Raw genomic sequence first — 55,878 nt, forward strand, 5'->3', positions numbered from 1 at the left:
GGTCGGGAAAAAGGGCGTTGTGCGCGAGCCGGAGATCCATCTTGAGGTGCTGGAACGGTTTGTGGAAAACGCGCGCGAAGCGGGCTTTGCGGTGCAGGATGTGACGTTTTCCCCGATCAAGGGGCCGGAAGGGAACATCGAGTTTTTGGGGTATCTGGCGAAGCGGGGTGTGGAAAGCGTACCCGATCTGAAGGAAGTCGTGCGCCAGGCGCATGCGGAATTGGATGGCTGATACGATCATGAAAAGTTTTTTCATCTATCCCAATATGCGCAAGGAGGGGGCGCACGTCCTGCTGCCCAAGGTCTGTGGACAGCTCCGGCGCGACGGCGTCCACCTGATGCTGCCGCTCCAGATGCGGTCGGCGCCACTGGGGCTGGACGATGTGGAATACGTTGAAACGGATGCGGGCGTCCGGCTTGCGGAGCTGGCGGTCGTTCTGGGCGGTGACGGCACCATGCTGCGCTTGGCGCGCGCCGCGGCGCAGCAGGAGCTGCCACTCCTGGGCGTCAACGTCGGCCATATCGGGTTCATGACCGAACTGGAGCCGGACGAGCTGGGCCGGATGGAAAAGCTTTTCACGGGCGAGTATTCGATTGACAGCCGCATGATGCTGCACGCCGTGGTGCGCCGCGGCGGCCGCGCGGTGTATGAGGACGATGCGCTCAACGACATCGTGGTCGCCAAGGGAACCGCGTTTCGGGTGGTTCGGGTGCGCATTGCGGCGGATGAGGAGGACGTTACCGGCTTCAGCGGGGACGGTGTGATCGTGGCTACGCCGACCGGCTCGACCGCGTACGGCCTGTCCGCAGGCGGGCCGGTGATCGAACCGAGCGCGGAGAATATGGCGGTCATTCCGATCTGCGCCCACGCGCTGGCGGCCAAGTCGTTTGTATTCGCGCCCGAACGCCGTATCTCCATCCGCGCAGCATGCGAGGGCGGCAGCGAGGTGTTCCTTTCGGTCGACGGCGGACAGGGCTTCGCCATCCGGCCGGACGATGTGGTGGAGATCACGCGCTCCGCGCTGCGCAGCCGGCTGGTGCGGCTCAAGGGAGACAGCTTTTACAAGATATTGCAGCAAAAACTCTGAATTCTGAAGAGGGAGGCGCGGAGCATGAAGTTTCAAAGACAGGCGAAAATACTTGACCTGATCGACCGGTTCGATATTGAGACGCAGGAGGAGCTGACCGACCACTTGCGCGCATTGGGTTACAGCACGACACAGGCCACCGTGTCCCGCGATATCAAGGAGTTGCGTCTGATCAAGACCCTGTCCGCGGAAACGGGGAAATACAAGTATTCGGCCGCGGCCGCCGGCGCGGCGGACAGCTTTACAACCCGGCTACGCAACATTTTCCGCGAATGTGTGACCGAGATCAACGCGGCGCAGAATATGGTGGTTATTAAGACGCTGCCCGGCCTGGGGCAGGCGGCAGCCATGGCGATCGACGCGATGCGCGCCTCGGATGTGATCGGCACGCTCGGCGGCGACGACACGGTGTTCGTTGTCATGCGCGACAACGACAGCGCCGACCGGTTCTGCCGGCAGGCGCATGACATCCTGAAGTGACGGAGGGAAGCGGCGATGCTGCAGTTGCTCCACATTGAGAATATAGCGGTTATCGAGCAGGCGGATATTGAGCTGGAGGACGGGCTGACCGTGCTGTCCGGCGAGACTGGCGCGGGCAAGTCGATCGTGATCGATTCGATCGGCGCGGTGCTCGGCCGGCGCGTCAGCCGCGACCTGGTGCGCACCGGTGCGCAGAAGGGCTTTGTCAGCGCCGTGTTTACCGGCCTGTCGCCGGCGCTGCACGGACTGCTGGACGAGCTTGCCCTGACCGGCGAGGAGCCGGATACGCTGCATATCCAGCGCCAGTTGACAGCGGACGGGAAAAGCACCTGCAGGGTGAACATGAAGCCGGTCGCGGCTGCGGTGCTGCGCCAGCTCGCGCCGTACCTGATCGATATTCACGGGCAGAACGACGGCCAGAAGCTGCTGGACGAGCAGTATCACATCGATTATCTGGACGGGTATGCGGGGAACGGCGCCCTGCTGGATCAATACCGCCCGCGGTATCAGGCGCTGCTTGCGCTGCGGCGCGAGATCACTGCGTTGGAGACCGGCGAGCAGGAGCGCCTGCAGCGCATCGATATGCTCACGTTCCACAAGGAGGAAATCGAGCAGGCCGCGCTCCGGCCGGACGAGGAGGAGACGCTCGCGCAGCGCAAGGCGTATTTCGACCATGCGGGGAAAATTGCGGGCGCGCTGGAGCAGGCGCGGCGCGCCCTGAACGGAGATGACGACGCCGGCGGCGCGTGCGCGCTGCTCGACCAGGCGGCGGGGGCGCTTGCCGGCCTGCGCGAGGTGTCGGGGGCGTTCGACGGGCTGGCCGAACAGGCGGAGGAGGTGCGGCTGCTCGCGGCGGACCTGCGCGACAGCGTTTCCGGACGAAGCGATACCCTTGATTTTTCACCGACGGAACGGGAATGGGTGGAGCAGCGGCTCGACCTGATCTATCGCCTGAAACAGAAATACGGCGGTACGGTTGCTGAGGTGCTGGCATACCGCGACCGGATTGCGGTGGAGCTGGAAACGTTGCAGGATTCGGACAACCGGCGCGAGGGGCTGCGCGCGCAGTACAAGGAAGAACTGGCGGAAGCAAAGGCGCTCGCCGCCCGGCTGGGCGAGGCGCGCCGCGCCGCAGCAAAGCGGCTGGAGGCGGAGATCGTCCGCGAGCTGGCGGCGCTCGATATGGAAAAGGTGAGGCTGCGCATCGCGGTGCATACGGGAGCCAAGCTCTCCGCGCACGGGTTCGACACGGTGACGTTTGAGATATCGGTCAACCCCGGCGAGCCGGAAAAGCCGCTGTCCAAGGTCGCGTCGGGCGGCGAACTGAGCCGGATTATGCTGGCGCTCAAAAACGTCTTGACGGCGGGTGAGGATGTTGGTATGCTGATTTTTGACGAGATCGATACCGGCGTTTCAGGCCATGCGGCGCAGCAGATCGCGTACAAGCTGTCCGATATCGGGCGGCAGAAGCAGACGCTTTGCGTTACCCACCTGCCGCAGATCGCGGCGATGGGGGATCATCACCTGCTGATTTCCAAATCCGTGCGTGGGGAAAGAAGCTATACCGATGTGCAGCCCATGGATGAACCGTCGCGCGCCCGTGAGATCGCGCGCATGCTGTCGGGCGAAACCATCACAGAGCTGTCGCTGCAGAACGCGAGGGAGCTTTTGCAGAAAGCGGCGGAATATCAGAGAGGATAGAAATTGCAGTGGTCATTATTCATGAGAACCTGAAGGAGCGCGCGCCCTGACAAACGGCAGATGTTGCGCGGTGATATTATCTCAGAAAGGACGAAAAACATCCATGACTTTATATGAAGAGCTCAAGGCGCGCGGCCTCATCGCCCAGGTGACCAATGAGGAAGAGATCAGTAAAATGATCAACGAGGGCAAGGCGACGTTTTACATCGGCTTCGACCCTACGGCGGACAGCCTGCACGTCGGGCATTTTATGGCGCTGTGTCTGATGAAGCGTCTGCAGATGGCTGGCAACAAGCCGATCGCACTGGTCGGCGGCGGCACAGGTTATATCGGCGACCCCTCCGGCCGCTCGGACATGCGCTCGATGATGACACCTGAAACCATCCAGCACAACTGCGACTGCTTCAAAAAGCAGATGGAGCGTTTTATCGAATTCGGCGAGGGCAAGGCGCAGATGGTCAACAACGCGGACTGGCTGCTCGGCCTGAACTATATCGATCTGCTGCGCGAGGTTGGCGCATGCTTTTCGGTCAACAATATGCTGCGTGCGGAGTGCTACAAGCAGCGCATGGAAAAAGGGCTCAGTTTCCTTGAATTCAACTATATGATTATGCAGTCCTACGACTTTTACTATCTGTTCCAGCACTACGGCTGCAACATGCAGTTCGGCGGCAACGATCAGTGGTCGAACATGCTGGGCGGCACCGAGCTGATCCGCCGAAAGCTGGGCAAGGATGCGCATGCCATGACGATTACGCTGCTCCTCAATTCCGAGGGCAAGAAAATGGGCAAGACCGCGTCCGGCGCGGTATGGCTCGACCCCAATAAGACCTCTCCCTACGACTTTTTCCAGTACTGGCGCAACGTGGACGATGCGGATGTACTCAAGTGCATTCGTATGCTGACGTTCCTGCCTATGGATCAGATCGAGGAGATGGACCGCTGGGAGGGCGCGCAGCTCAACAGGGCGAAAGAGATCCTTGCGTATGAGTTGACCGAGCTGGTGCATGGCAAGGAAGAGGCCGACAAGGCGATGGAAGCAGCAAAAAGCATTTTTGTCGGCGGCGGCACGAGTGAAAATATGCCGACCACCGTGCTGACGGATAGGGACTTTGAGAACGGCCGGATCGGCGTGCTGACGCTGCTCGTCAAGTGTGGCCTTGCAGGCTCGAATGGAGAGGCGCGCAAGCTCGTGCAGGGCGGCGGCGTGTCGGTGAACGGTGAAAAGGTCGAGGATTTCAGGCAGATGCTCGAAAAAAGTGCCTTTGAACAGGAGTGCATTATCAAAAAGGGTAAAAAAACGTTCCATAAAGTCACGCTTTAAGAGAAAAGTTTGCGTGCAAAATGTGGAAAGCCCTTGACAACAGGATGGAAATTTGATATTCTATTTTGGCAAGGTTTAGCGCCTTGCCAAAATATCCGGGTGTAGCGCAGTTGGTAGCGTGCTTGACTGGGGGTCAAGAGGCCGCAGGTTCAAGTCCTGTCACTCGGACCATTTAAGACCGCTGATTTGTAAGAATTGGCGGTCTTTTTATAACTTTTTGCGGATTTTTGCTTTTTGCAAAAACGGTGTTGGTGTTTATTTGGTGTTTATGGGTTAAAAATCAGGCGTTCCCGTTGATGGGAGCGCCCTTTTTCTATGCCCGTTTTTTCGAGCGGGTCAGCACACTTTGCAGCGCTTCCGCCGCTGCTGCTTCCGCTGATTTGATACTGTGAGAGTAAATGTTCATTGTGGTAGATGTTTGCGAGTGTCCAAGGTGTGCCGACACAGTACGGACGTTTGTACCTGCCGCAATCAGTAGGGTTGCATTTGTATGTCTCAAGCTATGGATTGAGACGGGCGGCAAATCGCTCCGATCAATAAAGTCGTGGAACCACCCTGTTACTGTGGCTGGATGTAGCGGCTTCCCGTTCCATGTAGTAAATAAGCGTGGATGATCGCCCCACTCTTCTGCCCATTGGTCGCCAATACGGAGACGTTCACGGCCTTGCCACGCCTTATATTGCCTGAGCATTACCAAAGCATCCGGCGTAAGTTTGAGAACGCGCTTAGAACTGTTATTCTTTGTATCGTCCATGAACACACCTTTTTCCGGCAAATATAAGGAACTGCGCTGCACATCGAGTAAACCTCGTTCAAGGTCAATATCTCCCCATTCCAGCCCGCACAATTCACCGCGCCGCAGGCCGGTATGCAGAAGCAGGGTTATCATGGTGCGGTATGTTATCGGCTCGTTATCGAGTAGATCAAGAAGGCGTTGCGCTTGAATCTCGTCAAGGTAGGCAGCTTCTTTGCGCTCGATCTTGGGCGGGTCTACACGCGCGCATGGGTTATCATAGATGATTTGCCACTTAACCGCCGTTGACATCATGGAGGACAGCATTTTGTGATAGTGCGCGACCGTGTTACCGGTCAATTGCTTGTCGCCGTTGACCGGCTCAAAGATGGATTGCGCACAGTTTAAAGCTGCATCTATTTTCTGTGCGGTCTCTGCTTTGACCTTTTGACCGCGGTTTAATGCGTAAAGCGTGCGCACACCTATGCCCGCCTTTTCTGCTAACTGTACAGCGGTGATATGCTCTTTCTGCAAGAATGTTTTGAAATCCAATTTGCAGCGATATAGCGTATCCTCGCGTATTCCGCTTTCTGCAAGGTTGTCATAGAACGCCATAAAGTGATGCGGCCGCAGTTTGTCCATGCGGATATGACCGATTGCAGGCAGCACCCGCTTGATAAAGTGTCGGTATCCGGCGACCGTGGTAGGCCTAAGCTGCTTCTCCGCATAGTCCCCGAACCACTTTTCCGCAAAGTCAGCAAACTTAATATTCCCGTCCAAGACTTGACCAGTACGGCACTTTTCTTCAAATAGAACTGCCTGCCGGTCGAGTTCTTTTTTTATCTGCCGTGCTGTCATGCCCTGCTCGGGTGCCCATGTCATCGTGCGGCGTATCTGCTTGCCGTTCAGATTGTAGCCGCAGGATACAACGATTTTATAGGTGTTGCCGCGTTGTTGGATAGTAGCCATTTAATCACCATCATCATAAAAAAGAGCTTGTAAAGCCATTGTCAGAAGAATTTTCAAATTGTTGTGGAAATTTAAAATCGATCAAAAATATATTTGAAAATTCTTGCTTAAATTCTTCATTAGATTTTATTTCTGCCTCAAGGGCTGACGCTAACATACTGTTCAACAGATCACGGCCAGCGCGTGGCAGTTTATTTAGTGCATTTGAAAGAAATTGATTTTCCTCCGACGAATTTGCATTTTGTTCTGTGTCAAATGTAACTTCGCCAGTCTTATCAATTACGCCTAATATATGCGGAAACTCAGTTCGCTTTTTATCGACGACCTTTAGTGTGAAAGCGACAAGATGCTTTCCATCGCCTTCCCACGGTAGTTTCAGAGAAATTGAACAGCTATCGACAGAAAAATCAATGGGTACAACGGTGAATAGGTCACTCATGCTTACAGAAAGGTAAATGCATAACGAATTTGCAGTGTCAAATTGAACACCCTTTCCTGAATTGTAGTAAAGCGCGGTCAAAGTGGTTCGCGAAACACCGGTATCCGCAGAAACTTTGGAAATTTTTAGTTTTCGCTCAGCAAGCAGGATAGCCAAATTGCAAATAATCATATTTTCCCTCCTCAAAAAAATTGTACAATACTCTGTTCATTATGTCAATAAGGCTTGACAATAATCGAATGGATTATTATAATTAAATGAACAAACATCTGAACATTTTATATGGAGGTATAGACAATGAACGTGATTGTAAAAAACCGATTCGCTGCGTTGTTAGGTGAACGTCGCCTTAAAATCAGCGATATTTCTCGCGCTACTGGCATTTCCCGAACAACACTAACCAATCTATACTACGGGAAAGGCGCATCTATCTCGTTTCGAGTGTTGGTTGCGTTATGTGAATATTTAGATTGCTCAGTTGGTGATATTATCGATATACAACACAAGGAGGCGATCTAATGCCCGCACGCATGAGATTTCCCGCACAGGCTTTGGAGGAATTGCGCAAAGCTGATCCTGAAACGCAGGTCAGCTTAAAGCTAATACGCCGCCTGATACATACCGGCGCTGTGCCGTCCGTTCCAGTCGGTAACGGAAACCGCCGTCTGGTCAATCTGGATGCGCTTATTAACTACTTGGAGAGGCCGCCAGAGGGCAAGCCCGAACAGGCGCAGGGCATCCGGCGCATCAACGAAAGGCGGGTGGTGTAATTTGAAGATTACAGACTATCTTCCTACGGGCAAGGAGAACGCCATCCCCAGCAAGACGCTTGCTGAAATACTCGGCTTTGACACTGTGCGCGAGCTTCAAAAAGCGATCGAGCGGGAGCGGCAGGCAGGCGCGGTTATCCTATCCACCTGTACAGAGGGCGGCGGCTATTTTTTGCCCGCCAACGAGACAGAGATCAGGGAGTTTATCCGCACCTTGTCGAACCGTGCCAAGAATACCCGCCGCTCTATGGAAAGCGCACTGGATGCACTGGACGGAATGACCGGACAAATGCGGCTGTAAGGCGGTGAGCGCACTTGTCAGACTACTACACAATTATTCCTGCGCAGGTGCGCACGGATAGCAGCCTATCACTACTGGCACGGCTGCTTTATGGCGACATAGCAGCACTCGCAAGCGATTCTGGTGAATGTTGGGCGAGTAACACATTTTTCGCAAACGAATATCGGAAAGACCGGACGCGAGTTATAGCGGCTATCAAAGAACTGATTTCGGCTGGGTATGTGCGAACGGAGTACCGCAAACCGGGGAATAATGGACGAGTTTTGATACCCTGTTGCGAAAACGCTACCACCAGTTGTGAAAATGCAACGGGCAGTAGTGAAAACGCAACAGACCCGTTGCAAAAACACAACGGGACCCGTCGTGAAAACGCGACACATAATAATAAAAAGACTAATAAGAATGAATACACATGCGCATTTGCGCAATTTTGGAAAGCGTACCCCAAGAAGCAGGATAAGGCCAAGGCACAAAAAGCATTTGACAAGCTCAGGCCAGACCAAGCCCTGCTTGACCAAATTCTTGCAGCGTTGGAGTGGCAAACGAGGTCGGCAGACTGGGCGAAGGACGGCGGTCAGTTTATCCCGTTTGCCAGTACATACCTGAACGGCCGCAGGTGGGAGGACGAGCCGCCAGCTAACACTACGGCGACAAGGCCGAGTGTGCCGAAGCTGAAAACATTCATTGACGAGAATGGGAACGAGGTGGCGCAGTTTTGCTGAACGATAATTTTCTAACCGCCGAAAACGCGGTGATCGGGGCTTGTCTGGTTGACCCTGCCCTGTGGCGGGTGGTGCTGGACAAGCTGCACAGGGATGATCTGTATTCTGATTTCAACCGCGAAGCCTATGACATAGCGCGGCGGTTTGATCTGGACGGCAAGGAACCGCCTAACGCAGTAGAGATTGCAGACGCGGGCGTAGATCGTACCGCCTTGTTTGGCTGCATGGAAGTCGCATGCGCAGAGCGCGATTTAGACCGTTCTATCGAGCTTGTCAAGAAAGCAGCGCGCCGCCGCGAGCTGGCAACTATCGGCAAACTGCTGGAGGACGGCGCACTGAACGGCGATGAACCCGAAACGCTGATCGCGGAAACCGAAAAGCGGATCGCTGCGCTGGACGAGCGGGACAGCGGACAGCTTTTGACCGGACTTGATATTGCATCAGCTTTTTACGATTTCCGAGATCAGATAAGCGGGAAGATCGTCAAAACCGGCTTGCAGTCGATTGACGACACGTTAGGCGGCGGTATGCTTCCGAGCGGGTTTTATATATTGGCGGCGCGCCCTGGCTGTGGTAAGACGGCTTTAGCTTTGCAGATCGCGGGCAATGTTGCGGAGCACGGCGGCGCAGTGCTGTTCGTGTCATTGGAAATGGATGTTTCCCAGCTTCAAGCACGGCGGTTATCAAGCCGAACGGGAATATCCGCGACCCGACTGCTGTTGGACGAAAATCTATCTGCCGAGGAATGGCAGCGCGTACAGGCCGCAAACGTTGGACTGTCACGCCTGCCGCTGTATGCCAATGGCAAAGAGGGGTGTTCCGTGCTTGATGTGCGGTCTATGGCGCGCAAGGTCAAAGGGCTGTCGTTGGTCGTGGTCGATTATCTCGGCCTGCTGCGGCCTGAACGAAGCCGGTCAAGCCGGTACGAGGAAATCACCGCCATCTCGAACAGTCTGAAAACCCTTGCCCGTTCGCTCAAAGTACCGGTCCTATGCCTTGCGCAACTCAATCGCGCCAGCGAACAGCGAGCAGACAAAAAGCCGGGGCTTGCCGACCTGCGGGACAGCGGCGCGATAGAGCAGGATGCGGACGCGGTCTTGCTGATGCACCGGCCGGATATGTACGGCAAGGAAAGCGAACGCGGCGATCTGGTCTTTGTTTCAACACAGATCGCGAAAAACCGGCACGCGGGGACAGCGGCCTTTGAACTGGGCTTCAACCTACAGACAGGACGATTTATCCCAGTGAAAGGAGGGTATCAAGAATGACCTTTGAGGAATTGAAAAAGCGCGCCTACCACGATCACCCCATACCTGACGGCCTGAACAAGACCGAGCGCCTGCAATACATCGCCGCCCGCCGTATCTATGCAGGGTACAAGTCCGGCGAAATCGACAGGACGGAAGCCGAGCCGATGCTGGGCAAGGTGCAGGAATACCCGCGCCTGATGGCGGCAGAAAAGCGGGCGTTGCTGCGGTACTTGTTCGCCCTGCTTTGCGAGGATGCTGGATGCGGTATGCAAAGCGCGCTGGATGATTCTAAATTCGTTGCGAGGGTATACAGCTCAGAGAACTTGAAGGGATCGCTGGCCTGATCTGTTCGACTTAGTACAGATTACGCGCGCGAAATATCACAAAAAGTCACGAAATCTCACACATAAAAAAAGGAGCGATAGCAATGTTTTATCTAAAGCACAAAGGAGAAAAACTGGACATCGGCGATGATAATGTTTTCACCACTTGCCCAATATGCGGCAAGGAGCATGCCGTTGACCTGCATGAGCTTTTAGCTGGCGGTGAAGCTGACTTGTTCGGTACGGCTGTTTACTGCCCAGCTTGTGCAGAACGGCGGTTTCGGGACAGGAAAACAGCACAGAGTAGCAAACAGGAAATGGCGCGCCCGACCGGCCGTGTGCTCCCGTTCCGCTGATCGTGTGGACATTACACGCGCGCGAAATTTTGCAAAAAGCCGCGCGATCTCGCACATAAAAAAGCGGCAAGTCCCTGCACGGCCTGCCGCTCTCCCGCTCGATCTTGCTTTGTGGTCTTATTCTACCACGAGCGGGAGGTCATGCGCAATGACAAATGAAGAACTGGCCGCGCGTGCCAAGACAGGCGACAGGGACGCGCTGGCGCAGCTATGGGAGCAGAATCGCGGGGTGCTCGCATCCATATTCCGCGAACTGGCACGCAAGGCAGGCGCGAGGATGGCTGCTATGGGCGTAACATGGGAGGACGTGGAACAATCCTTCTTCCTTGCGGTCGCGCTCGCTGTGCGGCTGTACGAGCCGGAACGGGGCGTTCTGTTCGCGTCGTTTCTCAAGTATCCGGTCAGGCAGGTTTTCTTTGATATGGTCGGCTGGCGCACGGAGCGGCAGAAGCACGACCCGCTCGGGAAAAGCGTCAGCCTTGACGAGCCTGTACGCGGCGAGGATGGAAGCGAGACTGCCCGCGGCGAGCTTGTACCAGACCCAACGGACGCTTACGAGGATGCAGAGGAGCAGTTTTATATCGAGCAGCTTCACGCCGCTTTGGACAAGTGCCTTGATGCGCTCGAACAGGAACAGGCCGCAGCGATCCGGTATCGCTATTATGACGGACTGACACTGGCAGAAGCAGGGGACAGACTGGGATGTAATGCCGAGTATGCCCGCAAGCTGGAATACAAGGGCCTGCGCAGGCTGAGAAGCCCACAGAACATCCGCAGGCTGGAACAGTACAGGGAGCAGATCGTCAGCGAGGGCGCTTATCACGGTACGGGCTGGGCAGCGTGGAACAGCGGCGGCAGCGTCGAAGAGAGGACAACCATTCGCCTTGAAGGAAAGGGGCTGCTGTGAGGTATCCGGAGATTTTGGAGGCCCTAAAAAGACTTGGGGAAACTTGTGTTATCGCAGGGAGTTGTGATAGCGCGAACACCCCCGTCGAAAAAACACCCCAGGTTCCACCGCCTGAACTCGGCACGGGGGGCAGGACAAAAGAGATATTTACGCGCGCACGGGAAAAGTAAATGAGATTGCTTTTGACCACAAGCGGGTGGAAAGAAAGGATATTCGTGCTGCTTGTGAAAACTTGAGTTTTTAACAGCCTGCTAAAACTGCATAAAATGTGAGAAAGTGAAACCATAAAAATGCCCCCCTCCCTTGTGTGTGGCCGTTTGGGTTTTGATCGGTCGGCTGGGTAACTCTTTCCAACTCTATGGGAAATTACAGGGAAGGGGAGTATGCCGAGCCTTGAAAAGTGTCAAATGCTCTTCGTAGCCGCTGTCGCTTTGAGTGTCAGGATAAAAGAATATTTCATGCACACATGAGAAAAGGAACCTTACCCGTGCGGGTTTGGCTCCTTCTCCATCGGCACAATCATCCGGTATGCGTGTCCGTAGGCTTCGGCCGCGGCGCTGCACCGGTCAAAATGAGCGCTGTTTTGGGTGCGCTCTGCCTCGGCTAATAGCGCGTCCCGCCTGTTCTTGAGCGTTTCTGTGATATGTAGCAATCGTGGCGCTGTGACCTGTGCGGCCTCTATTGCCGCGTCGTGTAATGCGACTGCCCACGCAAAGCCGCCTGCGAAAGCTGCTTCCTGTATCTCGACTGCGGCGGCGTTTGCCATGTCGGTCAGGGTGGTATCATCGCCCAGAAGGTCATGCAGATGCCTTTCGGCTTCGCCTTCGACGGGGTATAGCTCTGATTGTGTCCACAACTCGTATTGTTCCTGTATCCGTTCATTCATCGGTGTGTACCTCCTGTTATAGTCCCAGTACAAGCGCCAGTATCGGGGCGTTGACAACGAACGCGAGCAGGCAGAAGCACGCTATGCTTTTTATGATCTGCACAGTATTCCCGCCTTTGCTGCATGGCTTGCCTCCTGTTCAATCACAGCGCAAAATCCAAGGCCGGAAATAAACGCATGCCGTTCCAGTGCGCCAGCATAATCCCCAATCAGACTTTCAGCCTGATTATACAAATCGGAGGGGAGCCGCTTCGCAAGGCATCCAAACAGCGCGTCAGTAGCCCTCTGCACCGACGGTACGGGCTGCTTGTCTATGCTTGACCATAAAAGGTATAATTCATCTGTTAACACTGTTTTCACGCTCCCTTGGTAAAGTTATTTCAACCATCTTACTTATTTTGTTTCGATTTGAACGTGGATTGTGATATTTTCCTCGCATGTACCGTACATTGCTGCAATAATCTGTTTGAGCAGCAATGAGTTATGCCGGGCATTGCCGATAAACTCGGTGATCGTCTGATCTTTCTCCACTTAGCTCTCACTCCTTTCTGAAAGCGATACAATCCTATGGTGGTTATTCTTGCAGGCTCCTTACCTTGCTTTGGTCGGCGGTGGTAAGGGGCTTTTCTCATGCGAGTACAAACCGCCTTGTCTCAGCCGAGCGGGTGAACCGTTCGTAAAGGTCGGGCATGGCGACCTTAAAAGCCTTGCTGTCAAACCGTGCGGACTGTACTGGCTTCCATGTGGCTTTCCAGTCGTCACCGGTCAGCATGTCCACGCCCTGGGCGGTCATTTCCCGCTTGATCGTGTCGGTGATGGCCTCGATCTCGGCGGCGATCTCCTCCGACATGCGGCGCAGCTCGCGCAGGTCTTTGACCTTGCTGTTTAACTCGGTTTTGTCCATCGTGATTCCTCCTTTGGCTTTCGCCCAAAATTGGCGCTGTGTGTGCTTTGGTGGCTTTGACGTGGTCTTTTGTATCTATGCCTTGAAAATGGCATACAGCGCATTCTCGCGCCCGCCCGCGTCATCTTCGTGTCTATTGCCGTCTGTCGGCTCACAGGGATATGGTCGCGGGCTTCAAGGGTTTTCGTTCCCTTTGGGCTGCTGCCCGTTTCGGTGGGCTGTTCCGGCGGTCGTTATCGGAGCAAACTGCGTGCGGCAGGTAATGGGCTGCCTGCAACCTGTCTCAGGGAGTTGTGCCAGCCGCCCGCTTGCGTGTCTATTGCTCTCGCTCACAGGTACGCGGTATGGCTCTTGGTCGGGTGGTCTTGCCCTCGGCGATCTTCCCTTGACTTTGTGGTGGTGCGTGGTATAATGGAACCAACAAGGCGGCTACCCCGCTGCAACGGGTCGGCTTCCTCATAATCTCGAGAACTTGTAAGGAAAGCCGCTCTTTTGCTAAGGGCGGTTATTTCTTTTTAAGGACGAGAACCGTTAAAAAGATGATGTACAATGCAAGTACGATCTCCACGGTATCACCTCCCACGGAGGAACAACCGTGCCGCCTGTTGGCTCCCAGCTCGGGAGTTTTTGTTTTCTCCTTTGCTGTGATTATATTATAATATATGGACGACAATATATCAATGGACATATCAAACAATATTGACGACAATATATTGTTTATATTTTATATGGACGACAATAGATAATTGTGCTATAATTATGGCATAATGGAGGAGGTGCGTTTTTATATGTCGACCAGCAAAGCACAACAGAAGGCTACTGCAAAGTATGTTAAGCAAAACTATGACCGCATAGAAGTAAAAGTCCCCAAAGGCCGTAAAACCGAGTTGCAAGCCCATGCAGCGAAGCGAGGGGAAAGCGTGAACGGATTTATCAACCGTGCCATAGATGAGCAGGTCAAGCGGGATAATACCCACGAGGAGGAGTAGCCAATGCCGTTACCGCAGGAAAAGCATTATACCTATGCGGATTATCTGACATGGGAAAGCAACGAAAAGTATGAACTGTTCGATGGGGTGCCGGTCATGCAGGCGCGTCCGAGCATCCAGCACCAGAATATAGAGGGCGCGCTATTGCAGCAGCTTAGGAACCTCCTTGACGGCAAGCCTTGTCAGGCCTTTGCGGAGATCGAGGTATTGTTTCCCGACTATGCGCAGCAGAAAGCGGAGGACGTGCCAAACATCTATGTGCCGGATATCGTGGTAGTGTGCGAGCCGGAAAAACTGACAGAGCAATATTGCATCGGCGCACCGACCCTCGTTATGGAGATTCTTTCGCCATCCACGGCGAAGGCTGACCGGCTCGTTAAACTGAACAAGTACCAGCAAGCGGGCGTGCCGGAATACTGGATCGTATCGCCGCAGGAACGGAATGTGACGGTGTTTGCCTTGGAAAACGGCGTATACCGCACAGCAGCAGTCTATACCAGTGAGGACACCGCGGCGCGCATACTTTCTCTGGATGGGTGTGTGTTGGATTTGTCCAAGGTATTGTGAGATATGACCCTCGCGTCAGTATGAGACGGTACTGTACGGAGCAAGGATAAAGCCTTTTCAAGATAGCTTAACGACAAAACGTCAATGAGTGATCGGCTCAATTTTGAGCGGATTAGGGGGTGTCGCACAACACGACACCTTTCTCCTGCATGTGGGGATGTCGCCAGTTATGGCGGTATCTTGCTTAGACAAAATCCTATTTTGCCGGTCGAGCGGGCGCGTTCTGAGGGCAAAAGAAAACCGCCCTGCTGGACGGCTTGACAATCCCGCTCGGGGCGGGTATACTGAGTATAGAAAAGGGCGCTACCGGTAGACGGTTAGCCCCTATGCTTTGGTTGAGAAGTAACCGCATTCATTTGGACGTGATGGCGGTTACTTCTTTTTTATTGCGATTATGTACCCTGTAGCAACGATCAAAAGCAAGATCATAGCTTGATAGTCCATGCGCAAGCCCCCTTTCAGGGGCAAGACTTAACCGCCTACCGCTGGCTCGGTAGCGCCTGTACAAAGTATAACAGAAATCGACAGCACGCACAAGGGCGTATTCCCCCGAAATATCGGGGCAAGGCTGCAATACGGACGGTTGCTTTTTGTGGTGTTTGCTTGGTGTTTATTTGGTGTTTATGCACCTGAAAACAGCGGTTGTTAAGTGGTCGCAAAAGTATGTGATACATGACATAAAACGCTATATCTTGTGTTTTAATTGCATATATAGACGCAACCGAACACAAAATAAGTCGACTGGGGGTCAAGAGGCCGCAGGTTCAAGTCCTGTCACTCGGACCAGCAAAGAAACCTGTTTTTGATTTAGGTCAAAAGCAGGTTTCTTGCTATTTCAGGGGCGTTGCTTTTCCAGAAACAGTAAAATCAGAGAATTATATCAGGTTTTGTGGCCCTTTCACAAGTTTATAATCCACATATCCTTGACTTCTCCATGATGCCTTAGAGAAAACTTCCATATAAGTGACATTAAAAATTCAGAGAGGAGCATCTTCGTCATGGGCGTCCCATACGGATATTATCTCGCGCCAAACGGTCATGTGGCCATCGATCAGGAAAAAGCAAATATCGTGAGAATGATTTATCAGCAATACCTCTCCGGCATGAGCCTGGGCGGGATTGCTGATTTTCTGTTCGAGAGCAACATTCCATCCCCTAAAGGCAGGGAACGCTGGACACAGCCAGTTCTCAGCAATCTGCTTTCCAATCAGAAGTACATCGGCTCCATTGTCAGCTTTGACGATTTCTTTTTAGTGCAGGGAGAGAAAAGCAGGCGGAGCAATATAGATGAGGACACCCATCAGAGAAAGGCCACCCGGTACAACTCGCAGAGTGTACTGAGCGGCCTTTTGGTTTGCGCGGAATGTGGCCATAATTACCGCCGCATTACCCGGCCATCCGGCGAGATCGTCTGGCGTTGTGCCAGCCGGGTGGAGCATGGAAAAAAGTTCTGCCAGCATTCGCCCTCCATACCGGAGGACAGGATCAAGGAAGTCTTTTGTGAGAAGTTAGGCCTGAGCACATTTGACGGGGACAAGATCAAAAGCAAGGTCGATGTCATCTTGGTCCAGTCTGATGGCAGTTTACAGATTGAGCTGCAATGTGCGGAATATTTGGAGATGCTCCCGAATTAAGTCTATCCTTGTAGCAGGCTGTCTGGTATAATATCCCTATCAGCACTTCTGCGTGAGGAGGAGATTATAATGTCAACAACAATTGACAGCATGACAGGGATAAATATAAAATCTCCGTTTTTTGATACGACTGCCTTACTTAATCTGTTCCCTACTCATCGAGCACCAAAAAAGAACCGAGTCGCGTTGGTGTATGGAGCTAACGGGAGTGGTAAGAGTACGATTGCGCAGGGATTTAGAGAATACGCAATGTCAACAACACCCAAAACAGTAGATTTGATTCCTGTAGTTGAAACAGATATCATTAAAATGTCTCCAGGATTGAAAGCCGAGAAATTCTTTGTTTTTGACGAAACATATATTTCCCAAAATATAAGAGTACAGGAAAGCGGCTTGGGGACAATCGTTCTTTTTGGTAAACAAGTTGAACTTGAAAAGCAGTTAGAGGAGCTGGAGAAACAGATTGCTCAAGTTCAAACTGACATCGATTCCAAAAGCGAGTTTATCCAACAGTATAAATCAGCAACTAATGTTGTGGCCCCAGAATACTGGCAAAGTTTAATCATTAAGAAATTACAGGCCGCTGGCGGGTGGGCTGAAACGAGTGGAATCCGTATAAAAAAGAACCACATTAAAACACGTGTAACAGAGATAGAAGTAGACAGGCTTGGTAAGTTAAAACCTCGTATGGATGAGGCAACAACGCGTGCAACGCTTGATGAATTGTTGGTTGTCTTTGATAGTACTGATGCTTCTGCATTACCTATTAGTCCACAGATTCGGGCTATCGAGCCTCCGGAAAAGATAGTAGAATCTGCAAAAATACTTTTAGCAAAAATGCCACAAAAACCAACATTGACTTCGCGTGAGCAGGAGTTACTCCAGTCGATGGGCATTGATGTGCTTTCAACTGCAAAGGGGTTCTTATCGGTAAGATCGCACAAGATTTGCCCAACCTGTTTACAGCCAATATCGGAGGAACATCGGGTAGAATCGTTACAGCGAATTGAGAATATCTTGAACCGCGAAGTAGAGGAATACCGCAACGAGCTAAAAAAATTAATATTGTCCGAAATCCAAGCAGACTTTTATCAGGACTATAGTGTCTTGGATTCCGAACTCTTTGGGAATTTAATTTTACAAATATCCTCTGTTAATAGCGCAATTGGAAATCACAATAAAGTTGTCCAGGCAAAAATTTCTGATCCCCTTTCTCTGGCACAGTATGATACCTTCACAGATTTGATAACCGCGTATAAACAGCTGAATGATATTTTAGTAAAGTTAGAAGATAAAAGATTGTCCTATAATCAAATTATTACAAATAGGCAGACTACAGAGAAAGACCTTTTGAAATTTAATGATGAGATTGCCCATTATACAATTGACTCTGAATATCAATCGTTGATATCACAGAGAACAGCAAAGCAAACCGCAGAGAAAGAGTTGGCCAAGTCACTTCAAGCTAAAAATAACCTTTTAGATAAGCGTCAACTTTTAGATGCACAACGAAAGAATCTTCAAATCGCTGTCGAGCAGATTAACAAATCACTTTCTTATATCTTCTATAGTGATACCAGACTCCAATTGTATCTTGGAAACGACCAAATGTACCACTTGAAAGTGAGTGGGAAGGATGTTTCTCCGAATAAAATATCATGTGGGGAACGAAATGCTTTGGCCTTAAGTTATTTTTTTGCTGAAATTGCAAAAGAAACAGAATTTCAAAAACTATACTATGATGAAATGTTCCTGGTTATTGATGATCCTGTTTCAAGTTTTGATGTTGAAAATCGAGTAGGAATTCTATCATTTTTAAGATATAAGCTAAATCAGATTCTTACATCATGTGCAACAACAAAAGTTCTAATGATGACGCATGATGTGAGTGTGATGTTTGATTTGCAGAAAGCCCTGGACGAAATTTCTTCGAATTGTGCTGGAATAGGGAAGAACTCTGAGTACTGTTCATTCCAACTTCTAAATAAGACAATAACCCCGTTTATGGCAAATTCTCACAATGAATACACGCAGCTAATGCGCTGTGTGTATGAATATGGTTGTAATCCTGATTTTGCGGCGGAACTAACCATCGGTAACACAACAAGACGAGTCTTAGAAGCGTTTGCAACATTCACATTTAAAGAAGGTGTCGAGAAAGTCAGCCTGAATCCACGGGTGCTCACGCTAATTCCTGATCAGAATAAAAGAGCATATTTCCAGAATTCCATGTATCGCTTGGTTTTGAATACTGAAAGCCATTCTAAGGAAAACGTACAAGGAGCACCAGAGATGAGTTTCTTCAGTCATCTTACCACGACAGAGAAACAACACACAGCCAGAGACGTCTTATGTTTTATGTATTGTGTTAACCCAGCACATGTATTGTCTCATTTGCCAGATGCCCAGAAAGAATTGGATGATTGGATGACAAATGTGAAATAGAGTGGAACCTTTAACAAAATATCGATTTTAACCGTCCTTTCCATATTTTGATTATCCGAACGGCAGTATTCGAGTGGATACTGCCGTTCGGATTTTTATTCTATCGAGAATATATGGCAGGTGAGAGCAGGGACAATATCCCTTCCCTTGTGTTTTTCTATTGTTCGATATAATGGGATGCAGGATGGGATTAGAGTGATTAGACAAATGCAGGAACGGGGAGGCGTGCAGCCCTGTGGAAATAAAGCAGTTGATTTTTTTGATTGCTATTGCAGTTGTTGACAAACTACTCGAAAAGAAATCCCCTCAATTTTATAAACGAATGGAATCGCCCTGTCTAATAGCAGCAAGTGGACTCGTGGTAATCTATTGTGTTTCCCTGCTTTGCGTTATTAATACACATACAAACGAAATGTCTGGCAGAGATAGAGCCTTTACTGTAATTTTTTTGTATCCATTATTGCCATCTGTATAGTTGGCATGGCGTTTCGGCGGAAGGACTGGATTAAAAAACGGAAAAACAACTAATGGCATTAAGCCCTCATTGGTGTGAGGCGACAGAAGAATTGTTTTAATCACTCCTGGCCATGCTTGCTTTTATTGTTTAATTTTTCTCTGCACTTTCCACTCGGCAAATTCCTGACATCCGTCCTTTTGCTTGAAAAACATCTGTATTTGCCGAAACAGGACACGGGTTCAAATTTTGATTTTGACACTTCGGCGCGGGGCATTGCCCCTGCGCTGAAATAGGGATATAATAATAAAGAAAATATTTCGTGACCGAGGGAAACCATAATGTATGTTGCAGACCTTCATATCCATTCACGTTTTTCGCGCGCAACCAGTCGGGATTGCGATGCGCCGCATCTGGACTGGTGGGCCAGACGCAAGGGCATTCGGCTGGTCGGCACGGGTGACTTTACCCATCCAGCATGGCGGTCTGAGCTGAAAGAGCAGCTTGTGCCTGCGGGCGACGGTGTGTATACCCTGCGGGAAGCGCTGCGCCTGCCGGACAGCATGCAGGGAGAGACGCCGTATTTTGTCGTGACCGGCGAGATCAGCTCGATCTACAAGCGGGGCGGCCGGACGAGGAAGGTACATAATGTGATTCTGCTGCCAAGCCTGGAAGCGGCGGACGAGCTTGCCGCCCGCCTGGAGGCGATTGGCAACATTCGCTCGGACGGACGCCCGATCTTGGGGCTGGACAGCCGCGACCTGCTGGAGCTGACGCTGGAAGCCTGCCCTGACGCGGAGTTTATTCCAGCGCATATCTGGACGCCGCATTTTTCCATGTTCGGCGCTTTCTCCGGCTTTGACACGATAGAGGAATGCTTTGCGGATCTGACGCCGCATATCCATGCGGTCGAAACCGGCCTTTCATCCGATCCGCCGATGAATTGGCGCGTTTCCCAGTTGGACGGGCTGACGCTTGTTTCCCATTCGGACGCGCATTCCCCCTCCAAGCTGGGGCGCGAAGCCAATCTGCTGGAAACCGCGCTTTCGTATTCCGCGCTGACGCATGCAATCCGGACGGGCGAGGGGTTCCTGGGGACCGTGGAATTTTTTCCGGAGGAAGGGAAATACCATCTGGACGGACACCGGAACTGCGGCGTGTGCCTGACGCCTGCGGAAACCGCGGCGCGGGAGGGGCTTTGTCCGGTATGCGGGAAAAAGCTGACGATCGGCGTAGAGCATCGGGTGGAGGAGCTGGCCGATCGGCCGGAGGGCTTCCGGCCGGAAAACGCCAAGCCGTTTGAGAGCCTGGCACCGCTGCCCGAAGTCATTGCAGCCTCGACGGGCGCTTCCGCTGCCGGTAAAAAGGTCATGGAGCAGTATGAACGCCTGCTGCACGAGCTGGGGCCGGAATTCCATATTCTGCGGCAGTCGCCGATCGAAGAGATCGAGCGGCTGGCGGGACCTTGCGTGGCGGAGGGTGTCCGGCGCCTACGCAAGGGGCAGGTTGAGCGGCGCCCCGGCTTTGACGGGGAATACGGCACGATTTCCCTGCTCACTCCGGCGGAGATCGAGCAGTACAGCGGGCAGATGTCCCTGTTCGGCGCCGAACCGGTAAAGCGCAAACGCGGCGCGCGCAAAATACCGCTAAAACAGGCGGGAACGCCTCCGGACGCGCTGCCGGAGTCCAATCCCGAGACGCTCAATCCGGAGCAGCGGGAAGCGGTGGAGACAGACCGGCCTGTTGTGGCGGTCATCGCCGGCCCGGGAACGGGAAAGACCAAGACGCTGGTCGCGCGCATCGCATGGCTGGTGGAGGAGCGCGGCGTCAAACCGGATGAGATCACGGCGGTAACCTTTACGAACCAGGCTGCTGCTGAAATGCGTCAGCGCCTGGAAAAGCGGCTGGGCGGCAAGCGTGCGGTTCAGCGCATGACGATCGGCACGTTTCACTCGATCTGCCTGCGCCTTCTGGGGGAGGTTCGCCTGCTGGGACAGAGCGAGGCGCTGACCATTGCTGCGGAAACGCTGCGGACCTGCGGGCGGAAAGGCGGCGCGTGGGAGTTGCTGCAGGGTGTTTCCCGTCTCAAAAACGGTATAGCGGCGGACGCTGCCGGCATTGATCGGGAGCTGGCAGAGGCCTATAACGAACGACTGCGCGCGCTGGGCGTGCTGGATTTTGACGATCTGCTGGCCGAGGCGCTGCGGCTGGATACGGCTGGCCGAAAATGCTTCCGTTATTTGCTGGTGGACGAGTTTCAGGATATCAATGACGTGCAGTACGAGTTGGTGCGCGCATGGAGCAGAGGCGGCGCGGGACTGTTCGTCATCGGGGATCCCGACCAGTCGATCTATGGGTTCCGCGGCGCAGGCGGGCGCTGCTTCGGACGCTTACAGGAGGAGCGGCCGGATACACGAGTGATCCGGCTCAAGCGCAATTATCGCTCCACGCCGGAGATCCTACAGGCCGCGCTGCCGGTGATTGACCGGAATCCAGGCGGCCCGCGCGTGCTGGAGCCGAGCCGTCCGGCAGGGGGTGCGGTGCGGCTGGTCACGGCGGCGGACGACTTTGCGGAGGCCGTGTTCGTCGCCAAGGAAGTAGGGCGCATTGCCGGAGGCGTGGATATGCTGGAAGCACAAAAGCATGGGCAGGAGCGCGCCGTCCGTGCGTTTTCTGATATTGCGGTGCTTTGCCGCACCCACCGTCAGCTCGAGCTGGTGGAAAAGTGCCTACGGCACGACGACATCCCCTGCGTCATCAGCGGGCGCGAGGACTTTTTAGACGCGGACGAGGTGCGCGGGGTACTGTCCTTTTTCCGTTTCCTGCGTGTGCCGGAAGATCAAACCGCGTTGGAAACAGCGCTCCGGTTGGTATGGGACTGCCCGGCGGATCTGGTGCAGAAAGCGCGTCAGGCTTGTGCGGAACAGGGGGGCTTCCAACCTGAGGTGTGGGAACCGGTCGTGCGGGGATACGGCTTTCTGGAGGCGTGGCTGGAGCGGGCAGCCGAGTGGCAGCCGCTTGTGGACAGGGAAAAACCGCGCGCACTGGTCGAACGATGGGAGCAGGCCTATGGCAGCTCGCCCGCGCTGGAACGCCTGCGCAACACGGCTGTTTTTTACGAGGATTTCGACAGCCTCTGGTATGCGCTGACGATGGGGCAGGAGGCGGATCTAAACCGCGCCGCGGGAAAAGGCTGGGAGTCCGGCGCGGTGCGTCTGATGACGCTGCACGGCTCCAAGGGGCTGGAGTTTCCGGCGGTCATTCTGGCGGGAGTAACGTCCGGCATGCTGCCGCTGGTGTCGCAAAAGCATCCGACCGATACCGAGGAGGAACGGCGGCTGTTCTATGTGGGTATGACGCGGGCGCGGGAGGAGCTGATCCTCACAACGACAAAAGAAGCTTCTCCATTCCTGTGCGATCTGCCGGAGGCAGTACAGCGGGAAAGCACGGGACGGCGCCGGCAGACGGAGGAGCAAATCAGCTTCTTTTAAGAGCCTGAGCTTGACGGCACGAGGGCTCCGGATGCGAAACAGCCCCTCTTGCTTACTCCGGCATGGCATGACTGCGGTCATCCCGCTTTGCGCCGGGGATAAAACCAAATCCGGCCGTCAGCGGCGGGCGCGTACCGGCTTGGGGTATGCGCCCGCTGTTTTTGGACAAAACGGGGCGCAGAAAAGAGACAAAATGATTAGACATTTAACCGGCGATATGATATACTATCTTTGTAAACGTATTCGGGAAAAGGGCAGTTAGCAGGGAAGAATAAATTGATATTAAATATCAATTAAAAAAATATATTTATTTCTATAAAAACCTATTGACTTTTTTGCTGAACAATACTATACTAAAGGTGTTCCAAATAGAGAAAGGGAGGAACGATTTGAGAATCACACATGAAGCGGACTATGCGATTCGTGTGACCTACTGTCTGGCGCTGGCAGGGGGGAAGCAATGCGCAAAGGACATTTCTGAAACCACAGGGGTAACGCTTCGGTTTGCGCTGAAGATTCTGCGCAAGCTGACGCAGTCCGGCATTACAAAATCCTATAAAGGCGTCGCCGGCGGGTATGAGCTCAATCGAAGCCCTTCCGAGATCAGTCTGGGCGAAATCATTGAATGCATCGACGGGCCGATTGCAATCAATCACTGCCTTGCCAATGAATTCCAGTGTACGCGCGTGGGCTGCCGGAAAGAATGCGATTTTCATCATGTGTTTGGCGAAATCAACAAATCCCTGCGGGAGCAGTTGTTTTCCATTACCATGGAGCGGTTCCTTCCACCCGTGAAAAAGTAAAAAATATTTTTTAGGAGGAAAAAAATCATGAAAAAGTTTGTTTGTTCCGTATGCGGTTATGTTCATGAGGGCGAGGCGGCTCCGGCCGAGTGTCCGATCTGCCATGCTCCGGCTGAGAAGTTCAAGGAGCAGTCCGGCGAGAAGACTTGGGCGGCCGAGCATGTGGTAGGCGTGGCGCAGGGCGCACCGGAAGACATCATGAAGGATCTGCGCGCGAACTTCGAGGGCGAGTGCTCCGAGGTCGGCATGTACCTGGCGATGGCTCGTGTTGCGCACCGTGAAGGCTATCCGGAAATCGGCCTGTACTGGGAGAAGGCGGCTTACGAGGAAGCCGAGCACGCCGCCAAGTTCGCCGAGCTGTTGGGCGAGGTCGTGACCGACTCCACCAAGAAGAACCTTGAGATGCGTGTTGACGCGGAGAACGGAGCAACCGCCGGCAAGTTCGATCTGGCAAAGCGTGCTAAGGCGCTCAACCTTGACGCCATCCACGATACTGTACATGAAATGGCCCGCGACGAGGCCCGCCACGGCAAGGCTTTCGAGGGTCTGCTGGCTCGTTACTTCGGCTAAGCCTGTTTGTTGAGAAATGGAAAGAGGACGGATTGATTCCGTCCTCTTTTTCTTACGATGTTGGTCATAGTCGATGGGCTTCCACTCGCTGCTCCGAACGCCGGCAAAGGTGCATTTCTTTCAGATCGATAAGAGCAGGGAACCGACCGATACGATCAAAGCAGTCAGCAGCCCGGCAATACCGATCGCAAGCCCGCTCATTGCGCCCTCGGTTTCCCCCAGCTCGATAGCGCGCGAGGTGCCGACCGCATGCGCGGCGGTGCCGATGGAAAGCCCCATCTGCACCTCGTTGCGCACGCCGATGCACTTGAGGAACACCGGCAGCAGCATCGCGCCAACAATGCCGGTGAACACCACCGCGATCGTGGTGACCGGCGCAAGCCCGCCCAGCATTTCAGAAAGGGAAACTGCGATAGGCGTGGTCACGGATTTGGGGATGAGCGAGCGCATGGTCGTGTCCGAAAGACCGAACAGGCGGGAAAAAAGAATCACGCTTGCAATGGAAACCACGGAGCCGACGAGCGCGCCGGCAAGGATGGGAAACAGGTTTTGCCGGAGCACGTCCAGCTTGCGGTAGATCGGTACGGCAAGGGCAACAGTAGCGGGGGTCAGGAAAAAAGAGATAAGCCGGCCGGACTGGTTATAAGTCTCGTAGCTGGTGCCAGTACACACCAGCAGCAAGCCAACCAGAACGGAAGCAATCAGCAACGGATTGAAGAGCGCGGAGCCGGTCCGGCGCTGTACCTTTTGTCCGAACGCATAGCATGCGATCGAAACGCATATCCAAAACGGTGCGCTGGAGAGCAGAGCGGTCATGGGCGGACGCCTCCCCTGTCTTTTTTACGCTGCAGTCGCAGCGCGATATGCACGGTGAATGCGGTAGCGGCCGCGGTGCAGAAGGTGGTCAAAACGCATACCGCCAGAAGAGCGAACACCTCGCTTTTGATCTCTGCAAAAATCTCAAGCACGCCCAGACAGGCGGGCAGAAAGAAAAACGCCATGTTGTGCAGTAGAAAGTCGGCCGTATCCTCGATATGGCCAAGCCTGACCGGACCGTATGCGAGCAGAAGCAGCAGCAGCGTCAGGCCGAGTACATTGCCGGGCAGCCGGCCGCGCAGGAGAATGGAAAAGGCGTCGCCTGCGACAGCGCACGCAAGCAGAACGCCCAATTGCTTCATATATTTCAAGTGGCATCTTCTTCTTTCCTGGTTTCATAATTGGCGGTCATGGCGGAGAGCAAGGTCTGGTAGATTGCTTCGGCGTTGGATTTGAATGTGCGCTCGAGCAGCGCGGCCTGCGCGCGGTTGACAACATCCATCTCGATCGCAAACACCTGATCCATCTCCATGCGGACCGTCAGGTCGTGCTCCGAGCGTTCGCTCACACGAGTGCGGATCGCCGCGTCCCGTCGGATCTGCCGCACGACACGGAGCGCGGAGCGCTGCGCCGCCTCACGGACTGGATACGGGAGCTGCTTTTCAAAAATGCGGGTCGTCTCGCGCCCTTTTTCCGTGATGCGGTACAGCGTTTCGACGCTGTCCGCGACCTCTTCGATATGTCCGGTCGGGAGCATTTCGTAAAAGGCCTCGCTGAGCTCGAAATAGCCGAACCCCTCGTCGCACCAGGTCGTCAGATCAACGATGGCGTTGAAGGAAACCGGAAAGGGAAGCAAATCCATCGCAAAAAGAACGAGGAATTTGATATCCTCTTTGGAGTGGATAAAGCCATAGCGAACCATACAGCGCAGACCTCCTCTTTCAAAAAATCGCTCCTTTAGTATATCCTAAAACGCCCGAAAAAGCAACCGGTCCGGCCGGGCAATTATTTGCCGCCCAGCGGAGGGTCGGTGGCAGCACGTCCGCTTTTGCCGAAAAAACGCACAAATGAAAGGCGAACGGATGTACGATTTTTGGAAGCGGAAATGGGAAAAAGCTGTTGAAGAACAGAGAGCAGCGCGGTATAATAAAGTGTCAGATTTTTATGAAACCGAGGGGAAACCGCATGTCGGAAGTTGTTTTGCGCGTTGCGGGCGAGGCGGATGCGCCGGCCATGCTCGCGCTGTATGCGCCCTATGTCATCCAGACCACGGTGTCGAGCGAATACACGCCGCCATCGCTGGAGGAATTCGTGGGCAGGATGCGCACCTATATGGCAAGGCTGCCGTGGCTGGTCTGTCTGGTTGATGGCGAGGTGGCCGGTTACGGCTATGCTTCGCCGCACCGCACGCGCGCGGCCTATCAGTGGTCGGTGGAGACGTCGATCTATGTTGCGGAGGAATGGCACCGCCATGGGATCGCCGGGGCAATCTACGCCGCCCTGTTTGAACTGCTCACCATGCAGGGATACTATAACATCTATGTCGGCATCACCTCACCGAACGAACGTTCCATGAAATTCCACAAGTCCATGGGCTTTATCATTTCGGGCGCGTACCAAGAGAGCATGTACAAATTCGGCCAGTGGCGCGACGTGCTGTGGATGGGCAAAAGCCTGCGCCCGCATGAGGGGGAACCGCAGCCCGCCGTACCGTTTCCGGAGATACAGGACAGTCCGCTGGTGGACCGCGTGCTGCGGCAGGCTGAGCAGCGGATCCACCTGTGAAGCTGCGGGACGGGGAAAAAGGAGGCCGCCATGGAACCCAATCTGCATGAAAACCACCGCCAGCGCGTATGGGAAAAATTCCGCCGGTTTGGTCTGCAGGTGTTTGCCGACCATGAGGTGCTGGAATTACTGTTGTTTTTCGCGATCCGGCGCGGCGATACCAACCCGACCGCGCACGCGTTGCTCAAGCGTTTTGGCTCGCTGCACGCGGTGCTGGAGGCACCACCGGAAGAGCTTCAGAAGGTGAAGGGCGTCGGGCCGCATACCGCGTCGCTGATCAAGGTGGCTTTCGCGCTGGTCGGCCGGTATCAGGCCGATGTGGCGAAAATGGAGGCGAATGGGGACAAGCTTAACAGCAGCGAACGGATCGGCGCGTTTTTCGTGCCGCAGTTTATGGGGGAGAGCGAGGAGGTTCTGATCGCCGCCTATGTCGACGGTGCCGGCAGGGTGATCAAATGCGAGGAAGCCGGCCGCGGCGGGCGCGCGCAGGTCCGCGTGGACTGCGGCAAGATATGCCGCAACGCGCTGCTGAGCGAGGCGGCCGGCGTGGCGATTGCCCATAACCATCCGAATGGGAGAGCGCTCCCGTCGCACGAGGATATCGAGGTGACGCGCATGCTGGAACGCTACCTGAATGATATGGACATCGAGTTGCTCGACCACTGTATTGTCGCGCGGGGAAAGTATTACTCCATGCGGAAGCAGCTGCTGATCGGGCAGGAAAGGAGATAGGGAATGCCGGATTTTCAAATCGTAAGCCCTTACAAAATGGCGGGCGACCAGCCGGAGGCGGTCGCCAAGCTGGTTGAGGGCATCCAGAACGGCCTGACCGAGCAGACCCTGATGGGCGTGACCGGCTCGGGCAAGACCTTCACCATGGCCAATATTATCGAGCAGACCCAGCGGCCGACGCTGGTGCTCGCGCACAATAAGACGCTGGCCGCGCAACTCTGCACCGAGCTGCGGGAGTTCTTCCCGCACAACGCGGTCGAGTATTTCGTGTCCTATTACGACTATTACCAGCCCGAGGCCTATATCGCTTCGACCGACACTTATATCGAAAAGGACTCGGCCATCAACGACGAGATCGACCGCCTGCGCCACTCGGCTACCTCGGCGCTTTCCGAGCGGCGGGACGTGATCATCGTCTCCTCTGTGTCCTGCATCTATTCGCTGGGCGACCCAATCGACTACAAGAAGATGGTCGTTTCCCTGCGTCCAGGTACGGAGATCAGCCGCGAGCAGCTTATTCACCGTCTGATCGACATCCAGTACGAGCGCAACGACATCGCGTTCGAGCGCAACCGCTTCCGCGTACGCGGGGACACGGTCGAGGTCTGGCCGGTCTATTCGGACGAGGACGTGGTGCGCATCGAGTTCTTCGGGGACGAGATCGACCGCATCAGCCGCATCAACCCGTTGACCGGCGTGGTGCTGGGCGAGCTGGGACACACCGCGATCTTCCCCGCGAGCCATTACGTCACGCCCAAGGACAAGCTGCAGGCCGCGATTCGAGATCTGGAGGACGAGCTGGAGGCCCGCGTCAAATTCTTTGAGCAAAACGGCAAGTTGATAGAGGCGCAACGCATCGCGCAGCGCACGCGGTACGATATTGAAATGCTGCAGGAGATCGGCTTTTGCAGCGGCATCGAGAACTACTCGCGCGTGCTCTCGCGCCGCGCGCCGGGTTCGGCGCCGTTTACGCTGATCGACTATTTCCCCAGGGACTTCCTGCTGATTGTGGACGAGAGCCACGTCACCCTGCCGCAGGTGCGCGCCATGTACCACGGTGACCGCGCGCGCAAGGAGAGTCTGGTCGAGAACGGCTTCCGCCTGCCCTCGGCCTACGATAACCGCCCGCTGAACTTCGATGAGTTCAACGAGCGCCTTAACCAGATCGTATATGTGTCCGCGACGCCGGCGGAGTATGAGTTGTCCCGCTCCGGACAGGTGGTTGAGCAGGTCATCCGCCCGACCGGCCTGCTCGATCCAGAGGTGGTCGTGCGTCCGGTCGAGGGGCAGATCGACGACCTGATCGGCGAGATCAACGCGCGTACCGCCAAGGACGAGCGCATTCTGGTGACGACGCTGACTAAAAAGATGGCCGAGGATCTGACCGCCTATCTGGAAAACGCGGGCATCAAGGTGCGCTACATGCACCACGATATCAAGACCATCGAGCGGCAGGAGCTGGTGCGCGACCTGCGCCTGGGCGTGTTCGACGTGCTGGTGGGCATCAACCTGCTGCGCGAGGGTCTGGATATCCCCGAGGTGTCGCTGGTGGCGATATTGGACGCGGATAAGGAGGGCTTTCTCCGCTCGGAAACCTCGCTCATCCAGACCATCGGCCGTGCCGCGCGCAACGAGAGGGGCATGGTCGTGCTGTATGCGGACAGCATCACGCCCTCTATGCGCCGTGCGATGGACGAAACCGAACGCCGACGCACCCTTCAGGATGCGTTCAACAAGGCACATGGCATTACGCCCCAGTCGGTGAAAAAGAAGGTGCAGGACGTGATCGAAATCACCTCCAACGTGCCGACGAGCAGCAAGAAAAAGCTGCGCACCAAGGGCGAGCGTCAGCAGGAGATCGCCCGCCTGACCCGCCAGATGAAAGAGGCGGCCAAGATGCTCGAGTTCGAGATCGCCGCCCAGCTGCGCGACCAGATCAAGGCATTGGAGGAAGGCAGATGAGGATTGTCACCCTGATGGAGGACACCGCGTGCGCGCCGGCGTTTGCCTGCGAGCATGGCCTGAGCTTTTATATCGAGACGAACGGGAAAAGGCTGCTGTTCGACATGGGTCAGACCGGCCTGTTCGTGTGCAACGCGGCGCGGCTGGGCGCCGACCTGGGAGCGGTGGATATCGCCTTTCTCTCGCACGGGCATTACGACCACGGCGGGGGATTGGCGGCGTTCCTGAGCGTTAACAGCCACGCGCCGGTCTATGTGCATGAGCGGGCGTTCGAGCCGCATTTTTCGCACAAGCCGGAGGGTATCAGGGAGATTGGGCTGGACAGCGCGCTCGCACACAGCCCGCGTCTGCGGCGGGTGGATGGCGTGGCGCGGATAGACGACACCCTGACCCTGTTCTCCGATGTCACGGGCGCAGACTGCGTGCCGCAGGGCAACCGCACGCTGTGCGAGCGGGCGGACGGGCAATATTTCCCCGACCGCTTCCTGCATGAGCAGAGCCTGCTCGTGCGCGAGGGGGATAAGACGGTGCTTTTTACTGGCTGCGCCCATCGGGGCGTGGTGAATATCTGCGCCCGCGCCGGAGAGCTTCTCGGCCGCGCGCCGGACGCTGTCGTCGGCGGGATGCACCTGTTCAGCCCGTCCACCGGCAAAAGCGAGCCGGATGAGGCGATCCGCGCGGTCGCGGCGCGGCTCGCGCACACGAGCAGCCGTTACTACACCGGCCACTGTACCGGCGCGCATGCGTTCGAGGTGCTGCGCGAAACGTTTGGGGAGCGGATTTCGCTCCTTGCGGCGGGCAGCGTGATCGAGCTGTAATAAAACCAGAAAAGAGATACTGCATTTTTGGAATAAGGATAGGTGAACATGCAGGAATTTATCCACGTAAAGGGTGCGCGCGAGCACAACCTGAAAAATATCGATATCAAGATCCCGCGCGACAAGCTGGTCGTGCTGACCGGACTGTCCGGCTCGGGCAAGTCGTCGCTGGCGTTTGACACGATTTATGCCGAGGGACAGCGACGCTATGTCGAGTCGCTGTCCAGCTACGCGCGGCAGTTTTTGGGGCAGATGGACAAGCCGGACGTGGACTACATCGACGGCCTTTCGCCCGCGATTTCGATTGACCAGAAGACCACCTCGCAGAATCCGCGCTCGACGGTCGGCACGGTCACCGAAATCTACGACTACCTGCGCCTTTTGTGGGCGAACATCGGCACGCCGCACTGCCCCAAGTGCGGCAAGGAAATCCACCAGCAGACCATCGACCAGATCATCGACCGGCTGATGGCGCTGGAGGAAAAAACGCGCGTCCAGATCCTCGCGCCGGTTATCCGCGGCAAAAAGGGCGAGCACGTCAAGGTACTCGAGGACGCGCGCAAGGCGGGCTACGTCCGTGTGCGCGTGGACGGCGAGGTGCGCGACCTGTCCGATGATATCAAGCTGGCCAAGACCCACAAGCACAACATCGAGATTGTGGTCGACCGCGTGGTCATCCGGCCGGACGCGCGCGGCCGCATCACGGACTCGGTCGAGACTGCGTCCGCGCTCTCGGGGGGGCTGGTCATCGCGGACGTAGTCGGCGGCGAGCCGATCGCGTTCTCGCAGAACTATGCGTGCGACGACTGCGGCATCTCGATTGAGGAGCTGACACCGCGTATGTTCTCGTTCAACAACCCGTACGGCGCGTGTCCGGTGTGTACCGGCCTCGGCATGCAGATGCGTGTCGATCCGGACCGCATCATCCCCAACAAAAAGCTGTCCATCAAACAGGGCGCGATCCGCGCGTCCGGCTGGGGCAGCGCCGAGCCGGGGACGATCGCGGGCATGTACTTCACCGCGCTCGGCAAAAAGCACGGCTTCACGCTGGACACCCCGATCGAGGACTTTTCGGACAAGGCGCTGCACGAGCTGCTGTACGGCACTGGAGACGAGCCGCTCGAGCTGTCGGTCAGCCGCGTGTCGGGCGGCGTGATGCGCCAGCCGTTCGAGGGCATCGTCGTGAACCTCGAGCGCCGCTATAAGGAAACGTCCAGCGACTATTCGCGCGCCGAGATCGAGGAGTGCATGAGCGAGATCCCCTGCCCCGCGTGCCACGGCCGCCGCCTGCGGCCCGAGGTGCTCGCGGTCACGATTGGCGGGCTGAACATCGCCGAATTTTCGGAAAAGTCGGTCGTCAAAGCGATGGAGTTTTTACAGACCCTGCAGCTGACCGAGATGCAGCACAAGATTGGCGACCGCGTTATCAAGGAGATCAAGGACCGGCTGGGCTTCCTGCAGTCGGTCGGCCTGGAATACCTGACCTTGTCGCGCGCCTCCGGCACGCTGTCCGGCGGCGAGAGCCAGCGCATCCGGCTGGCGACGCAGATCGGCTCGTCGCTCATGGGGGTGCTGTATATCCTGGATGAGCCGTCCATCGGCCTGCATCAACGCGACAACGACAAGCTGCTGGCGACCCTTAAACGCCTGCGCGACTTGGGCAATACACTGATCGTGGTCGAGCACGATGAGGATACCATGTTCGCCGCCGATCATATCGTGGATATCGGCCCGGGCGCGGGCCGGAACGGCGGCGCGGTCGTGTTTGAAGGCACGGTGGACGAGCTGCTGCAAAGTGAGCAGTCCATCACCGGACAGTACCTGTCCGGCCGCAAGTGCATCCCCGTGCCTGCGGTGCGCCGCAAGGGCAACGGCAAAAAGCTGACCGTCAAGGGCTGCGCGGTGAACAACCTCAAGCACACGGATTTCACCATTCCGCTGGGTACGCTCACCTGCGTGACCGGTGTGTCCGGCTCGGGCAAGTCCTCGTTCGTCAACGAGATCCTGTACAAAAAGCTCGCCGCCGAGCTGAACGGCGCCAAGACGCGCGCGGGCGCGCACGATAAGTTCGTCGGCCTGTCCTATCTGGACAAGGTGATCGATATCGACCAGTCGCCCATCGGGCGCACGCCGCGCTCCAACCCCGCGACCTATACCGGCGTGTTCAACGATATCCGCGACCTGTTCGCCAAGACCGCGGACGCAAAGGCGCGCGGCTACGGGCCGAGCAGGTTCTCTTTCAACGTCAAGGGCGGCCGTTGCGAGGCCTGCGCGGGCGACGGCCTTTTGAAAATCGAGATGCACTTCCTGCCGGACGTATATGTGCCCTGCGACGTGTGCAAGGGCAAGCGCTACAACAAGGAAACGCTCGAGGTGCGCTACAAAGGCAAAAATATCTACGAGGTGCTCGACATGACTGTGGACGAGGCGTGCGAGTTCTTCGCCAACGTGCCTAAGATCGCCCGGCGGCTGGGAACCATGCGCGAGGTCGGGCTGGGGTACGTCAAGCTCGGGCAGTCGTCCACCACGCTGTCCGGCGGCGAGGCGCAGCGCGCCAAGCTCGCCACCGAGCTGTCCAAGCGCTCGACCGGCAAGACCATCTATATCCTGGACGAGCCAACCACCGGCCTGCACGTCGCAGACGTACACCGCCTGGTGGACGTGCTGCAGAAACTGGTGGACGCGGGCAACACCGTGGTCGTCATCGAGCACAACCTGGACGTGATTAAGACCGCGGACTATATCCTCGACCTCGGTCCCGAGGGCGGGGACGGCGGCGGCCGCTTGGTGGCCGCGGGCACGCCGGAGGAGGTCGCCGCGTGCGAAGGCTCCTATACCGGTCAATATCTGAAGCCGGTGCTTGAACGCGGCAGACAGCGCGAGGAGAAGCGGTAAAGAAACACCCCCGACACCGTCGGGGGTGTTTTGCATGGCAAAGGGATATCCGGCGGGGGGCGGCAACCCAAATGCGCGCCGCCAGGCAAGTTTTTTGCGAAGTGGTTTGGCAGTTTGCCGGATGGATGATAAAATTTTGTGCGAGTTTTGTGACATTTTTGTATACTCCCTTGTCCCATATCAATAATTTTGGTATAATAATGATAATCGAAAATAAATGAGGGAGTTTTATGAAAACCAAACATTGGGTGATTGCCGCGCTGGACGAGCCGCGTGTGCGCATGCTCGCCCACGATTGCGCCTGCGCGCCGTTGACCGCCGCGGTCCTTTCCGCGCGCGGGATCGATACGGCGCAGGCCGCGGAGCGTTATCTGAGCTGCGACTCCAAAGGGCTGCACGACCCGTTCCTGATGGCCGATATGGACAGGGCAGTCCAGACCGTCCGCCGCGCGCTTGAGAATAACGAGCATATCGTCGTTTACGGTGATTATGATGTAGACGGTATCACGGCGACCTGCATCATGGTGGATTATCTGCGCAGCAAAGGCGCGGTCTGCGAATATTATATCCCGAACCGTCTGAACGAAGGCTACGGCCTTTCGCGCGCGGCTATGGAGCGGCTGTATGGCCAGGGGACGCGCCTGCTGATCACGGTCGATTCCGGCATTACGGCGGACGAGGAAATCGCCGCAGCCCGCGCGCTCGGTATGAAGGTCGTGATTACCGACCACCACGAATGCCACGACAGCCTGCCCGAAGCGGACGCCGTCGTGGACTGCAAGCGCGCGGACTGCGATTATCCGTTCGGCAGCTTGGCGGGCGTGGGCGTGGCGTTCAAGCTGATCTGCGCGCTCGAGGGCGATGCCGGAACCGTGCTCGCCCGTTACGCCGATCTGCTGGCGCTCGGCACGGTAGCGGATGTGATGCCGATTGTCGGGGAGAACCGCATTATCGTCGCGGCGGGGCTGAAAAAGATGGCCGAAACCAGCAACATCGGGTTGGAAATGCTGCTGCGCGAGGCCGGCATGAAGCATAAGCGCCTGACCTCCGCTGCGATCAGCTTTGTTCTGGCACCCCGCATCAACGCCGCGGGCCGGATGGGGCAGGCCGAACTGGCTGCCGAGCTGTTCCTGACGCGCGACCCCGTGCGCGCGCAGATGCTGGCCGCAGAGCTGTGCGAACAGAACAAGCGGCGGCAGAATGAGGAAAACCAGATATTGACGCAGGCGCTTGCCCGCCTGCGCATGGAATACAATCCGCTGGAGGATAAGATCATCGTGCTGGCGGGGGAAGGCTGGCATCACGGCGTGATCGGCATTGTGTGTTCCCGCCTGTGCGACCGGTATGGATGTCCGGTCGTGTTGATCGCGCTGGACGAGGACGGGACAGGCAAAGGCTCCGGTCGGTCGGTCAAGGGCTTCAACCTGTTCGAAGCCCTGACCTCGTGCGGGGATTTGCTGCAGCGCTACGGCGGGCATGAGCTTGCCGCAGGGCTGACGGTGGACGCGGCGCATATTGAGGCGCTGCGGGAACGGCTGCGCGCCTATGCAGAAAACCATGTTTCCATGGCCGATCTGATCCCGCAGCTGCATATCGACTGCATGATCGAGCCGGAATGGATCACGCTGGAAAATATCCAAGCGCTTTCCGTGCTCGAACCATACGGCATGCAGAATGAAGAACCGGTATTCTGCATGAAGGATCTGACCGTGGAGGAGATCACGCCCATTTCAAGCGACCGCCATGTCCGGCTGACGCTGGTAAAGGACGGGAAGCGCTGGTCGGCCATGCTGTTCGGCACGGGCGTGGGCGGACTGGGCTTTGCGCAGGGGAATATGGTCGACGCGGCGTTCCACCTGGAGATCAACGAGTTTCGGGGCCGGCGCTCGGTGCAGCTGACGCTGTGCGACGTGCGGCTGAGCGAATGCGAAAACCTTGCCGACCAAAAGCTGCTCAACCTGTATAACACCTACATGGCGGATGGCCCGCTGACCGCGCGGGAGGCGCGCATCCTGCTGCCCGACCGCAGCGATCTGGTCGCGGTATGGCGGCATATCGTGTGCCGCGCGGAGGACGGCCGCCTTTCCGTACCATCCAACGCGCTCTCACGCCGTATCGCCTGGGAAAGCCGCAGGGAGATCAATATTGGCAAGCTGTTCGTGTGTCTCGACGTGTTTTCCGAGTCGAGCCTGATCAGCTACCATTTCAAAGAGGGGATGCTCAACATCCTGCTCAAGCCTTACGAGGGTAAGGCGGATATATCGGGCTCGGTCGTCCTTGCCACGCTGCAAAGCATGGCGGGATGACAGCCGAGGGGGAAATTATATGCAGAATAAACTGGATTTTTTGATCGAGCGCGTGCAGAAACAGAATCCGCAGGCGAATATTAAAAAAATCCGCGCAGCCTATGAGTGCGCCTCCGCGGCGCACGAGGGGCAAAAGCGGAAAAACGGCGAGCCGTATATCATCCATCCGGTCTCGGTGGCCGAGATCGTGGTTGAAATGGGGCTGGATACGGATTCGATCTGCGCCGCGCTGCTGCACGACTGCATCGAGGATACGCAATTCGGCTACAAGGAGATCGAAAACAAGTTTGGCACGCCTGTCGCGGAGCTGGTGGACGGCGTTACCCGCTTGGGCATGCTGCGCTATTCCAAGGAGCAGGAGCAGTTCGAGGACCTGCGCAAGATGTTCCTCGCCATGGCCAAGGATATCCGCGTCATCCTGATCAAGCTGGCCGACCGGCTGCATAACGCGCGCACGTTCCAGTTCCTGCCCGAGCGCAAGCAGCGCGACAAGGCGCTCGAAACCATGGAGATCTATGCGCCGATCGCGCACCGGCTGGGTATGAGCCGTATCAAATGGGAGCTGGAGGACCTGTGCCTCAAGGTACTCGACCCGATCGGCTATAACGAGATCGTCGAGGGCCTCAGGGCGCAGAGCGAGCAGCACGAGGAATTCCTCAAGGGGATACAGGAGCGCATCAGCGAGAAGCTGGCGGAGGCGCATATCCATAATACGATTTCGGCGCGCGTCAAGCATATTTATTCCATTTACCGCAAAATGTACGCCCAGCATAAGACGATCGACGAGATCTATGATATCTGCGCGGTGCGCGTGATCGTGGATACGGTGGCGGACTGCTATAATGTACTCGGCTATGTGCATGACTTGTATAAGCCTATCCCCGGACGCTTCAAGGATTATATCTCCACGCCCAAGCCCAATGGCTACCAGTCCCTGCACACCACGGTCATCGGCCGCGCGGGCATCCCGTTCGAGATACAGATCCGCACGACCGAGATGCACAAGATGGCCGAATACGGCGTCGCGGCGCACTGGAAATACAAGCAGGGCTTGGATAAAAAGGGCAACGAGGAGGCTTTCGCCTGGATCCGCCAGCTGCTCGAGGCGCAGCAGGACACCGAGGCCGAGGACTTCATCAAAAATATCAAGGTGGATCTGTTCGCGGACGAGGTGTTCGTGTTCACGCCCAAGGGCGACGTGGTCAACATGCCCGCGGGCGCGACCCCGATCGACCTAGCCTACGCCATCCATTCCGCGGTCGGCAACCGGATGACCGGCGCCAAGATCAACGGCCGCATCGCGCCGATCGATAGCCAACTGAAAAACGGCGACATCGTGGAGATCCTGACCTCCAAGGAGGCGCATGGACCCAGCCGCGACTGGGTCAAGATTGTCAAAACCACCGAGGCGCGCAACAAGATCAAGCAGTGGTTCAAAAAGGAGTGCCGTGAGGAGAATATCATCAACGGCCGCGAGGATCTGGACCGCGAGCTGCGCGCCAACCTGCTGTACAACGGCTTTTACGAGAACGAGGAAGTACAGAAGAACACGCTTAACAAGTTCTCGTTCAACACGCTCGACGAGCTGTACGCCGCCATCGGCTACGGCGGCATCACGCTGACCAAGGTCATCAACAAGGTCAAGGACGACGTGGGAAGGCTGCGCCGCCAGCGGGAGATTGCGGAGCATCAGAATCACCCCCATGTCGAACAGCAGCGCCGCACGACGCGCAGCTCGACCGGCGTGGTGGTCGAGGGGATCGACAACTGCCTGGTCAAATTCGCGCGCTGCTGCACGCCGATCCCGGGCGACGAGATCATCGGCTTTGTCACGCGCGGCTACGGCGTGTCTATCCACCGTCGGGACTGTGTCAACGTCCATGTGGCGGAGGATCCGGATCGTTGGGTAAAAGCCTGGTGGGACGAGGATCAGGTCACCGCGGACCGTGCGGGCCGGTTCTCGACCGGCCTGCAGATATCGACCCGCAGCCGTATCGGGGTGCTGAACGACGTGACGACGATCTTCGCGGTCTGCAAGATCAATGTGCATGAGATTTCGGCAAGGGATCTTAACGACGGCTACGGCGTGATCAACGCGATGGTCGACGTCGCGGGCGTACACCAGCTGGATAACCTGATCAGCCGCCTGCGGTCGATCAAGGGTGTGGTGGATGTGACGCGTACAGTGGATACAAATTGAGTATTGGATTGCGGCGTGCAGCCGCGGCCGAGAGGGCGCGGAAAGGCTTCGGGAGGCGAAACATTTCCACGTTCAGAGGAATAAAAACTGTGATATGGGTTCGCGGTTTTTATGAAAAATGCCGCTCCGCGGCATTTTTCTGTTAGAAGCTGCACGAGGTGTGCGGAATGGAAACGGAGAATAAAAGCTATGAGAGCACTCATTCAGCGCGTGACGCGCGCATCGGTGACGATCGGCAGCGCGGTGCGCGGAGAGATTGGACAGGGCTTTCTGATCCTGCTGGGCATCACGGATGGAGACACGGTGGACGACGCGGTTTATCTGGCCGACAAGACGGTTAAGCTGCGGGTGTTCACGGATGAGAACGACAAGATGAACCGCTCGCTCGCGGATGTGGGCGGTGGCATCCTCGTGGTATCTCAGTTTACCCTGTACGGGGATTGCAAAAAGGGAAACAGGCCGAGCTTTACCGCCGCGGCGCGGCCCGAAACCGCGGTCCCGCTGTACGAGGCGTTCATCGCGCGCTGTCGGCAAAGCGGCCTGCCGGTCGAAACCGGCGAGTTCGGCGCGGATATGAAGGTCGACCTGTGCAACGACGGGCCGGTCACACTATGGATGGATACCGCACAGATGCGGTGAGGGAAAGGAGAACCAGCTTATGAAAATCATGCAGCTTTGCGTGGGCATGGTCGCCACGAACTGTTATATTGTATACGATGAAAAGAGCCGCGAGGCCGCGGTGATCGACCCAGGCGACAACGCCACCTCTATCCTGAGCGCGGCGAAAAAGGAAAAGCTGGATATCAAATATGTTCTGCTGACGCACGCGCATTTTGACCATATCCTTGCCGCGCACGAGGTGCTGGCGGCAACCCATGCGCAGTATGTCGTACCCGAGGGGGATCTGTGGCTGCTCAAGCGGGAGAATATGGGTCAGTTCCGCTCGTTGGCCAGCGCCTATGTGGAGGATAAGCCGGATCTTTTGGCGAACGAGGGGACACAAGTGACGTTCGGCGGGATGACGGCGACGTATATGAACACCCCCGGCCATACGCCCGGCTCGTCGGTCATCCGGATTGGCGACTGCCTGTTCACGGGCGACACGCTGTTCCGGCATGAATGCGGCCGGTGCGACCTGGAGGGCGGTGATTTCGGGCAGATGCTGCGGTCGCTGCGGCGTCTGCACGACCTGGAGGGGGATTACAAGGTGCTGCCCGGGCATGAGGGCATCTCCACCCTGTCCGAGGAGCGCGCGGCCAACCCCTATATGGCGCAGGCGGTTGGCAGACGATGATTTATACGCTGGAGGGACACGCGCTCAAGCATGCGGTGGAGGAAATGCTGTTCCATCTGCTCCCCACGGCGGCGCTTGCGCGGGCGGATGCCGTGGATGCGGCGGACGGGACGGGGGACTATTGCCGGAGCGTCCTGACCGAAGTGGACGGCAGGGCGCGGGCTTGCGCCGACGTCCGCATCGGCGGCGTAACGCGTCGCAGCGAGCGGTGCGCGTCGGTTCAGGGGCTTGCGCCGCTTGCTTATAAACGCACGGTCACCGAGCTGGTCAAGACGACCGTGTACGAGGCTGTGGTGCCGTCGCTTGCCCAGCCGCCCGTATGGGGCAGCCTGACCGGCGTGCGCCCCGCCAAGCTCGCGCGCGGGCTGATCGAGCGGGGGATGGCGCGCGGCGAGGTGGCAGAGTACCTGCGGGAGCACTTCCATGTTTCGCCGGAGCGCACGGCGCTGACCATACGCGCGGCCGCAACGGCGATAGAGATGGATAAGCGGATGGGCGAAAAGGATATTTCCCTTTATGTCGGTATTCCGTTTTGCCCGTCGCGGTGCTATTACTGCTCGTTTGTATCTTCCGCGACCGCGCAGTCCGGCCACCTGATCGAGCCGTACCTGGAAACGCTGTGCCATGAGATCAGAGAGACCGCCGCGCTGGTGCGCGAGGCGGGCCGGCGGGTGCAGAGCGTGTATATCGGCGGCGGCACGCCGACCACGCTGGACGAGAACCAGCTCTCGCGCCTGCTTGACACACTTGAACAAAGCTTTGATTTTTCCGGACTTTGTGAATATACTGTGGAAGCGGGGCGTCCGGATACGATCACACCGGGCAAGCTGCGCGTGTTGCGCGCGGCGGGCGTGGGACGGGTCAGCATCAACCCGCAGTCCATGGACGACGCGGTGCTGGCCGCGATCGGGCGCAGGCACGTGGCGTGCGATGTGCTGCGCGCCTATGACGAGGCGCGGCGGGCGGGCTTTGCTGGCATCAACATGGATGTGATCGCGGGGCTGTCCGGCGATACGCCGGACAGCTTCGCCCGAACGGTGGATACCTTGATCGGCCTTGCGCCGGAGAATATCACGGTACATACGCTGGCCATCAAGCGAGGGGCGGATCTGACGGATAAGCAGGCCGCCGCCGCGCAGCGCGAGGCGGTGGCGCGTATGCTGGACGGCGCCTCGCGCGCGCTGCAGGGCGCGGGCTACGGCCCGTATTACCTGTACCGGCAGAAATTCACCACCGGCGGCTTTGAGAATGTCGGCTGGTGTCGGCCGGGGACCGAATGCTTCTACAATGTGGCCATGATGGAGGAGCTGCAAACCATTTTGTCGCTCGGCGCGGGCGGCGTTTCCAAGCGCGTCGAGCGGGACACGGGCTGGATCGAGCGAACGAACAACCCCAAGTATCCGCTCGAATACATTCGGGCGGCGGACCGGCTCGCCGGTGGTAAGCGTAAATTGCTTTTCCCAAAGCAGTAAGGAGGAACACGGCTATGGCGGAATACACACTCAAATATATCAACCACCGCGCGCGGTACGATGCGGCCGACTTTATCGCGGAATGTGAACGGACGTACCATGCGCAGGTGGATCAGGTGGCGGAGGAAATCGCGGAAAACAGCCGTCAGAAGCCGATCGTGCTGATCAACGGCCCCTCCTCGTCCGGAAAGACCACGACCAACGACCGGATCGGCCGCGCGCTGGAAAAACGCGGCATCCATGCGGAGATGATCTCGATGGACGATTATTACCGCACGGTCGGCAGCTATGACATCCCGCCGGACACGGAAAACGGCGTGCCTGACCTGGAAAGTCCGGAATGTATGGATCTGCCGCTGCTGAGCCAGCATTTGACCCAGCTGGTCGCAGGAGAGGAAATCGACCTGCCCCGTTTTGATTTTGAAACGCGTACTTCAATCCCGCACGCGCGTTCGCTGCGTCTGGATCCGGACGAGGTCGTGCTGATCGAGGGGATCCACTCGTTCAATCCGGTCATCATGGGGGATCTCGCGCACGCGGCGACCGGCGTTTACCTGTCCGTGGCAAGCGCGGTCGTCCCCAAGGAGGGGGCGCGGGTCGAGCCGTATATGCTCCGCTTCCTGCGGCGGGCCATGCGGGACAGCCTGTTCCGCAATTCGCCAGTCGAGGACACGCTGCGCCAGTGGAACTCAGTGCGGCGCGGAGAAAAGCTGTATATCGCGCCGCATCGCGGGCAGGCCAACCTGACGGTGGACACCTTCCTGCCGTATGAGCTCAATATACTCATGCAGTATTTGGCGCCCAAGCTCCGCCTGCATCGGGAGGAGCTTGGCAGGGCGGGTCTCGTGCCGGTCGGCGCGGTGCTTGATCAGGTAGCGCCGATCGATTATACGGATTTTATCCCCGAGGATTCGGTATTGCACGAGTTTATTGGGTAAAATACAGGCGCGCTTGCTTTTTATAGGGCTATGCAGTATAATAAAATGCAATATAGCGGGGCGGACAGTCCCGTTGGAAGGAGCGAGGACCCATGGATGCAAAAATGCAGACGTTTTTGGAAAAGGTCAAGGTAATGGCGGATAAGACCGGCAAAGCGGCTGGCCGCGCGGCGGATGCCGCCGGAAAGAAAGCGACCGAGCTTGCCAGCGCGACGCGGATCAACCTCCAGATTTTTGATCTGAATACCGAATGCGAGGTGCTGTTCAAAGAGATCGGCAGAATGGTGTATGAGCTGCATCGGGGAACAGAGGTCTCTAACGAGGAAATGGATCAGAAGATCGATTTGGTGGATGAGAAGCAGGCCAGGATCGCCGCGCTGCGCGAGGAGCTTGCAGGCATGAAGTCGGTCGTGACCTGCCCGCACTGCGGGCGTCCGTGCAGCAGGGAGGATGCGTTTTGCTCCGGCTGCGGCGGCGCGCTGTGAGCGCATATTTTAGAGCGCCCTGCCATACCGTACAATAAGAAAAGACAAAGGGCGTGTAGCGTTTGCAGCGAAAAAAACAGAATTTTGTGCAGGGCGCGGTCATCCTGATGGCGGCGAGCCTGATCGTCAAGGTGATCGGCGCGTTTTTCCAGATACCGCTCCAAAACCTGATCGGCGGGGAGGAATCCCCAGCGTTTGGCATGTTCAGCGCGGCTTACCGGATATACACCGCGATGCTGATGATTTCGACGGTCGGCCTGCCGGCGGCTCTGTCCAAGATGGTGGCGGAGGCTACGGCCTGCGGGCGCGAGCATGAGGTGCGGCGTATCGTTCGCGTCGCGGGTAGCATTTTTGTGCCGGTCGGCGCGCTGTGTTCGGTCGCGCTGTTTTTTGGCGCGGGTACGTTTGCGGAATGGATCAAAAGCGCAGATGCGCGGCTTGCCGTTATGGCGATCGCGCCGAGCGTGCTGATGGTGGCCATCCTTTCCGTGTTTCGCGGTTATTACCAGGGGCGGTCCAATATGGTGCCGACAGCGGTTTCCCAAGTCATTGAGGCGATGGGTAAGCTGTTTGTTGGCCTTGGCCTTGCCTACTATGCGATGGGGCAGGGCTACAGCGATCCGGTGGTAGCGGCAATGACCGTGCTGGGCGTAACGCTGGGCGAGGTCGTGGCGGCGGCGTATATGCTGGCGCAGGCGGCGGTAACGCGCCGCAGAGCGACGCCCGTGCGCATTTTGAACGATGCGGTGCGTCCTGCGGGGGAACTGGCGAAGGTTTTGCTTTCCCTGTCCATCCCCATTACGATCAGTTCGGCGGTCATGAGCCTGACCGACCTGATCGACGTTGCGCTGATTTCCGCGCGGCTGCAAAGCCCAGCGGTGGGGATGACGGCCAAGCAGGCGATGGCGACCTACGGCATTTACACCGGCCAGGCCATCAATTTCTTCAACCTGCCGCAGACGCTGATCACGGCGCTGGCGGTCAGCGTGCTGCCGACGATTGCCAGCGCGCGCGCGGCGCAGAATTTTACCAAAGTGTCCAAAACGCTTTCCACTTCGCTGCGGCTGACCATGATCATCACTTTGCCGGCAGGCACAGGGTTCCTCGTTCTATCCGAGCCGATCCTGCGGCTGCTCTACCATTCGGGGACGGAAACCGGAGGCCGGCTGATGGCGATTTTAGGCTTTGCCGTACCCGCTGTGGCGCTGGTCGCGATCACAAACGCTACCCTGCAGGCGTTCGGGCGGATTGACCTGCCGCTGGTTTCGATGTTCCTCGGCGCGCTGGTCAAAATGTTCGGGGATTATTATCTGATCGGGGATCCGCGGTTCGGTATCGCGGGAGCGCCGATCAGTACGGCCGTGTGCTACTGGCTGATTGCGCTGCTGAATCTGTTCCACATCGCAAGGCTGTCCCATGCGCTGCCCCCGCTGGGCAAAACCGTGGGCAGGCCGCTTGCCGCAACGGCTGGCATGGGGGCGGCGACTTATATCTGCTTTACCGTGCTGACGCGGGCGCTTGGCGCGGCGCCGGGTTCGGCAGTGGATAAGCTGAGCACGCTCGTGTCGATCCTTGTAGCGGTGGCGGTATACGGCGTTTTGCTGCTGGCGTTGCACGCGGTTGACCGCGAGGATGTGCAGCTTCTGCCAAAAGGGGAAAAAATTGCCAACCTTTTGCGTTTAAAATGACAGGAAGTGTAGAAAATGGTTGATTTTCAAAAGAAAGAGCAGTATAATTTTAACGATCTGTTGCGGATCATGGAAATACTCCGCGCGCCGGATGGATGCATGTGGGATCGGGAACAGGATCACCGGTCGATCCGCCGCAATTTTATTGAGGAGACCTATGAGGTCTGTGAGGCGATCGACGAGGAGGATACCGAACACCTGAAGGAAGAGCTGGGCGACGTATTGCTGCAGGTCGTTTTTCACACGCAGATGGAAAAGGAAAAGGGCGTGTTTGACATCAATGATGTGGCGGACGGCATCTGCAAAAAGCTGATTTACCGCCATCCGCATATTTTCGGTGATGTCAAGGTGGGCTCCTCGGAGGAGATCCTGAGCAATTGGGACGACCTCAAGCGCAAGGAGAAGCACCAGGAAACCGATACCTCCGCGCTTGCCAGCGTGGCCAAAAGCCTGCCGGGTCTGATCCGCGCGGAAAAAATCCAGAAGAAGGCCGCTAAGGTGGGGTTCGACTGGGATGGGGCGGACGGAGCGCTGGAAAAGGTCGAGGAGGAGCTTGCCGAGGTGCGGCGGGCGCTCGCAGGCGACGGCGATATCGAGGAGGAACTGGGCGACCTGCTGTTCGCGGTCGTCAATGTGGCGCGCCATAAAAAGGTGGACGCCGAGCGCGCGGTGGAAAAGACCTGCGACAAGTTCATCCATCGGTTCGGTTTTATGGAACGGCAGGCAAAAGAAGAGAACAAAGTGCTGTCCGACTTGTCGCTGGCAGAAATGGACTCGCTTTGGAATAGATCAAAAGAAAAGGTATAAACGGAGGTATAAGCATGAAAAAAAGCGAATTCGTCACGCTGGTTGCGGAAAAAACCGGCCTCTCCAAAAAGGATACAGAAAAGACGATCGACGCTGTCTTCGCCGCGATGGGCGATGTGATGGCGCAGGGAGATAAGCTGCAGATGAGCGGCTTCGGTACGTTTGAGACCAAGGTGCGCGCTGCGCGCACGGGTCACAACCCGCGCACCGGCGAGGCGATCGAAATCGCGGCCGCGACCATTCCGGTATTCAAGCCCGGCAAGGCGCTCAAGGATAAGGTGGACACGAAGTAACCGTGAGGCTGGATAAATATCTCAAGGTTTCCCGACTGATCAAGCGCCGAACGGTAGCGAACGACGCCTGCGACGCGGCGCGGATCACAGTGAACGGCAAACCGGCAAAGGCATCCTACCAGGTGAAAACAGGCGATGTTATCGAGATTGCGTTCGGACAGCGCACGATGAAAGTCGAAGTACTCGAGATCGCGGAGCACGCGCTGAAAGCGGATGCGGCCGCGATGTATCGGGAAATCCCGTAATAAAAACATCCCGCCCCTTCATATAGTGAAGGGAGCGGGATGTTTTTTATGAGAGGGAGGGACTGCATATGGCAGCCGACGAACGCAACAGGGAAATGCCGCATACCGTTATTCTGGAGGGCAGGGAGAAGCTTTCGATCTCCGGCGTGGTGGATGTGCAGAGCTTTGACGAGGACCAGGTATTGCTGGAGACCGTGCGCGGGATGCTGGTCGTGCGGGGGCAGGGCCTACATGTCGAGCGGTTGCAGCTGGAAGCAGGCGAGCTGATTGTGGAGGGCGAGGTTGGCTGCCTGGAATATGACGACAGCGTACAGCCGCGCGGCGGTTTTTTCAGCCGTCTGTTCGGCGGGTGAACGCGGCATGACGGTACCGATGCAGGCACAGTTCCTGCTGGGGCTGCAAAGTATTTTACTGGGCGCGTCCCTGGGGCTTTTTTATGATATCCTGCGGGCGTTTCGGGTGTATTTCTCGGCCGGGCGCCTGGCTACCGCATTGTATGACCTTGTGTTCTGGCTGGTCCTGCTGGCGGCTTTTTTCGAATTCAGCCTGGTTTTTGCGATGGGGCAGAGCCGCTGGTATGTACTTGCGGGGGCGTGCGTCGGCGCGGGAATTTATTTTTTTCTGCTCAGCGGGCTGGTGCAGGGGGCGCTGCGGCTTGTGCTGGATTTGGCCGCGCGGCTGTGCGGCCTGTTCGTCACAGCGGGGGAAAAGGCGCGCGGGCTTGCGGGTAAAGCTGGTTTACCGGAAAAAATTCGCTCTTTTACAAAAAAGTTTGCGAAACCCTCTTCCATTTTTCGCAGGAAAGGTATAAAATAAAACTCGAATTAGTCTGGGCCAAGGGAAGATGGAGCGAGGTGTCCGAATGTCCAAGCGCAAAGCGCCGGTCTGGGTCAAAATCCTGATGCTGGCCTTTTTGCTGTATGCCGTGGTGACAATCATCAGCCTGCATGCACAAATTGCGGATAAACGTGCGGAGCTGGATTCGCTCAATATGCGTGTCGAGGAATACGAGGCTGCAAATGAAGCGCTCCGGCAGGAGATGCAGAACGGCATTTCGGAAGCAGACATCAGCGAGATCGCCCGTACCGAGCTCAGCTATGCAGAACCGGGAGAACGTGTCTTTGTGGACACATCCAGCAGGTAAAAGGGAAACAAATAACGGAGGCAAAACAATTTATATGGATTTGGCAGTGGGAGCGATCGTAGAGGGTAAAGTGACCGGTATCACGAAGTTCGGCGCGTTTGTCGCCCTGCCCGAAGGGAAGTCGGGCAGGGTGCATATCTCCGAGGTTGCGGCGAGCTTTGTCAGCGACATCAAGGACTTTCTGCAGGAAGGCCAGCAGGTCAAGGTGAAAATCATTAATATCGACCAGGCGGGCCGCATCAATTTGTCCATCAAAAAGGCACAGCCGCAGGAGTCACGTCCGGAACGCGCCGGCGGCGCCGCGCCACGGCAGCCGCGGTTCCAGCAGCGTTCCAGCCAGGCGCCGCGCGGCAGAACGCCGCAGCCGCCCAAGGACCCCGCGACCATGAGCTTTGAGGATAAGCTCAAGGCGTTCATGTCCGACAGCGAGAGCCGGCAGGCCGACGTGCGCCATGCGACCGACCGCAAAAACGGATCGCGCCGCCGCCGATAAACACATAAAACCGAGGGCGACCTCGGTTTTGTTTTTATTCCGCAGGGTAAAAAAACGCGCCCTTTCCTGCGAAAGGGCGCCAAAAGTAGGATTGTGGGGATAAAGATATGAACGGTGCATGGCAGTTCTCTCAACTGCCATAATCAATATAGCATAATTTACAATAAATGTCAATTGCTTTTTTGAGGGAAAGGACGGAAATGGAAGAAATACTTCTGAAAAACTGCACGTTTCTGACGATGGATGAATCGAATCCGCGTTTTTTCGGATGGATTTGGATGAAAAACGGGAAGATTGTGTCGATGGGAACGGATGAGCCGCCCGCCTGCGGTCAGGTGGTTGACGGGCGCGGCGGCGTGGTGACGCCCGGTCTGATCGACATTCATTCCCACCTCGGTCTGTATGAAGACGGGCTGGGCTTTGAGGGCGCGGACGGGAACGAGGATACCGACCCCGTTACGCCGCACCTGCGCGCGATCGATGGGGTAAACCCATTGGACCGTGGCTTCCGCGAAGCTGTCGAGGCGGGGGTGACAACGGTCGCGGTCAGCCCAGGCAGCGCCAACCCGATCGGCGGGCAGATCGCGCTGCTCAAGACGGCCGGCCGGCGCATCGACGATATGGTGCTCAAAGCGCCGCTCGCGATCAAGTTTGCGCTGGGTGAGAACCCCAAGGCGGTCTATCACGACAAGGATGAAGCGCCGGTTACCCGCATGGCGACCGCGGCGCTCATCCGCGAGCAGCTTTACAAAGCAAGGGAATACCTGTTGCGGATGGAGCGCGCGGAAAAAGAGCCGGAGGAGGACAAGCCGGACTACGATATCAAGCTGGAGGCGTTGCTGCCGCTGCTGCGGGGCGAAGCGGAGGCGCACTTCCATGCGCACCGCGCGGACGATATTTTTACCGCGCTGCGGATTGCCGGGGAGTTCGGCCTGAAAGCCGTGATTATCCACGGTACGGAGGCGCATCTGGTCGCCGACCTTTTGGCAGGGGAGCAGGTGCCGGTCGTTTGCGGGCCGTATATGACCGACCGCTCCAAGCCCGAGCTCAGGAACCTGACGGACGAGGCGCCGGCCCTGCTGTGCAGGGCGGGGATTGAGACTGCGATTACCGTGGACCATCCCGAGATACCTCTCCGCCTGCTGCCCGTGGCGCTGTTGCTGGCTGTGCGGGAGGGGATGGACAGGACGGACGCGCTCCGCGCGGTGACAACCGTTCCGGCGCGCATTGCGGGCATGGAGCAACGGATCGGAATGCTCCGCACGGGGATGGACGCGGACTGCGTCCTGTGGAGCGGGGAACCGCTGGATTTTACAAGCCAGGTGCAGGCCGTGTTCATCAACGGCGCGCCGGAATACAGGAGGACGGTATGAGAACGATCGATGTTTCGGAAGTCACGTGGCTGGTGCGTCGGCTCTGCATGGAAGCGAATTACTATCTGCCCGCGGATCTGCGGCAGGCTTTCGTCCGTGGGCAGAAAGCGGAACAGTCCCCGCTGGGGAAAGAAATTTTCGGGGAGATGCTCGCAAACTGCGATCTGGCAAGGCGGAATGATGTGCCGGTCTGCCAGGACACTGGCATGGCGATTGTGTTCGCGGAGGTGGGACAGGAAGTACACCTGACCGGCGGGGCGTTTGAGGACGCGGTCACGGAGGGGGTGCGCCGTGGGTATATCGACGGGTATCTGCGGCTTTCCGTGGTCGGCGACCCGCTGCGGCGCGAGAATACCAACGATAATACCCCCTGTGTGCTGTATACTTCGATCGTGGCGGGGGATAAGATCAAGATTACGGTCGCCCCGAAGGGCTTTGGATCGGAGAATATGAGCGCGATGAAAATGTTTACGCCAGCCGCGACCAGGGAGCAGATTGTGGATTTTATCGCGGACGCATGCATCCGCGCAGGGTCCAACCCCTGCCCGCCGATCGTAATCGGCGTGGGGCTGGGCGGCACCTCGGACAAGGCGGCGTACTTGGCAAAGCGCGCCCTGCTCCGGCCGGTGGACCGGCAGAACGAAGACCCGATGTACGCGGAAATGGAGCGGGCAGTGCTGGATAAGGTCAATGCGTCCGGCGTGGGGCCCCAGGGGCTTGGCGGAACGGTGACCGCGCTTTCCTGCGCGATCGAGCCGTTCGGCACGCATATCGCGGGCCTGCCCTGCGTGGTGAACATTTCCTGTCATGTGACCCGACACGCGGAAGGGGAATTGTGACCGCGTTGGGGAAAATGCTGAACAGTTTGTGAATTTGTGTAAAATCTATTGGACAATTTCACCTAAGACGTGGTATACTAATTATAGCAAATTCCCATAAGTATCTTGGGCAACCCGCCCGATAGGAGATGATGTTATGAAGTTCACCATCGTCGAGAGAAAAATGAAAATCGATGACGACCTGCGCCAGTATGCGCTGCGCAAAGTCGAGAAGCTGGATCGGTACTTCCATCAGGATTCAGATACCACGCTGACTTTCAGCGAGCTGCGCGGCAAACAGACGGTAGAAATTACGGTGCGCCAGACAGGTCTGGTCGTCCGCGCCGAGGAGACGACAACCGATATGTTCGCCTCGGTCGACGGTGCGGTCAGCAGCATTGAGCGGCAGATCCGCAAGCATAAGACCCGCCTGGAAAAGCGCCTGCGCGAGGGTGCGTTCGATAAGATCGCCGAGCAGCAGGCTGCGCTTTCCGAGGAGGATTTCGATATCGTGCGCCGCAAGCGCTTTGAGGTCAAGCCCATGAGCGTGGACGAGGCGATCCTGCAGATGAACCTGCTCGACCATCAGTTTTATTTTTTCCGCAATGCGGATAACGATAATATCCATGCGGTCGTATACAAGCGCGCCGCAGGCGGTTATGGCCTGATCGAGGGTGAGGAATAAGCTGCTTAAAAAGGGCAGTTTGAAATGAATTGAGACATTAAAAATAAAAAAGCCGGCGGCGTTCTGCCGTCGGCCTTTTTGTTGGACGGAGTGATAAAATGAGAATCATGGAGCCTGAAAGCCGACCGCAGGCGCTGATAAGGCAGCTTTTAACGGTGTGGGAAGGTGCGGTCAAACAGACCCATTTGTTTTTGTCCGCTGAGGAAATTGAGAAGATCAAACAATATGTTCCACAAGCACTGCGGGTGGTTCCACATTTAGTCGTTTTGGAAAACAGGGATGGCGTGCCTGTTGCGTTTATGGGCATAGAGGAACGAAATCTGGAAATGCTGTTCGTTGCACCAGAGCAAAGGGGACAAGGCTGGGGGAAAAGCTTGATAGAGTATGGGGTGGAGCGGTATGGTATTGAAACGGTAGGAGTAAACGAGCAGAATCCACAGGCAAGGGGATTTTACGAGCATCTGGGCTTTGTGGTCTATGAGCGGAAGAACCACGACGAGCAGGGGAATCCCTATCCGATTTTATATATGAGGCGCTCCAGCACTGCTGAAAGCGGCTGGGAAACGGGAATAGCGCAGGAATAACAGATAGTGGGGTGTGCGCAATGAACCTTTGTGACATTGATACCATACGGGCGGTTTTGGGACGGCATGGCTTCCGCTTTTCCAAGTCGCTGGGACAAAACTTCCTGACGGATGAAACCGTGCCGCGCCGGATTGCGGAAATGAGCGGTGCGGGGGAAACGGGGAACGCGGTCGAAATTGGCCCGGGCATGGGCTGTCTGACCGCCGAGCTGTGCCGCAGGGCGGACAGAGTGGTCGCGGTCGAGCTTGACCGCGCGCTGCTGCCCGTGTTGGGGGAGACGCTGGCGGGATATGATAATTTCGAGGTCGTGCAGGGCGATGTGCTTCAGATTGACCTGGCCGCGCTGTGTCGGGAAAAATTTGGCGAGGCTCAGGCAGTGGCCTGCGCCAATCTGCCATATTACATCACTACGCCGGCCATCACAGCCCTGCTGGAAAGCGGAGCCTTCCAAAAGATCACCGTCATGGTACAGAAAGAGGTTGCGCAGCGCATCTGCGCCGCGCCGGGTACGGCGGCGTATTCTGCGTTTTCCATTTATGTGCAGTATCATGCGGAGGCCGCGCTGCTGTTCGACGTGCCGGCGGATTGTTTCGTGCCGAAGCCCAAGGTGGATTCCGCAGTAATACAACTAACGCCGCGCACCCAGCCGCCGGTCGCAGTGCGCAATGAAAAGCTGTATTTCGCACTTGTGCGGGCGGCGTTCAACATGCGCCGGAAAACGCTGGTCAACGCGCTGGGACCGGTGCTCGGCAGCGCAATGGGCAAGGAGGAGATCACAGAGCTGATCCAATCGGTAGGGCTGGACGCGCGTGTGCGCGGCGAGCGGCTCAGCCTTGCGGAATACGCCGCGCTGTCCAACGCCGCGGAGGGACGCCTGAAAGGGAGATAACATGGCATCCAGCCTGGAATTTGTAAATTATGTATGCGACCAGCTTTCCGGTGCGGGGACGATCACCTGGAAGCGTATGTTCGGTGAATTCGGACTGTGGTGCGACGGAAAGTTTTTCGCCACGGTCGAGGACGATATGCTGTGCCTGAAAATCACGGACGCGGGGCGGGCATTGCTGCCCGAAGCGCGTATCGTGGAGCCGCACGAGGGCGCGCGCCTCCTCTATGTCGAGGAGCTGGACGACCGCGCGCGCATGGCCGAGTTGGTGCGGCAGACCTGTGCGGCGCTGCCGGAGCCAAAGCCGCGCAGGAAAAAGGGTATCTGACCTATGTGTCAGATACCCAGGATAAGCAGGGCGCCGATCAGGAGAAGCTGCTCCCAATCGATCTCCTCTCCGTCTTTCAAAAGGAACCAGACGATGACGAGTACGATGATGGTGTCCATGTCGAGCTTGATGTTTTGCAGGCGTCCGGACAGGCCGCGCGACAGGTCGGTAAACACGGACGCCGTCTGCGAACTGGCTCCGCTGCGGCTCCGGTCTGCGGGGGTCTGACCGGACGGCGGCTCTTTATGTAGCGGCGGGGCGTCGTCGGCTTCCGCAGCGGCGAGATAGCGGTTATACAAGCGGCTTCGCTTCCTTTCTGGTTCAGAGTGATTGAGTGCCGTCGTCGGAGGAGGTGCCGCCGGATTGGCCCAGCTGTCCCAGCACAGTGCGCGCGATGCGCGCTATGCTGACCAGCCGCATCGCATGGTCGAACTGCCCGGCAACCTCGTCCGTGACAAAGGGCTTTACCGCGTTGAGCAGGACGCGCTTTTCCGGTTTGACCGCGCCCTGCCCGCTTTGGAGGATGGTGCTGATGACCGGCAGCGCGCGCTCCATCAGCTCCGCGGAGGGGTCGTAATCCTTGCTGGCAGGGGCGCCGGCCGGCTGCTGGGGGCTTCCCAGCATATCGGAAACGGTTTTCATCGCGTTCTGTAGCGCATCAGGATCGTTCAGCAGGGAGGACAGCATATCGTTGTCCATGCGGGTACCTCCTTATTTCTGGAACAGCTTTTTGAGCTGCGCCGCGAGCGTAGTACCCTCATGCGACTGCATGAGCTTTTGCGCGAGCATCGCCGCCTCCCGCATATCGCCGCGCTGCGCGGCCTGCGCGGCGCGCTCCAGATCGGCCGCGTGCTGGGCGGAAATGATCTGCGCGGCCTTCTTTCCGTCCGGCGTGTTCAGCGCCGTGCGGAGCTGATCGACCGCCTGGGGGTTGCCGGCTTGCTCTGCAAGGCGGCGTAAAATTTCATTTTGATCGGGCATAGTTCCCATCCCTTTCCTGGTTTCGTTACTGCCAGTATATGCGGCAAATGGAAAAATGTGATGCAGTGGGTTTACAAGTGGGCCGCGCCGGTGTAAAATACTGCTATATGTGTCGCGGCGAAAGGGGCGAAAACACGTTGAATATATTGGTTTTTGCCGATTCACATGGACGGAATATCGCTATGGCCGCAGCGGTCGAGCGGGAGAAGCCGGACGCGGTCATCCACTTGGGCGACTATGCGGACGACGCGCGGGAGCTGGAGCGGCTTTTCCCGATGCTGCCGGTCTATCGGGTGCGCGGCAATAACGATTATGAGCCGGACGTTGCGCAGTATGCGGTAATCACGCCGGACAACCTGCCAATCTATATCACGCACGGGCATAAGGAGCGGGTATCCATGCTGGCCTGCGGCATCCTGCCGCAGCGGGCACGGGAAGAGGGCTGTTTGGTGGCGCTATACGGTCACACCCACCGCATGCTGCTGGAGCGGATAGACGGTGTGCTGGTCTGCAACCCAGGCAGCATCAGCCTGCCGCGCGGCGGTCCGGCAAGTTATGCGCGCCTGACGATTGAAAATGCACAGCTTCGCGCAGTTACGCTGCTCGATGAGGACGGCGGGCTGATCCGGCGCGATAAATTCAGACAATAAGGGGAAACGGTATGCTTTTGACCATTGACGTAGGCAACACCAATATGGTGTTTGGATTATATGACGGGGACAGGCTGCGGGGTTCGTTCCGCATCTCCACCAACGCGGAGCGGACATCGGACGAGCTTGGCATGCAGATTTCCCAATATTATCATTTTCACGGGCTGGACCGCACCCAGACCGATGCAGTCATCATCGCCTCGGTCGTGCCGCCGGTGATGTATACGCTGATCAACGCCATCCGCAAATATCTGCATGTGCAGCCGGTCATCGCCGGGCGGGATGTGGATATCGGGATTGAGAACCGCTACACCAATCCGCGCGAGGTAGGCGCGGACCGCCTGGTCAATGCGGTGTCCGCGGTCAGGAAGTACGGGAAGCCGCTGATCATCGTGGATATCGGCACCGCGACCACCTTTGACGCGATCGATGGGAACGGCGCATATCAGGGCGGCGCGATTTTCCCCGGCATCAAGGTGGCGATGGAAGCGCTGTTTCTCAAGGCGTCCAAGCTGCCGCGCGTGGATATCGAGCGGCCGGAAAAGGCGATCGGGAAAACCACGGTGCAGTCCATGCAGTCGGGCGCGGTGCGCGGATATGTGGGCGCGCTGGCCGGCATCATTACAGATATCCAAGAGGAGCTGGGCGGTAATGCGCGCGTGGTTGCGACCGGCGGCATGGGCCGCATGATGGCGGAATACTGCGGCCTGATCGACGAGGTGGACCCCAACCTGACGCTGGAGGGGCTGCGCCTGATCTACGAGAACAACAAAGACTGCTTTGCGGGCCGCCAGCTCGACAGCGAGACGTGCCTGCTGGAAGCGGTGGAGGAAGGCGCCTGGAGCGCGGAGAAATGAGTGCGGCGGCGCCTGACGCTGCGGCCGGCGCTGCCTGCGGCAAGACAATAGCATTAAAAAGAGAAGCTGCCCCCTGTGGAGCAGCTTCTTCCTTATTTTGTGACCGGATAAGAGGGGCAGACCGCGCCGAGCGGGCAGCCGGAGCATTTGGGGCTGCGCGCGGTGCAGTGCTCGCGCCCGAACAAAACAAGCCGGTGGCAAAAATCCGAGGATTCCGCAGGGGAGATCAGCTTGCGCAGCGCGTTCTCCACCTTGACGGGGTCCTTTTCGTTTTTGACAAAGCCGAGCCGGTTGGACAAACGGATACAATGCGTATCGGCCACGATAGCGGGCTTGCCGAAGATATCGCCGAGAATCAGGTTGGCGGTCTTGCGCCCCACGCCGGGGAGACGAAGCAAATCTTCCATGTTATCTGGCACTTTGCCGTCATATTCGCTCAGCAACATGATGGCGCAGGCTTTCAGGTCACGCGCCTTGGTGCGGAACAGGCCGCAGGTTTTGATCGCCTCCGCGATCTCCTCCTCCGGCGCTTCGGCGAAGCTCTGCAGGGTGGGGAACTGTCGGAACAGAGTTTCGGTCACGATATTGACGCGGGCGTCCGTACATTGGGCGGACAGGCGTGTGGCGAACAGCAGCTCGTAATCATGGGTATAGTGCAGCGCGCAGACAGCGTCCGGATAAACCTCCTTGAGCAGCTCGGTCACCGCGGCGGCGCGTTCTTTTTTTGTCATGTCTTTCTCTCCTGACGACGTAAGTATTAATATCATAGCATATTTGTACGAAAAAGCAAGAGTTTTGTCGGCATTTTACATTTTTAACATAAAAAAGTGCTAAAACAGGGCAAAATCTATCTGTTTGCCAGTAGCCGTAAGATGAAAAATGTGGTTTAATGGAGATACAGAATTTATAGCACGTTGATGGAGGTTGAAATATGGTTCGCGAGGCAATGGAATTTGTGAAAGCGTATGATCCTGAGCTGGGCAAGATGATGCAGGCGGAATACGACCGTCAGGCACGCAATATCGAGCTGATCGCTTCGGAGAATATTGTCAGTGAGGCTGTTATGGCCGCGATGGGCTCGGTGCTGACCAACAAATATGCGGAGGGCTACCCAGGCAAGCGATATTACGGCGGCTGCGAATGTGTGGACGAGGTTGAAAACCTTGCGATCAAACGTGTTTGTGAAATTTTCGGCGCGAAGTACGCTAACGTGCAGCCCCATTCGGGCGCGCAGGCGAATATGGCGGTTTATCAGGCGCTGTGCCAGCCGGGCGACACCGTGCTGGGCATGAGCTTGGACAACGGCGGCCACCTGACCCATGGCTCGCCGGTGAACCAGTCCGGCCTGCTGTACCATATCGTGCCGTATGGCGTGGATGAAAACGGTTATATCGATTACGATGCGCTGCGCGACCTGGCCAAAAAGGAAAAGCCCAAGATGATTATTGCGGGCGCCTCGGCCTATCCGCGCGCGATCGACTTTGCCAAGTTTGCGGAGATCGCGCATGAAGTAGGCGCATACCTCTTTGTCGATATGGCACACATCGCGGGCCTGGTGGCGGCCGGCCTGCATATGAACCCGCTGCCGTACGCGGACGTGGTCACCACCACGACCCATAAGACGCTGCGCGGGCCGCGCGGCGGCGTCATCCTCTCAAACAATGAGGAGCTGGGCAAGAAATTCAACAAGGCGATTTTCCCAGGTACGCAGGGCGGCCCGCTGGAGCATGTGATCGCAGCCAAGGCGGTTTGCTTCGGCGAAGCGCTCAAGCCGGAATTTAAGGCGTATCAGAAGCGCGTTGTTACCAACGCCAGGGTGCTGGCGGACGCGCTGATGAAGCAGGGCTTTGACTTGGTTTCCGGCGGTACGGACAATCACCTCATGCTGATCGACCTGCGCAAGACCGGCGTGACCGGCAAGGAGCTACAGCACCGTCTGGACGAGGTATATATCACCGCGAACAAGAACGCCATCCCGAACGATCCAGAAAGCCCGTTCGTTACCTCCGGCCAGCGCGTGGGTACGCCGGCGGTCACCTCCCGCGGCTTTGGCGAGCCGGAAATGCTCCACATCGCGGAGTTCATCTGGCAGACTGCCACTGATTTTGAAAATAAGGCGAATGAGATTCGCCGCAACGTATGCGATATTTGCGCCAATTTCCCGATTTATTAATTGCAAAAGCCGTTCCTCTTTTCAGGGAACGGCTTTTCTGCGGCTACATGGCGGGAATGGTGG

General features: G+C 56.9%; 61 protein-coding genes and 1 tRNA gene (1 of these 62 only partly in view). 50 read left to right on the top strand and 12 right to left on the bottom strand.

Annotation, left to right across the window (positions count from 1 at the left end; translation table 11 throughout):
* From DBQ51_RS15265 to DBQ51_RS15290, 6 genes are all read left to right on the top strand, one after another.
* Positions 1-232 carry the end of a TlyA family RNA methyltransferase gene (locus DBQ51_RS15265; protein WP_107631986.1) on the top strand. Its footprint begins 566 nt before the window's first position, so 232 of the gene's 798 nt are visible here — the last part of the coding sequence; its start codon lies off the left edge, out of view; the stop codon is at positions 230-232.
* Positions 225-1,088, top strand: coding sequence for an NAD(+)/NADH kinase (locus tag DBQ51_RS15270; protein ID WP_159068206.1), 864 nt, complete (start codon positions 225-227; stop codon positions 1,086-1,088). The genes DBQ51_RS15265 and DBQ51_RS15270 overlap by 8 nt, the downstream gene beginning before the upstream one ends.
* A gap of 24 nt (positions 1,089-1,112) precedes the next feature.
* Positions 1,113-1,568 (top strand): arginine repressor, encoded by a 456-nt coding sequence (locus tag DBQ51_RS15275; RefSeq protein WP_054327316.1) that lies wholly within the window; start codon positions 1,113-1,115, stop codon positions 1,566-1,568.
* A 15-nt stretch (positions 1,569-1,583) separates the two neighbouring features.
* Positions 1,584-3,269: a DNA repair protein RecN gene (gene recN / locus DBQ51_RS15280; protein WP_107631987.1), complete on the top strand. Its 1,686-nt coding sequence runs from the start codon at positions 1,584-1,586 to the stop codon at positions 3,267-3,269.
* Between the two features lie 103 nt (positions 3,270-3,372).
* Entirely contained in the window at positions 3,373-4,593 is a 1,221-nt protein-coding gene (gene tyrS, locus DBQ51_RS15285) for a tyrosine--tRNA ligase (RefSeq protein ID WP_107631988.1), read from the top strand.
* Between the two features lie 95 nt (positions 4,594-4,688).
* Positions 4,689-4,764: transfer RNA gene (locus tag DBQ51_RS15290), tRNA-Pro, on the top strand.
* 142 nt (positions 4,765-4,906) lie between these two features.
* Here the strand turns inward: DBQ51_RS15290 and DBQ51_RS15295 are convergent.
* Positions 4,907-6,295, bottom strand: coding sequence for a tyrosine-type recombinase/integrase (locus DBQ51_RS15295; protein WP_107631989.1), 1,389 nt, complete (start codon positions 6,293-6,295; stop codon positions 4,907-4,909).
* A gap of 13 nt (positions 6,296-6,308) precedes the next feature.
* Positions 6,309-6,905: a helix-turn-helix domain-containing protein gene (locus DBQ51_RS15300; protein WP_107631990.1), complete on the bottom strand. Its 597-nt coding sequence runs from the start codon at positions 6,903-6,905 to the stop codon at positions 6,309-6,311.
* Positions 6,906-7,031: 126 nt separating this feature from the next.
* On the opposite strand from DBQ51_RS15300, the gene DBQ51_RS15305 reads away from it, so the two are divergent.
* The 8 genes from DBQ51_RS15305 (at position 7,032) to DBQ51_RS15340 (ending at position 11,363) form a co-directional block, all read left to right on the top strand.
* A complete protein-coding gene (locus DBQ51_RS15305; RefSeq protein ID WP_242977953.1) occupies positions 7,032-7,253 on the top strand; it encodes a helix-turn-helix domain-containing protein in 222 nt (73 codons plus the stop codon).
* On the top strand, positions 7,253-7,504 hold the full coding sequence (locus DBQ51_RS15310; RefSeq protein WP_107631991.1) for a hypothetical protein: 252 nt from the start codon (positions 7,253-7,255) through the stop codon (positions 7,502-7,504). Before DBQ51_RS15305 ends, DBQ51_RS15310 begins: the two co-directional genes overlap by 1 nt.
* A 1-nt stretch (position 7,505) precedes the next feature.
* Positions 7,506-7,805: a hypothetical protein gene (locus DBQ51_RS15315; RefSeq protein WP_107631992.1), complete on the top strand. Its 300-nt coding sequence runs from the start codon at positions 7,506-7,508 to the stop codon at positions 7,803-7,805.
* 14 nt (positions 7,806-7,819) lie between these two features.
* The gene (locus tag DBQ51_RS15320) at positions 7,820-8,527 is read left to right on the top strand and encodes a helix-turn-helix domain-containing protein (protein WP_107631993.1); all 708 of its coding nucleotides are present in this window, start codon (positions 7,820-7,822) and stop codon (positions 8,525-8,527) included.
* A complete protein-coding gene (locus DBQ51_RS15325) occupies positions 8,521-9,795 on the top strand; it encodes a replicative DNA helicase (protein WP_107631994.1) in 1,275 nt (424 codons plus the stop codon). Before DBQ51_RS15320 ends, DBQ51_RS15325 begins: the two co-directional genes overlap by 7 nt.
* The gene (locus tag DBQ51_RS15330; RefSeq protein ID WP_107631995.1) at positions 9,792-10,121 is read left to right on the top strand and encodes a hypothetical protein; all 330 of its coding nucleotides are present in this window, start codon (positions 9,792-9,794) and stop codon (positions 10,119-10,121) included. Before DBQ51_RS15325 ends, DBQ51_RS15330 begins: the two co-directional genes overlap by 4 nt.
* 83 nt (positions 10,122-10,204) lie before the next feature.
* Entirely contained in the window at positions 10,205-10,456 is a 252-nt protein-coding gene (locus DBQ51_RS15335; RefSeq protein ID WP_107631996.1) for a hypothetical protein, read from the top strand.
* 148 nt (positions 10,457-10,604) lie between these two features.
* Entirely contained in the window at positions 10,605-11,363 is a 759-nt protein-coding gene (locus tag DBQ51_RS15340) for an RNA polymerase sigma factor (protein ID WP_107631997.1), read from the top strand.
* A gap of 481 nt (positions 11,364-11,844) precedes the next feature.
* Here DBQ51_RS15340 and DBQ51_RS15345 read toward each other — a convergent pair whose 3' ends face one another.
* The 3 genes from DBQ51_RS15345 to DBQ51_RS15350 form a co-directional block, all read right to left on the bottom strand.
* Positions 11,845-12,249: a hypothetical protein gene (locus tag DBQ51_RS15345; RefSeq protein WP_107631998.1), complete on the bottom strand. Its 405-nt coding sequence runs from the start codon at positions 12,247-12,249 to the stop codon at positions 11,845-11,847.
* A 393-nt stretch (positions 12,250-12,642) separates the two neighbouring features.
* Entirely contained in the window at positions 12,643-12,780 is a 138-nt protein-coding gene (locus DBQ51_RS16695) for a hypothetical protein (protein WP_159068207.1), read from the bottom strand.
* 97 nt (positions 12,781-12,877) lie between these two features.
* Positions 12,878-13,153, bottom strand: a complete 276-nt coding sequence (locus tag DBQ51_RS15350; RefSeq protein WP_107631999.1) for a hypothetical protein — start codon at positions 13,151-13,153, stop codon at positions 12,878-12,880.
* 788 nt (positions 13,154-13,941) lie between these two features.
* On the opposite strand from DBQ51_RS15350, the gene DBQ51_RS15355 reads away from it, so the two are divergent.
* From DBQ51_RS15355 to DBQ51_RS15385, 7 genes are all read left to right on the top strand, one after another.
* The gene (locus tag DBQ51_RS15355) at positions 13,942-14,142 is read left to right on the top strand and encodes a hypothetical protein (protein WP_107632000.1); all 201 of its coding nucleotides are present in this window, start codon (positions 13,942-13,944) and stop codon (positions 14,140-14,142) included.
* Positions 14,143-14,145: 3 nt separating this feature from the next.
* The gene (locus tag DBQ51_RS15360; protein WP_107632001.1) at positions 14,146-14,709 is read left to right on the top strand and encodes a Uma2 family endonuclease; all 564 of its coding nucleotides are present in this window, start codon (positions 14,146-14,148) and stop codon (positions 14,707-14,709) included.
* 998 nt (positions 14,710-15,707) lie between these two features.
* Positions 15,708-16,343: a recombinase family protein gene (locus tag DBQ51_RS15365; RefSeq protein WP_107632002.1), complete on the top strand. Its 636-nt coding sequence runs from the start codon at positions 15,708-15,710 to the stop codon at positions 16,341-16,343.
* 69 nt (positions 16,344-16,412) lie between these two features.
* On the top strand, positions 16,413-18,788 hold the full coding sequence (locus tag DBQ51_RS15370; RefSeq protein WP_107632003.1) for an AAA family ATPase: 2,376 nt from the start codon (positions 16,413-16,415) through the stop codon (positions 18,786-18,788).
* Positions 18,789-19,583: 795 nt separating this feature from the next.
* Positions 19,584-22,733, top strand: coding sequence for a UvrD-helicase domain-containing protein (locus tag DBQ51_RS15375; protein ID WP_107632004.1), 3,150 nt, complete (start codon positions 19,584-19,586; stop codon positions 22,731-22,733).
* A gap of 389 nt (positions 22,734-23,122) precedes the next feature.
* On the top strand, positions 23,123-23,536 hold the full coding sequence (locus DBQ51_RS15380; RefSeq protein WP_054327318.1) for an RrF2 family transcriptional regulator: 414 nt from the start codon (positions 23,123-23,125) through the stop codon (positions 23,534-23,536).
* A gap of 27 nt (positions 23,537-23,563) precedes the next feature.
* Entirely contained in the window at positions 23,564-24,106 is a 543-nt protein-coding gene (locus DBQ51_RS15385; RefSeq protein ID WP_054327319.1) for an NADH peroxidase, read from the top strand.
* 120 nt (positions 24,107-24,226) lie between these two features.
* On the opposite strand, the gene DBQ51_RS15390 is transcribed toward DBQ51_RS15385, so the two are convergent.
* From DBQ51_RS15390 to DBQ51_RS15400, 3 genes are read right to left on the bottom strand one after another with little or no spacing between them, the layout of a single operon-like run.
* Positions 24,227-24,922, bottom strand: coding sequence for an LrgB family protein (locus DBQ51_RS15390; protein WP_054327320.1), 696 nt, complete (start codon positions 24,920-24,922; stop codon positions 24,227-24,229).
* Positions 24,919-25,284 carry a CidA/LrgA family protein gene (locus DBQ51_RS15395; RefSeq protein ID WP_147574152.1) on the bottom strand — a complete coding sequence of 122 codons (366 nt, stop codon included), beginning with the start codon at positions 25,282-25,284 and terminating at the stop codon, positions 24,919-24,921. The genes DBQ51_RS15390 and DBQ51_RS15395 overlap by 4 nt, the downstream gene beginning before the upstream one ends.
* A 5-nt stretch (positions 25,285-25,289) precedes the next feature.
* Positions 25,290-25,844, bottom strand: a complete 555-nt coding sequence (locus DBQ51_RS15400) for a DUF4364 family protein (RefSeq protein ID WP_107632006.1) — start codon at positions 25,842-25,844, stop codon at positions 25,290-25,292.
* 263 nt (positions 25,845-26,107) lie between these two features.
* On the opposite strand from DBQ51_RS15400, the gene DBQ51_RS15405 reads away from it, so the two are divergent.
* The 26 genes from DBQ51_RS15405 to DBQ51_RS15530 all read left to right on the top strand — a co-directional run bounded on the left by DBQ51_RS15405 (position 26,108) and on the right by DBQ51_RS15530 (position 51,154).
* Complete coding sequence (locus DBQ51_RS15405; protein WP_054327323.1) at positions 26,108-26,707, top strand: GNAT family N-acetyltransferase; 600 nt, start codon at positions 26,108-26,110, stop codon at positions 26,705-26,707.
* A 30-nt stretch (positions 26,708-26,737) separates the two neighbouring features.
* Positions 26,738-27,439: a JAB domain-containing protein gene (locus DBQ51_RS15410; RefSeq protein ID WP_054327324.1), complete on the top strand. Its 702-nt coding sequence runs from the start codon at positions 26,738-26,740 to the stop codon at positions 27,437-27,439.
* 3 nt (positions 27,440-27,442) lie between these two features.
* The gene (gene uvrB, locus DBQ51_RS15415; RefSeq protein WP_054327325.1) at positions 27,443-29,401 is read left to right on the top strand and encodes an excinuclease ABC subunit UvrB; all 1,959 of its coding nucleotides are present in this window, start codon (positions 27,443-27,445) and stop codon (positions 29,399-29,401) included.
* A complete protein-coding gene (locus DBQ51_RS15420; protein WP_054327326.1) occupies positions 29,398-30,219 on the top strand; it encodes an MBL fold metallo-hydrolase in 822 nt (273 codons plus the stop codon). Before uvrB ends, DBQ51_RS15420 begins: the two co-directional genes overlap by 4 nt.
* Positions 30,220-30,267: 48 nt before the next feature.
* Entirely contained in the window at positions 30,268-33,114 is a 2,847-nt protein-coding gene (gene uvrA / locus DBQ51_RS15425; protein WP_107632007.1) for an excinuclease ABC subunit UvrA, read from the top strand.
* A 230-nt stretch (positions 33,115-33,344) separates the two neighbouring features.
* Complete coding sequence (gene recJ, locus DBQ51_RS15430) at positions 33,345-35,420, top strand: single-stranded-DNA-specific exonuclease RecJ (RefSeq protein WP_107632008.1); 2,076 nt, start codon at positions 33,345-33,347, stop codon at positions 35,418-35,420.
* A 19-nt stretch (positions 35,421-35,439) separates the two neighbouring features.
* Positions 35,440-37,620 carry a RelA/SpoT family protein gene (locus DBQ51_RS15435; protein ID WP_107632009.1) on the top strand — a complete coding sequence of 727 codons (2,181 nt, stop codon included), beginning with the start codon at positions 35,440-35,442 and terminating at the stop codon, positions 37,618-37,620.
* A 189-nt stretch (positions 37,621-37,809) separates the two neighbouring features.
* Complete coding sequence (dtd, locus tag DBQ51_RS15440) at positions 37,810-38,259, top strand: D-aminoacyl-tRNA deacylase (protein ID WP_054327328.1); 450 nt, start codon at positions 37,810-37,812, stop codon at positions 38,257-38,259.
* Between the two features lie 19 nt (positions 38,260-38,278).
* Positions 38,279-38,914 carry an MBL fold metallo-hydrolase gene (locus DBQ51_RS15445; protein ID WP_107632010.1) on the top strand — a complete coding sequence of 212 codons (636 nt, stop codon included), beginning with the start codon at positions 38,279-38,281 and terminating at the stop codon, positions 38,912-38,914.
* Entirely contained in the window at positions 38,911-40,386 is a 1,476-nt protein-coding gene (gene hemZ / locus DBQ51_RS15450; protein WP_107632011.1) for a coproporphyrinogen dehydrogenase HemZ, read from the top strand. Before DBQ51_RS15445 ends, hemZ begins: the two co-directional genes overlap by 4 nt.
* 14 nt (positions 40,387-40,400) lie before the next feature.
* A complete protein-coding gene (locus tag DBQ51_RS15455; protein WP_054327331.1) occupies positions 40,401-41,324 on the top strand; it encodes a uridine kinase family protein in 924 nt (307 codons plus the stop codon).
* Between the two features lie 92 nt (positions 41,325-41,416).
* Complete coding sequence (locus DBQ51_RS15460; protein ID WP_107632012.1) at positions 41,417-41,809, top strand: hypothetical protein; 393 nt, start codon at positions 41,417-41,419, stop codon at positions 41,807-41,809.
* Between the two features lie 62 nt (positions 41,810-41,871).
* Positions 41,872-43,497, top strand: coding sequence for a putative polysaccharide biosynthesis protein (locus DBQ51_RS15465; protein ID WP_107632013.1), 1,626 nt, complete (start codon positions 41,872-41,874; stop codon positions 43,495-43,497).
* A 15-nt stretch (positions 43,498-43,512) separates the two neighbouring features.
* Positions 43,513-44,304: a nucleoside triphosphate pyrophosphohydrolase gene (gene mazG / locus DBQ51_RS15470; protein ID WP_054327334.1), complete on the top strand. Its 792-nt coding sequence runs from the start codon at positions 43,513-43,515 to the stop codon at positions 44,302-44,304.
* Positions 44,305-44,318: 14 nt separating this feature from the next.
* Complete coding sequence (locus DBQ51_RS15475; protein ID WP_107632014.1) at positions 44,319-44,597, top strand: HU family DNA-binding protein; 279 nt, start codon at positions 44,319-44,321, stop codon at positions 44,595-44,597.
* A gap of 2 nt (positions 44,598-44,599) precedes the next feature.
* A complete protein-coding gene (locus tag DBQ51_RS15480) occupies positions 44,600-44,842 on the top strand; it encodes an RNA-binding S4 domain-containing protein (RefSeq protein ID WP_054327335.1) in 243 nt (80 codons plus the stop codon).
* A gap of 68 nt (positions 44,843-44,910) precedes the next feature.
* Positions 44,911-45,195 carry a sporulation protein YabP gene (gene yabP, locus DBQ51_RS15485; RefSeq protein WP_054327336.1) on the top strand — a complete coding sequence of 95 codons (285 nt, stop codon included), beginning with the start codon at positions 44,911-44,913 and terminating at the stop codon, positions 45,193-45,195.
* Positions 45,196-45,202: 7 nt separating this feature from the next.
* Entirely contained in the window at positions 45,203-45,658 is a 456-nt protein-coding gene (gene yabQ, locus DBQ51_RS15490) for a spore cortex biosynthesis protein YabQ (RefSeq protein ID WP_159068208.1), read from the top strand.
* Positions 45,659-45,704: 46 nt separating this feature from the next.
* A complete protein-coding gene (locus DBQ51_RS15495; RefSeq protein ID WP_054327338.1) occupies positions 45,705-45,986 on the top strand; it encodes an FtsB family cell division protein in 282 nt (93 codons plus the stop codon).
* Between the two features lie 34 nt (positions 45,987-46,020).
* Positions 46,021-46,479, top strand: coding sequence for a S1 RNA-binding domain-containing protein (locus DBQ51_RS15500; RefSeq protein WP_107632016.1), 459 nt, complete (start codon positions 46,021-46,023; stop codon positions 46,477-46,479).
* Between the two features lie 200 nt (positions 46,480-46,679).
* Positions 46,680-47,852 carry an amidohydrolase gene (locus DBQ51_RS15505; protein ID WP_107632017.1) on the top strand — a complete coding sequence of 391 codons (1,173 nt, stop codon included), beginning with the start codon at positions 46,680-46,682 and terminating at the stop codon, positions 47,850-47,852.
* Complete coding sequence (locus DBQ51_RS15510; RefSeq protein WP_107632018.1) at positions 47,849-48,691, top strand: fumarate hydratase; 843 nt, start codon at positions 47,849-47,851, stop codon at positions 48,689-48,691. Before DBQ51_RS15505 ends, DBQ51_RS15510 begins: the two co-directional genes overlap by 4 nt.
* A 136-nt stretch (positions 48,692-48,827) precedes the next feature.
* Positions 48,828-49,355: a ribosome hibernation-promoting factor, HPF/YfiA family gene (gene hpf, locus DBQ51_RS15515; RefSeq protein WP_054327341.1), complete on the top strand. Its 528-nt coding sequence runs from the start codon at positions 48,828-48,830 to the stop codon at positions 49,353-49,355.
* A gap of 98 nt (positions 49,356-49,453) precedes the next feature.
* On the top strand, positions 49,454-49,939 hold the full coding sequence (locus DBQ51_RS15520; protein ID WP_107632019.1) for a GNAT family N-acetyltransferase: 486 nt from the start codon (positions 49,454-49,456) through the stop codon (positions 49,937-49,939).
* 20 nt (positions 49,940-49,959) lie between these two features.
* Positions 49,960-50,829, top strand: a complete 870-nt coding sequence (gene rsmA, locus DBQ51_RS15525) for a 16S rRNA (adenine(1518)-N(6)/adenine(1519)-N(6))-dimethyltransferase RsmA (protein ID WP_054327343.1) — start codon at positions 49,960-49,962, stop codon at positions 50,827-50,829.
* Between the two features lies 1 nt (position 50,830).
* Positions 50,831-51,154, top strand: a complete 324-nt coding sequence (locus DBQ51_RS15530) for a TfoX/Sxy family protein (protein ID WP_054327344.1) — start codon at positions 50,831-50,833, stop codon at positions 51,152-51,154.
* Between the two features lie 8 nt (positions 51,155-51,162).
* On the opposite strand, the gene DBQ51_RS15535 is transcribed toward DBQ51_RS15530, so the two are convergent.
* From DBQ51_RS15535 to DBQ51_RS15545, 3 genes are read right to left on the bottom strand one after another with little or no spacing between them, the layout of a single operon-like run.
* On the bottom strand, positions 51,163-51,453 hold the full coding sequence (locus DBQ51_RS15535; protein ID WP_054327345.1) for a hypothetical protein: 291 nt from the start codon (positions 51,451-51,453) through the stop codon (positions 51,163-51,165).
* Between the two features lie 22 nt (positions 51,454-51,475).
* A complete protein-coding gene (locus DBQ51_RS15540) occupies positions 51,476-51,853 on the bottom strand; it encodes a hypothetical protein (RefSeq protein ID WP_054327346.1) in 378 nt (125 codons plus the stop codon).
* Positions 51,854-51,865: 12 nt separating this feature from the next.
* Entirely contained in the window at positions 51,866-52,135 is a 270-nt protein-coding gene (locus tag DBQ51_RS15545; protein WP_054327347.1) for a hypothetical protein, read from the bottom strand.
* 137 nt (positions 52,136-52,272) lie between these two features.
* On the opposite strand from DBQ51_RS15545, the gene DBQ51_RS15550 reads away from it, so the two are divergent.
* Together DBQ51_RS15550 and DBQ51_RS15555 are read left to right on the top strand one after the other, a co-directional pair.
* Positions 52,273-52,785: a metallophosphoesterase gene (locus DBQ51_RS15550; protein ID WP_159068209.1), complete on the top strand. Its 513-nt coding sequence runs from the start codon at positions 52,273-52,275 to the stop codon at positions 52,783-52,785.
* 11 nt (positions 52,786-52,796) lie between these two features.
* Positions 52,797-53,642 (top strand): type III pantothenate kinase, encoded by an 846-nt coding sequence (locus DBQ51_RS15555; RefSeq protein ID WP_054327349.1) that lies wholly within the window; start codon positions 52,797-52,799, stop codon positions 53,640-53,642.
* A 92-nt stretch (positions 53,643-53,734) separates the two neighbouring features.
* Here the strand turns inward: DBQ51_RS15555 and nth are convergent, their stop codons facing one another.
* Complete coding sequence (nth, locus tag DBQ51_RS15560; RefSeq protein WP_107632021.1) at positions 53,735-54,373, bottom strand: endonuclease III; 639 nt, start codon at positions 54,371-54,373, stop codon at positions 53,735-53,737.
* Between the two features lie 200 nt (positions 54,374-54,573).
* Here nth and glyA point away from each other — a divergent pair, with 200 nt between their 5' ends.
* Positions 54,574-55,815 carry a serine hydroxymethyltransferase gene (glyA, locus tag DBQ51_RS15565; protein ID WP_054327351.1) on the top strand — a complete coding sequence of 414 codons (1,242 nt, stop codon included), beginning with the start codon at positions 54,574-54,576 and terminating at the stop codon, positions 55,813-55,815.
* Positions 55,816-55,878: the final 63 nt, after the last annotated feature.

The organism is Agathobaculum massiliense (genome assembly GCF_900291975.1).
Lineage (GTDB): Bacteria > Bacillota > Clostridia > Oscillospirales > Butyricicoccaceae > Agathobaculum > Agathobaculum ammoniilyticum.

What these genes read in the sequence shown, in the direction of transcription:
- DBQ51_RS15270 (WP_159068206.1), top strand. Translation starts at nt 225, where the DNA reads ATGGCTGATACGATCATGAAAAGTTTTTTCATCTATCCCAATATGCGC.
- DBQ51_RS15275 (WP_054327316.1), top strand. Translation starts at nt 1,113, where the DNA reads ATGAAGTTTCAAAGACAGGCGAAAATACTTGACCTGATCGACCGGTTC.
- recN (WP_107631987.1), top strand. Translation starts at nt 1,584, where the DNA reads ATGCTGCAGTTGCTCCACATTGAGAATATAGCGGTTATCGAGCAGGCG.
- tyrS (WP_107631988.1), top strand. Translation starts at nt 3,373, where the DNA reads ATGACTTTATATGAAGAGCTCAAGGCGCGCGGCCTCATCGCCCAGGTG.
- DBQ51_RS15295 (WP_107631989.1), bottom strand. Translation starts at nt 6,295, where the DNA reads ATGGCTACTATCCAACAACGCGGCAACACCTATAAAATCGTTGTATCC.
- DBQ51_RS15300 (WP_107631990.1), bottom strand. Translation starts at nt 6,905, where the DNA reads ATGATTATTTGCAATTTGGCTATCCTGCTTGCTGAGCGAAAACTAAAA.
- DBQ51_RS15305 (WP_242977953.1), top strand. Translation starts at nt 7,032, where the DNA reads ATGAACGTGATTGTAAAAAACCGATTCGCTGCGTTGTTAGGTGAACGT.
- DBQ51_RS15310 (WP_107631991.1), top strand. Translation starts at nt 7,253, where the DNA reads ATGCCCGCACGCATGAGATTTCCCGCACAGGCTTTGGAGGAATTGCGC.
- DBQ51_RS15330 (WP_107631995.1), top strand. Translation starts at nt 9,792, where the DNA reads ATGACCTTTGAGGAATTGAAAAAGCGCGCCTACCACGATCACCCCATA.
- DBQ51_RS15335 (WP_107631996.1), top strand. Translation starts at nt 10,205, where the DNA reads ATGTTTTATCTAAAGCACAAAGGAGAAAAACTGGACATCGGCGATGAT.
- DBQ51_RS15340 (WP_107631997.1), top strand. Translation starts at nt 10,605, where the DNA reads ATGACAAATGAAGAACTGGCCGCGCGTGCCAAGACAGGCGACAGGGAC.
- DBQ51_RS15345 (WP_107631998.1), bottom strand. Translation starts at nt 12,249, where the DNA reads ATGAATGAACGGATACAGGAACAATACGAGTTGTGGACACAATCAGAG.
- DBQ51_RS15350 (WP_107631999.1), bottom strand. Translation starts at nt 13,153, where the DNA reads ATGGACAAAACCGAGTTAAACAGCAAGGTCAAAGACCTGCGCGAGCTG.
- DBQ51_RS15355 (WP_107632000.1), top strand. Translation starts at nt 13,942, where the DNA reads ATGTCGACCAGCAAAGCACAACAGAAGGCTACTGCAAAGTATGTTAAG.
- DBQ51_RS15360 (WP_107632001.1), top strand. Translation starts at nt 14,146, where the DNA reads ATGCCGTTACCGCAGGAAAAGCATTATACCTATGCGGATTATCTGACA.
- DBQ51_RS15365 (WP_107632002.1), top strand. Translation starts at nt 15,708, where the DNA reads ATGGGCGTCCCATACGGATATTATCTCGCGCCAAACGGTCATGTGGCC.
- DBQ51_RS15370 (WP_107632003.1), top strand. Translation starts at nt 16,413, where the DNA reads ATGTCAACAACAATTGACAGCATGACAGGGATAAATATAAAATCTCCG.
- DBQ51_RS15375 (WP_107632004.1), top strand. Translation starts at nt 19,584, where the DNA reads ATGTATGTTGCAGACCTTCATATCCATTCACGTTTTTCGCGCGCAACC.
- DBQ51_RS15385 (WP_054327319.1), top strand. Translation starts at nt 23,564, where the DNA reads ATGAAAAAGTTTGTTTGTTCCGTATGCGGTTATGTTCATGAGGGCGAG.
- DBQ51_RS15390 (WP_054327320.1), bottom strand. Translation starts at nt 24,922, where the DNA reads ATGACCGCTCTGCTCTCCAGCGCACCGTTTTGGATATGCGTTTCGATC.
- DBQ51_RS15395 (WP_147574152.1), bottom strand. Translation starts at nt 25,284, where the DNA reads ATGAAGCAATTGGGCGTTCTGCTTGCGTGCGCTGTCGCAGGCGACGCC.
- DBQ51_RS15400 (WP_107632006.1), bottom strand. Translation starts at nt 25,844, where the DNA reads ATGGTTCGCTATGGCTTTATCCACTCCAAAGAGGATATCAAATTCCTC.
- DBQ51_RS15405 (WP_054327323.1), top strand. Translation starts at nt 26,108, where the DNA reads ATGTCGGAAGTTGTTTTGCGCGTTGCGGGCGAGGCGGATGCGCCGGCC.
- DBQ51_RS15410 (WP_054327324.1), top strand. Translation starts at nt 26,738, where the DNA reads ATGGAACCCAATCTGCATGAAAACCACCGCCAGCGCGTATGGGAAAAA.
- uvrB (WP_054327325.1), top strand. Translation starts at nt 27,443, where the DNA reads ATGCCGGATTTTCAAATCGTAAGCCCTTACAAAATGGCGGGCGACCAG.
- DBQ51_RS15420 (WP_054327326.1), top strand. Translation starts at nt 29,398, where the DNA reads ATGAGGATTGTCACCCTGATGGAGGACACCGCGTGCGCGCCGGCGTTT.
- uvrA (WP_107632007.1), top strand. Translation starts at nt 30,268, where the DNA reads ATGCAGGAATTTATCCACGTAAAGGGTGCGCGCGAGCACAACCTGAAA.
- recJ (WP_107632008.1), top strand. Translation starts at nt 33,345, where the DNA reads ATGAAAACCAAACATTGGGTGATTGCCGCGCTGGACGAGCCGCGTGTG.
- DBQ51_RS15435 (WP_107632009.1), top strand. Translation starts at nt 35,440, where the DNA reads ATGCAGAATAAACTGGATTTTTTGATCGAGCGCGTGCAGAAACAGAAT.
- dtd (WP_054327328.1), top strand. Translation starts at nt 37,810, where the DNA reads ATGAGAGCACTCATTCAGCGCGTGACGCGCGCATCGGTGACGATCGGC.
- DBQ51_RS15445 (WP_107632010.1), top strand. Translation starts at nt 38,279, where the DNA reads ATGAAAATCATGCAGCTTTGCGTGGGCATGGTCGCCACGAACTGTTAT.
- hemZ (WP_107632011.1), top strand. Translation starts at nt 38,911, where the DNA reads ATGATTTATACGCTGGAGGGACACGCGCTCAAGCATGCGGTGGAGGAA.
- DBQ51_RS15455 (WP_054327331.1), top strand. Translation starts at nt 40,401, where the DNA reads ATGGCGGAATACACACTCAAATATATCAACCACCGCGCGCGGTACGAT.
- DBQ51_RS15460 (WP_107632012.1), top strand. Translation starts at nt 41,417, where the DNA reads ATGGATGCAAAAATGCAGACGTTTTTGGAAAAGGTCAAGGTAATGGCG.
- mazG (WP_054327334.1), top strand. Translation starts at nt 43,513, where the DNA reads ATGGTTGATTTTCAAAAGAAAGAGCAGTATAATTTTAACGATCTGTTG.
- DBQ51_RS15475 (WP_107632014.1), top strand. Translation starts at nt 44,319, where the DNA reads ATGAAAAAAAGCGAATTCGTCACGCTGGTTGCGGAAAAAACCGGCCTC.
- yabP (WP_054327336.1), top strand. Translation starts at nt 44,911, where the DNA reads ATGGCAGCCGACGAACGCAACAGGGAAATGCCGCATACCGTTATTCTG.
- yabQ (WP_159068208.1), top strand. Translation starts at nt 45,203, where the DNA reads ATGACGGTACCGATGCAGGCACAGTTCCTGCTGGGGCTGCAAAGTATT.
- DBQ51_RS15495 (WP_054327338.1), top strand. Translation starts at nt 45,705, where the DNA reads ATGTCCAAGCGCAAAGCGCCGGTCTGGGTCAAAATCCTGATGCTGGCC.
- DBQ51_RS15500 (WP_107632016.1), top strand. Translation starts at nt 46,021, where the DNA reads ATGGATTTGGCAGTGGGAGCGATCGTAGAGGGTAAAGTGACCGGTATC.
- DBQ51_RS15505 (WP_107632017.1), top strand. Translation starts at nt 46,680, where the DNA reads ATGGAAGAAATACTTCTGAAAAACTGCACGTTTCTGACGATGGATGAA.
- DBQ51_RS15510 (WP_107632018.1), top strand. Translation starts at nt 47,849, where the DNA reads ATGAGAACGATCGATGTTTCGGAAGTCACGTGGCTGGTGCGTCGGCTC.
- hpf (WP_054327341.1), top strand. Translation starts at nt 48,828, where the DNA reads ATGAAGTTCACCATCGTCGAGAGAAAAATGAAAATCGATGACGACCTG.
- DBQ51_RS15520 (WP_107632019.1), top strand. Translation starts at nt 49,454, where the DNA reads ATGAGAATCATGGAGCCTGAAAGCCGACCGCAGGCGCTGATAAGGCAG.
- rsmA (WP_054327343.1), top strand. Translation starts at nt 49,960, where the DNA reads ATGAACCTTTGTGACATTGATACCATACGGGCGGTTTTGGGACGGCAT.
- DBQ51_RS15530 (WP_054327344.1), top strand. Translation starts at nt 50,831, where the DNA reads ATGGCATCCAGCCTGGAATTTGTAAATTATGTATGCGACCAGCTTTCC.
- DBQ51_RS15540 (WP_054327346.1), bottom strand. Translation starts at nt 51,853, where the DNA reads ATGGACAACGATATGCTGTCCTCCCTGCTGAACGATCCTGATGCGCTA.
- DBQ51_RS15545 (WP_054327347.1), bottom strand. Translation starts at nt 52,135, where the DNA reads ATGCCCGATCAAAATGAAATTTTACGCCGCCTTGCAGAGCAAGCCGGC.
- DBQ51_RS15555 (WP_054327349.1), top strand. Translation starts at nt 52,797, where the DNA reads ATGCTTTTGACCATTGACGTAGGCAACACCAATATGGTGTTTGGATTA.
- nth (WP_107632021.1), bottom strand. Translation starts at nt 54,373, where the DNA reads ATGACAAAAAAAGAACGCGCCGCCGCGGTGACCGAGCTGCTCAAGGAG.
- glyA (WP_054327351.1), top strand. Translation starts at nt 54,574, where the DNA reads ATGGTTCGCGAGGCAATGGAATTTGTGAAAGCGTATGATCCTGAGCTG.